A 56,187-nucleotide genomic window follows, 5' to 3' on the forward strand; every position below is an offset into this window, starting at 1 on the left:
TTATCCACGCTTTATGCCTGGAGATTCATCCCGAACTGGTGAACGATCTGGAAGATAGTTTTACGGTCCTCCCCAATCCGGTGATTGACCCCGACATGGCCACCGATCAGCTGCGCACACTGATCGAGGATCGCTATGACTGGGCGTTGGCAATTGACTTCTCAGACCCGGAAAAATCGGATGCGTTCTGGTATCGCTCGGAAGAAAAATTGGAGCCCCGGCTGGGATTTGCCGGTGCTGATCCGGGGATTGAGAAACAAATGCCGTTGCCCATCGGTCGCCGTGTTCGCGCCTGCTATGACGTGTTGTTGGAAGACCTTGAAGAGCATCCAGGCAGTGACGTCATTCATTTCCTGTTGCGCCGCCCAGCTCTGAAAAGCATCGTGCGTCGCATCCAAACCATGAGCAGGCACAAATACGCCGAAATCCGAGCCAACCTTGCGGACCGGAACGTGCGCCCCATGGATCTGTTGCGCTGCAAGCTTGCTTTCTTTGGCGTCAGCAAGTTCGACCCTCGTTCGAAGCTATGGGTCCGTAACACAATGTATCAGGGGGCACCGCTGATTGATGACATCGGCCAGACCTATGAAAGCTGGTTCCTGCCACTGAAACCGCAGATTGAGGAGGCACAGGCATGAAAGTATCCCGTAACGAAATGATCACCGCGCTGTCCCGCGCCTACGAAGGAGCCGGGCACGAGATTGGTGACTATGAGGACGCTGCCCAATTGGTCACTTGGTTGCAAATGGCGGGTCTGAGCGGGTTCGACCGTATCACCCTACCACCACTGTCCCCCAAGGGTGGAGCGACCCCGCGGTTGGTGTTCGAAAATGACGACATCGCCGTTCTTGATGCAGGTGGCGCGGATGTCTGCGAGCACGGCTCATTGGCGGCTTATCTAATGCACTCCAAGGCCAATAAGTCGGGCTTTGCGATCATTGAGCTGGCCAACTGCCGCTATCCTGGCCTAATCCTGCGAAGCCTATCGATGGTCGCGCAGTTGGGCGTGTATATCTCAGCCTATTGGAAAGATCAGGTTGGATCACACGGAGCGAGCTTTGAAAGCGGCGCGACTTTCCCGTACTACTGGCGTTTGGATAATGCAGATGACAGCAAAGAAATCTCGACCGTCACTATCATCTGCACAAATCAGCCTGCATTGCTGGCGGACGCGGTGACACGTCAGGTGGAGCAACCCGAACTTCAGCGGTTTGAGATTTCGGCGGCGCAGCTAGCAGCCAACTATAACCAAGCCTTGGAACAGGGGATTGAGGTTGACCCCGACCAATGGGACGCCCTGAACGCCGCCGCTTGGCCCATTCTCGTTCGCTCGGATACGCAATCCCGCTCAGGCGCGGGGCCCATGTGAGGCTTGGGATATGAGCCAGCGCTTGCTCCGTTTGCAAACAAAAAATGCCGCCCCGATTGGGGCGGCGTCGGACCGGAACTCGTTCAGCATGATGTTCTGTTGAATCTGCGCTGGGTCGCCAAAGAACCTTTTGACCCTGCGCCCCATGAGCCAGGGGTAGTGCATAGAGCCAAGGTCTGATGTGCGTCAATCCTGCCGGTTATGTTCGCGGTAGCTCGGACATTCTGGCAAGGATGTCCACGCCCTGCTGTTTCCAGAAATGCAAAAGGTCGATGAATATCCAGTTCTCGGCCAGCTTATCCCCGTCTCGCCGATAGATATCTATCACCCGAAATTCACCGACTTTGTCAGTCGCAGGCATTCCCATGAACCCGCCAGTTGGACGGGCTGTGAAGTTCGGCCAGCCAAAAAAACCGCCATAATGACCCTCTGCCAGGCGGCATATGTGTTTGGTTTTTGACCGGTCAGCGAAACCAGCACGGAAAGGGCCTGCATGCTGTTGGGCGTAGCGTTCGATCGTGTAGGTCGCCCCGATCCCGGATGGCCCCCACCAGATCATGTCTTCGGACCATGTGCGCCGTAGCTCGTCCTCAAGGCTGAGGCCGCTGTTCCATTGGCCCAGATCGGAGATCATAGAGTTGATGGCCGCTAGAGTCCGCTCTCCTTCCGCCGCAGGTTGCGGACCGACCATCAGGCCGTCATGGGTCATGGGCCCCGGCTGCACGAGCTGCGCGGCTGTCTGAGGCGGGAACGGCTGCAATCCGGCCTGCATCATGAAATGAGGTATGTCGAAATACATCGCCGTTTCAGTGATTTTCCCGTTTTCGACCTTGTTGAATTCGCAATAGCGCAGAAATGTCATTTTGCCGTTTGGCGAGATACCTAGCCAATCTTTGTCGAACAGCCCCATGAGATGGCCCATTGATACAACCCAGACCGAGGTGAAACCGTCCATCTCGTTTTCTCCGGCCATGAATATGTCCATGCGGCGCTGCATTCGGGTCAGGCTTTGTTTCAGCGGAAGCCAGAACTGGGCACCTACGTCACAGGGGCCATGCAGTTCGTCAAAGGGATGGAATCCGCGCCACAGATAGTCATCGGCGCAATATTTCGAGATCACGTCATGGATCGCTGATTCTTCAGCTCGGCTCAGAGCTTCATAAAGATCCAGAACAATATTTTTCTCGGCTTCGTAAGGCATATTCTTTTCTTTCAGTGCTTTACCAGGAATTGAGCACAGGTTTTCAGTATAGTGAAACGTAGATTTGCAAACGCATGCAAAAAAAGCTTGCCTGATGTTCCATCAGATGTCTATGCTCTTGCAAACGTATGCACGACAAGTGCACATGGGAGGACAGAATGGCCGAAATTCAACTTCGCAGTGTTGGGAAACGTTGGGGATCGTTTGTGGGGGTGGATAATTTCGACCTGACTATTGCCGATAAAGAGTTTCTGGTTCTTCTTGGCCCATCAGGCTGTGGCAAGACGACGACCATGCGCATGATTGCGGGTTTGGAGGACGCCAGCGAGGGCGACATTCTGATAGATGGCGAGCGTGTCAATGACATGGAGCCCAAGGACCGCGATGTCGCCATGGTGTTTCAGTCCTACGCGCTCTATCCGAACATGAATGTTTATGAGAATATCCGGTTCCCGCTGAAGGTGCGCGGCATCGACCCTTCCACACATGACGAAAAAGTGCGCCGCGCTTCGGCCATGGTCGAACTGGATGACTTTCTGCATCGCAAACCGGCAGAGCTGTCGGGCGGCCAGCGTCAGCGCGTCGCTTTGGCCCGCGCCATTGTTCGCGAGCCAAATGTCTTTCTGATGGACGAACCGCTGTCAAACCTTGACGCCAAGCTGCGTGTTTCGACGCGCGCGCAGATCAAGAACCTCAGCCACGAGCTTGCCGTGACCACGATCTACGTGACTCATGACCAGATCGAAGCGATGACCCTTGCCGATCGTGTGGTGATCATGAAGCAGGGTATCGTGCAGCAGGTTGGCTCTCCGACCGATATTTACGATGCACCCGCAAACACTTTTGTGGCCAGCTTTATTGGCAACCCTGCAATGAACCTTATCGATGGTCAGGTTCAAGATGGGGTGTTTCGGGCTCAGAACACTGAGGTGCATGGGCTGAACGCGTCGGACGGCCCGATTACGCTGGGCTTTCGCGCCGAGGACGCCAATGTCGTGGAAAGCGGCGGCGAGATTAACGGGCCCATCTACACGCAGGAGCTTTTGGGCGACAGCACGATGGTCTCGGTTCGGATCGGTGGCGCGCTGGTTTCGGTCAAAGCCGACAAAACCTATCGCGCTGAAATCGATGATCAGGTTTCAATCCATATCCACACCGATTACTGCCACTTGTTTGATGCGCAAACCGGAACGCGTTTGGAGCGCTGAACAGAAAATCCAAACCCGCATTGCCGGGTTTAATGCAGGTGCAGACTTCGAAGATGCACCCATCTACCTAGGGAGGAATACAAATGTTTCTGAAGAAAATAGCATTGGCTGGGTCCTTGGCCGCCTTTGCCGCCAGCGCAGGTTATGCCTGTGAAATTAGCGGGCGCGTGAATATCGTTGGTAACGAATTTGCGGCCATTCAGGCCGTCGCAACCGGCGCGAAAGAATGCACAGGCGCATCGGTCGATTCAAACCTGACCTCCGAGCACCAGACCATCAACGTGGCTGGTCTGTCCGGAAACCCGTCTGAATACACCAGTGCCATCATCGCCAACAGCTCGATCGTGGCGTTGATGAACGAAGATGTTATTCGGCCGCTCAACGATCTGGTGGAACAGCATGGTCAGGACCTGCAGCCAGGTCAGTTGATCAAGATTGGTGATGACATTATGGCCGTGGCGTTCATGGCGAATGCTCAGCACCTGATGTATCGCAAGGACGTGTTGGAACAGGCCGGTGTCGAAGTGCCGACAACCTATGAAGAATTGCTCGAAGCGGCCAAAGCCATTCGCGAGCAGGGCATCATGCAAAACCCGGTTGGCGGCGCCTATGCGTCGGGTTGGAATCTGGCACAGGAATTCAACAACATTTTTCTTGGCTATGGCGGCAGCCACTTCAAAGCCGGAACAGCCGAGCCCAACGTGAATTCTGAGGCTGGTGTCAATGCGCTGAACATGATGAAGGCTTTGTCGGAATACATGAACCCCGACTTCCTGACCCACGATTCCAATGCCACTAATGCCGAATACCGTGCTGGTAACGTTGCAATCATGAATATGTGGGGTTCACGCGCATCGCAGCAAACCACGACCGAAGGCGTGCTTCAGGAAGTGATCGACGGTCATGCGATCGGCGCACCACTGACAGTCGGCGGAGGGTCGACGCCGGCATCGACCCTGTGGTGGGACGGCTGGACCGTCGGCAAGAACATCTCGGATGAAGAAGCCGAGGCTACGTTCATCGCGATGAAACACGGTATCCGTCCTGACATGCTGAACGATGAAACCACGCCGCTGGCGGTATGGTTGATCGAAGGCTACGAGCCTGGTGCGGACGCCGAAGGCGTGTTTGAGGCTGCCAAAATGGGCACACCGCCTTATCCGATGTTGCCTTACATGGGCCTGATGCACAGCGCGCTAGGCAATGAACTTTCAGACTTCATGCAAGGCAAGGAAAGCGCTGAGCAGGCGCTGGCCGATGTCGAAGCCGCATATCGCGCCGCTGCCATCGAACAAGGTTTCCTCCAGTAGGGCCTGACTCGTGCGGGCGTCTGTAAGGGCCGCCCGCACAAACCAATTCACGTGGGGATTGCGACATGCGCCATAAGACCTTCCTGTGGTTCTTCCTGCCCACCGGGCTTGCGATGCTGCTGTTCATCGCGATGCCGATAGTCTCGGTGGTGACCCAATCCATTTTCGCGCCTCATCCGGCCGTTTTGTTAGAGGTCGAAAGCTGCACCCCCCTGATTGGATGCACGACAGAGACCACGATTGATCAAGAGGCAACAGCCGCCCTTCGCGCCGAGAAACCACTGGGCCGATTTGTCGGATTGGACATTTACCTGGACCGTGGCCACCTGGCGATCCAGGAAATTGGCCAGATCTGGGCTGCGAATGAAACCTGGGGCGATTTCTTCTCAAAGATCGGTAATTTGCCCTTTTACAGGGCAATGGCTTTTACGTTGACCTTCACGTTTGTTGTGACGCCGCTCACAATCCTTTTGGGGCTGGTGATTGCGCTGGCAATCAACTCCCTGCACCGAAATCTCAAAGGGCTGCTGATCTTCTTTTCGCTTCTGCCGATGATCGTCACTCCGTTAATTGGCTCGCTTATCCTGTTCTGGATGATTGACAGCCGCGGGGTCATCGGCAACGCCTTGGTATATCTGGCCGGGGATCCGGATTTCAGCCTGAAGGCCTCAACCGGGCTGATGTGGGTGGCGCTGATGGTTTATGGAGTTTGGCACGCTGCACCATTTGCATTTGTCGTGTTCTATGCGGGGCTGCAAACATTGCCCCAGGATCAAATCGAGGCCGCCCAGATAGACGGGGCAACCCGCTGGCAACAGGTTAAGTTCGTGGTCGTTCCTCATCTCATGCCACTGGTCACATTTGTTGCGTTGATTCAGTTGATGGACAACTTCAAGGTGTTTGAACCGATAATCGGGTTCAGCGCAGGTGCGCACGCACAATCCCTTAGTACATTCATCTTCAACGACTTAGGCGGTGAAACCCGGCAGCTTTCTTCCGCGGCCGCGACCTCTGTGATCACGATAATCGGAGTCGCCATTCTGCTGTCACCCGTGCTTGTCCGCACCTGGCGCGACTTCAAAGGAGCAAGATAATATGGCCAGCCGCGCACAAAGAATGCCTAGAAGTCTCCGGATCGCCTCGTCCTTATTTGTGATCCTATGGTTCGTTCTGGCCGCTTTCCCGTTCCTCTGGACGGTCTGGGGTTCGTTCAAAGTAGAGTTGGATTTCTTTTCGATCGCCGACTGGACCAATGCCATCACCGGAGCACGGACCGAAGCCGTCTATGGCTCGCCTTTCACAACCACAGGGTACGAGGGCGCCTGGATACAGGAAGAATTCTGGCGGAATGTTCTCAACACAGGGATCGTCTGTTTCTTTGTTGTCACCATCTCGCTCACAATCGGAACGCTGGGGGGCTATGCTCTGTCCCGGTCGACCTACAACTATACGTTCTGGCTATTGATCACGGCACTTATCTTCCGGGCTATGCCACCGATTACGCTGGTCTCGGGATATTTGCTGCCTTTCTTCGAATGGAATATCTGGGGGATCCTTCCAACCACGATCATCGTGCTTGTGGCGATCAACCAGCCGTTCACTCTGTGGATGCTGCATTCTTTCTTTAAGAACATCCCAAGCGAGCTGGATGAAAGTGCCAAGGTCGACGGATGCAACCAGTTCCAGGCATTTCGTCGCGTGATCATTCCGGTGATGTGGCCAGGGGTGATCACCACCGGGCTGTTCTCGTTCCTGCTGGCCTATAACGATTTTGCCGTCGGGGCGATGCTGCTGTCCGAAAGCAACCGCACGATGGTGCCTGCCATTGCCGCGTTTCTTGGTACAACGCAGACTGAAGGTAACGTGATGTTCGCGGTTGCGGCTGTGGTTTCAGCCACAGTTCCATTGTTCATTCTGGTCATGTTCTTCCAGCGACAGATTGTGGGCGGTCTGACGGCCGGGGCTGTGAAAGGCTAACTCTGATGGGACGCACTCATCCTCAGTCCGTATCTGCCCATGCGCATACAGCCAGACTGAATGTGGCTGCGTGCAGGACCCGGCGGCCGGGACGAATTCCATTTGCTTTGATGCGCGCGGGACCTTGCGGGGCGCTTCTCCGAACACGCCCCGAACAGACCCCATTGAGACAGAGAAGATGAAAAACCTCGACCGTAAACCCTTTCTGAAATTCACCGAAGCACAACGCCATCCTGGCAACTTCCGGCCGGCATTTGACGCTTTCTTCGCCCCCGGTGCACATGTCAACGTGGTGCATCCCTTCAATGAGGTCGCGGGCGGCCTCGGGCTGCACGATCACGTCATCGCCCCGCTCGCCGCTGCCTTCGACGGGCTTTTTCGGCGCGATGACATCGTCATGGCCGGCGAATTTGACGGGCAGGACTGGATCAGCGCCACCGGCTATTTCGTTGGTCGGTTCTCGCGCGACTGGCTCGGCATCCGGGCCACAGGCGAGCTTGCCTATCTGCGCTTCGGCGAGTTCCACCGGATGCAGGACGGCAAGGCGGTGGAAAGCTATATCTTCCTCGATATTCCAGAGCTGATGCTGGCCGCTGGACAATGGCCGATCCCCGACAGCCCGGGCAAGACCCGCGGCTTCACCGGCATGATTCATGGCCCTGCCAGCCATGATGGCATCTTGACCACTCCGCAGGATCCTGCGGAGGGTGCCAAGAGCTATCGTATGGTCACAGAAATGCTGGCCGGGCTTGCTACCGAGAACGAGGCTTGGCGCCCCTACTGGCATGACAACATGGTCTGGTACGGCCCCGGCGCCTTCGGTTCTTTCGTCGGGATTGAGAGTTTTGCCAGCTTCCAGGTGCCTTTCGAAGCCACCTTTGAAGGCTGGTCTGGCGGCACTGCGGGCAACGGTATGACGGCGCATTTCACCCGCTATGGCGAAGGTAACTACGTATGCTCGGGCGGTTGGCCCTCGTTAACTGGCGTCCAGGTGAAACCTTTCCTCGGCCAGTCCGCAAGTGGCAAACGCGTCTTCATGCGGGTCTGTGACTGGTGGCGCCGCGAGGACGATCTGCTGGTCGAAAACTGGGTTTTTGTCGATGTCCCGCATGTGCTGTTGCAACTGGGCTATGACCTCTTTGCTGAAATCGCCGAGCAGGCTGCATGAGCTGCTCTGCCAGACATAACGCCGTTGCGCGCCATCCGGCGCTCAACCGGATGCCAAGGGATTTTCTGACGGCGGATTAATCCTCGCCCTCCACACAGAAGACCCCTTGGTAACCATAAAAGGAAGAGAAACATGAAGGGCTCCCGCCCCGAACAGGCCGTGCTGACACGTGACACGGACATGAGCAAAACCGACGAGACCCGCGCCGTGATCGAGGGGATGGTCGATGGTTTGAACGACCACCGTATCGAAGACATCGGCGAATTCTTCGCCGAAGGGTTCCGCTGGCTTGGCAACCAGGGTTGCGGCACCAAGACGGGCCTGAAGGAATTCCAGGAAAACTGGCAACGCCCGTTCCAGGCTGCGTTTTCCGACAAGACCTGCATCGACGAGGCCCGGCTTTATATGGGCGAGTGGGCGGCAGCTTTTGGCCGCCAGGAAGCAACCCATTCTGGCGAATTTCTGGGGATTGCGCCCACCGGCAAGCGCGTCGAGATCCGTTACATGGATTTCTGGAAAGTTGTCGACGGCAAGATCGTCGACAACTGGGTGAATGTCGATTTTGCCCATGTCGCCTCGCAGCTTGGCGTCGATCTGTTCCAGGGCAAAGGGTGGGAAACATTTGACCGGGGAGAAGAAATTCCGCCCCGGCCCGAAAATTGAGGATTAGGACAATGGCTATCGAATATCTGAAAAGCGGCAAACCCGAGGCCGACCGGGCCGAAGATGACGCCAAAACCCGCGCTGTCGTTGAAGCGACGCTGAAAGACATCGAAACCCGAGGTGATGCGGCAGTGCGTGATCTGTCGGAAAAGTTTGATGACTACTCGCCGGAAAGCTTCCGCCTGAGCCAGGAACAGATTGACGAGCTGATTGCCTCATTGACCGAACGCGAGCTGGCCGACATCAAGTTCGCTCAGAAACAGGTGATAAACTTCGCGCAGGCGCAGCGCGACTCAATGCTGGATATCGAGGTTGAAACCTTGCCGGGCGTCATCCTCGGCCACAAGAACATCCCGGTGCAGTCTGTTGGCTGTTATGTTCCTGGCGGTAAATTCCCGATGGTTGCGTCGGCGCATATGTCGGTTGCGACCGCTAAAGTGGCCGGTGTGCCTCGCATCATCGCCTGCACGCCGCCGTTTCAGGGCAAGCCCAATGCGGCCGTGATCGCTGCCATGTATCTGGGTGGGGCGCATGAGATCTATGTCATGGGTGGTATCCAAGCGATTGGTGCCATGGCGATCGGTACGGAAACCATTGATCCGGTCCACATGCTGGTCGGCCCCGGGAACGCCTTTGTCGCAGAAGCCAAACGGCAGCTCTTTGGTCGCGTTGGCATCGACCTTTTTGCGGGCCCGACCGAGACCATGGTCATTGCCGACGAAACCGCTGCCGATGCCGAACTTTGTGCGACCGACTTGTTGGGGCAGGCCGAGCATGGCTACAACAGCCCCTGTGTTCTGGTCACCAACTCGCGCAGGCTGGCCGAAGAAACGCTGAGCGAGATCGACCGTATCCTCGGCATCCTGCCTACCGCCGGAACCGCAAAAGTCAGCTGGGAGGAGTATGGGGAAGTCATTGTCTGCGACACTTATGACGAAATGCTGCAAGTTGCCGATGATATCGCCTCTGAGCATGTGCAGGTGATGACCGACCGTGACGACTGGTTCCTGGAAAACATGACCAGCTATGGCGCGCTGTTTCTTGGGGCGCGGACCAATGTTGCAAACGGTGACAAGGTGATCGGCACGAACCACACGCTGCCGACCAAAAAGGCTGGACGTTATACCGGCGGTTTGTGGGTCGGCAAGTTCATGAAAACTCACAGCTACCAGAAGGTTGTTACCGACGAGGCTGCGGCAATGATCGGCGAATTCGGCTCACGCCTGTGTATGCTGGAAGGCTTTGTCGGCCATGCCGAGCAATGCAATATTCGCGTCCGGCGTTATGGGGGCATCAACGTACCTTACGGCGAAGGTGCGGCTTATCGCGAGGCTGCAGACGCGTCCTCATAAGAGTGAGGTCATTGCTGCAGAACTTGCGCTTGGGGTTTGCCCGGGCACCACGGGTTTTGAAAGAAAAGCAGATAACACAATGCGAGATTTCGCAATGGACACACATTCTACCCATAAGGCCCTGATCGCGCCATTGCGCGAAGCCATGTATAACTTTGACGAAACCGGCGTCCGAGCTGCACTGCAGGCGGTGATTGCGCCCGATGCCGTCATCCACATGCCCCATCCATTCGGCGACCTGACCGGGCCGCAGGAACTCTATGATGCCTGCTACTCACCGCTTTTGAAATCCATGCCCGATCTGGAACGCCGGGATTGGATTGTGATGGGCGGGCCGACGCAACATGGCGATGATTGGGTCTGCTGTGGCGGCCACTACGTAGGCACCTTCGTCGCCCCTTGGTTGGACATCCCGCCGACCGGGCATCTGACCCATATGCGGTTCCACGAATTCTACCGCTTCGAAGATCGCAAAGTTGTCGAAATCCAGGCACTCTGGGACATTACCGAAGTGATGATGCAAGCGAAGGCCTGGCCGATGGCCCCGTCTTTGGGGCAGGAGTTCTGTATTCCCGGCCCGGCGACGCTGGACGGTATCGTGCGGGGCCCCTGGGATGAGGCAAAATCGAAGGCCTCCTGCGACCATATCGTTTCCATGCTTGAGCATCTGGAAAAGCATCCCAGGCAGGGTAGCCCCGAAGTGATGGAGATGGAAAGGTTCTGGCATCCGCGCATGAACTGGTACGGGCCCGCCGGGATCGGCACCGGGCGCGGCATTGCAGGGTTTCGCAACTGGCACCAGATCCCTTTCCTAGGTGGCATGCCGGACCGAGGCAAATACGCCGACGAGATCACCTTTCATTTCTTTGGTGACGGTGATTATGCAGCTGTTACCGGCTGGCCGGACATGATCCAGACCATCACTCATGACGGCTGGATGGGTATCGCCCCTTCTGACCAGCGCATCACTATGAGATCGTTGGATTTCTGGCGATTGGAAGATGGCCTGATCCGGGAGAACTGGGTGTTGGTCGACCTGCTGGACGTGTACCGGCAACTGGGCGTAGATGTCTTTGCCCGCCTGCGCGAATTCAACAAAGCGCGTGTCGCGGGTGAAATTCCATACCCAGTCGGCGAGGTCTGATATGCTCAATTTTCCCAGCACCCCCAGTTTCAGTCTAGGCGGCAAACGTGCGCTAGTCGCCGGGGCATCGTCGGGCATAGGTCTGGCCTGCGCCGTAGCGCTGGCAGAGCATGGGGCCGAGGTCACATTGGCGGCGCGCCGCGCAAGTGCGTTACAAGAGATAGCCGATCAGATGACTGCCAAGGGATGGTCTGCCAAGGTGCTTGAGATGGATGTCACCGATGTCGCAGGAACTGCCGCGGCTGTCGCCGAAAACGGGCCGTTTGACATCCTTTTGAACTCGGCAGGGTTTGCACGTCATAGCAAGGCGGTCGAAACGGTGCCCGAAGATTTTGACTCGGTCATGAACGTCAATGTCCGGGGGGCCTATTTCCTAACCCAAGCCGTTGCCAAAGGGTTGCTTGAGGCCGGGCGTCCCGGATCGCTGATAAATATCTCAAGCCAGATGGGCCATGTCGGCGGGCAGGAACGCGCGGTCTATTGCGCCTCCAAGTTTGCGGTCGAGGGCTTTACCAAGGCGATGGCGCTGGAATTCGGGCCCGCAAAGATCCGTGTCAACACGATTTGCCCGACTTTCATCCTGACGGATTTGTCCCGGCCTACATTCGAGGACCCGACCAAACGGGCCTGGATTTTGGACAAGATCAAGCTAGGCCGCCCGGGAGAGATTGAGGATATTATGGGCGCGGTAGTGTACCTGGCATCAGAGGCGTCGGCTTTGGTTACAGGAACAGCAATGTTGGTGGACGGAGGCTGGACGGCAGACTGATGGTTACTCAGAAAGTTACATCGTTGGACGTTGCCCGGCTGGCCGGGGTCAGCCAATCCGCCGTTAGCCGGGTCTTTACGCCTGGTGCATCGGCCTCGCAAAAAACGGTCGCGAAAGTGCGCAAGGCAGCGGATGAACTGGGATATCGGCCAAATTTTCTGGCCCGTGCGGTGGTCTCGGGCAAAAGCCGGATCATTGGACTTGTGGTCGCCTATCTGAACAATCAGTTCTATCCTGAAGCGTTGGAAAAGCTGACAAACAAGTTGCAAGAGCGCGGCTACCACGTGCTGGTCTTCATGGCGTCGCATCAGGCCGGCAACATAGACAACGTGATCGAAGAAATACTGGATTTTCAGGTTGATGGGATTATCGCAGCTTCGGTGGCTTTGTCGTCGGATCTGTCGGATCGTTGTCTGGCTGCCGGTGTGCCGATGGTGCTGTTTAACCGGGTTCAGGACGACCCGGCCATGTCGGCGGTCACCTCGGACAATATCGCGGGTGGGCGCAAGGCTGCCGAATTCCTTTTGGCCGGGGGGCATAAAAAGATCGGGTACATAGCCGGTTGGGAAGGCGCGTCGACCCAGCGCGACCGCGAATCAGGTTTCAGGGCCGCCTTGCATGATGCGGGGGCGGAACTGCATGCGCGCGGCGTTGGGAACTTCACCAGCGAACAGTCGCGGGCGGCAACGCTGGAGATGTTTGCCTCGGACCCGCCCGACGCCGTTTTTGTGGCCAATGACCACATGGCTATTGCAGTGATGGACACCCTCAGATTCGAGTTGGGCCTAAGGATTCCCGAAGATGTTTCGGTTGTCGGATACGACGACGTGGCTGTGGCCGCCTGGCCAACCTATAGCCTGACCACCGTACGACAGCCTGCTAACCGCATGGTTGCCGAAACCGTGGACATTTTGCTGAGCAAAATCGAAGGGCCCGATGTTGGTCCGCACCGATTGGAAATAGATGGACCGCTGATTGTTCGCGGTTCTGCACGTATACCTGAAGGATGGAAGACATGAAGGGATTTGACCCGAAATTCAAAGATTTTCCTGACTATATTATTGGGATCACAAAAGAAATCTGGGAAGATCGGGGCATTGCCACGCTGCACCATTACTATGCGCCCGATATCGTAGTTCGATCCCCGGGGTCAGTTGTCGTTGGCAATCAGGGCGTCATTGCCGCTACCATGGCAACGCTTGCCGAGTTCCCCGACCGCACATTGCTGGGTGAGGATGTGATTTGGTCCGGCACACCGGAAGAGGGCATGCTGTCCTCGCACAGGCTTTTGTCGACTGCGACCCATCTGGGCGACGGTGTCTATGGGAAGGCTACCGGGAAAAAGCTGGTCTACCGTATCCTTGCCGACTGTCACGCCATCAACAACCAGATCAACGATGAATGGCTGATCCGCGACCAGGGTGCGATTGTCCAACAGATGGGTTGGGACCCAAAAGAATATGCCCGCGATCTGATTGCCCGCGAAGGCGGCCCAGAGGCTTGCGCCCAGCCTTACACGCCGGCGAATGATCAGCCTGGACCTTACAAAGGGCGTGGCAATGACAATGAATGGGGTCAGAAATACGCCGACATTCTGAACCGGGTCATGTCTGCAGACCTGAGCGTGATCAGCGCCGAGTATGACCGCGCCGTGCAATCGGAATATCCGCGCGGCACGACTGGTCACAGCTGGGCTCCGGTCGATCGCTTTTGGATGGGGCTTCGCGCCTCTTTCCCGAATGCCGAGTTCAAAATTCAACATCAGATTGGTCGCGACGACCCAATGATGCCGCCCCGCGCCGCGATCCGCTGGTCGCTGCATGGCAAGCATGATGGATGGGGTGTGTTCGGCACGCCGACGGGGGCCGAGGTCTTTGTGCTGGGTATTAGCCACGCCGAATTCGGCCCCTGGGGCCTGCGCCGTGAGTACACTCTGTTTGATGAAACGTCGGTCTGGAAACAGATCCTTTTGAAAACCGGTGATCTGTAAATGTCGCATCGTCTCTCAAATCTGGAGGCTGGGCAGGCCCTGCGACGTTTTCACGCCCACCGGGCCAGCCTGCGTGCCCGGCGACTGAACAACCGCCCGCCTGGTTTCGGAGTTTGACCGCAGCGAACTCCAACCAAAAGGAAGACAGAAATGAGTACCATCCAAAGCCGCATCGTCCGTTATGGCGAATTGAAACCCTGTAAAACCGCGTTCATCGACGCCCATACCCCGGGGTCAGATCAAAAGGAAAACTTCACCATCGTCGGCGGGGGCGTATCCGAAAGCCCCGATCAACACGTCCACATCACCGATAAGATCGGTTTCAACATCGGTGCTGCGGGCCAACCGCCGAGATGCCGGAACTCTCTGCATAGCCACACCACGGCCGAAGTGTTCTTTGTTGCCAAAGGCCGTTGGCGGTTCTTCTGGGGCAGATACGGATCGGCTGGTGAGTTCATTGCCGAAGAAGGAGACATCTTCAACATCCCGACCGGTATCTTCCGCGGGTTTGAAAATGTGGGGCAGGACTACGGGATGATCATGGCGGTCCTTGGCGGTGACGATGCCGGGGGCGGGGTCACCTGGGCGCCGCAGGTTATTCAGGATGCGCAGGCCCATGGCTTGATGCTGGGAAACAATGGGGTTCTTTACGACAGCAAAAAAGGGGAAACGCTGCCGCATAACGTACAGCCCATGCCCTTGCTGACTGAAGAGCAGTTGAAAGCCTATCCCGAGGTCCCCGTCGAAAATGTGATTGGCAATTACGTGGCCCGCTATTGGGATTTGATGGCGCTGTCATCAAACAGGCCTGCCGTTGTGATCGGTGAAAACGGCCTGATCAAAGACAAGCCGGGTTTCGAGGTTGATTTCCTTGGTCGCGGCTCGTGTGTGTCTGATCCGGTTAAAGCCGAAAAGCCTGTGGTCTTGATGCCGGCCAGTGGCCACTGGCGGATTACGATTGAGGATGTTGAAACAACCCTGACAAATGGGGATACCGCACTGGTTCTGCCCGGCGAAAGCTATGGCGTCACGCCTTCGATGACGGGTAACGCGGGGCTCTATCGCGTTACCGCAACCGAAGATCCGGCCGGTACAACTTGGACAGGTGCATGAAACAAACTGCGCTGCCTTCCGGGCGGCGCAGATTAGACTTGCAGAGGGAGAAGAAGGAATGACCCGCATTTCAACCACACATGTAGGGAGCCTTCCGCGTAGTCAGGAGGTCGTGGATTTCATCTTTGCGCGCGAGCGTGCAGAGCCATTTGACGCGGCTGCGTTTGATGCCTGTATGACCTCGGCCGTGTCCGAGACAGTGCGCAAACAGGTCGAAGCCGGGGTCGATATCGTATCAGATGGCGAGACGTCGAAGATCTCATACGCCACCTATGTCAAAGACCGCTATACCGGCTTTGACGGGGACAGCCCGCGCAACGCGCCAGCGGATCTGAAGATGTTTCCCGGCTTCCTGAAACGCTTGGCTGATGATGGCGGTACGCCACAATATGCGCGCCCAATGTGTGTGGGTGAGGTGCGGTCAAAAGGGCAAGGTGAACTGCAAAAAGACATCGACAACCTCAAGGCCGCCATGGCCGCGCATGGTGTCGAGCGTGGTTTTATGAACGCGGCCAGCCCGGGTGTCATCTCGCTGTTTCTGCAAAATGATTTCTACCCCACACGTGAAGCCTATCTGGCTGCACTCGCCGATGCGATGAAGCAAGAGTACGAAACCATTGTGGGGGCCGGTCTGGATCTACAGCTGGATTGCCCCGACCTGGCCCTGTCTCGCCATATGCTGTTCTCTGACCTTTCGGACGAAGAATTTGTCAAAGTCGCCAATTTGCATGTTGAGGCCCTGAACCACGCATTGCAGGACGTTCCCGCTGACAAGGTGCGCGTCCATATTTGCTGGGGCAATTACGAAGGACCGCATTGTTGCGACATTGGAATGGACAAAGTGTTCGGCACGCTGATGTCGACCAAATCCCGCTATGTCCTGTTCGAAACCTCGAACCCCCGTCATGCGCATGAATGGACGGTGTTCCGTGACCGCAAAGCCGAAATACCTGAGGACAAAGTGCTTGTACCTGGCGTTGTCGACACCACGACAAATTTTGTCGAACATCCGGAACTGGTCGCCCAACGTATTGAACGGTTTTCGAATATTGTCGGCCGCGAAAGAGTGATCGCGGGCTCGGATTGCGGATTTGGCACTTTTGCCGGATTTGGTGCGGTTGATCCCGATATCGCCTTTGCCAAGCTTGGATCTCTGGCCGACGGGGCTGCATTGGTCGCATGAAACCACTTGTTATGTTGCCCGGCATGATGTGCGATGCCCGGCTTTTTGCCCCGCAGATCGCGGCGCTTTCGAGCAGCAATCCTGTCCTCTACGCGCCGATTGGGGGGCATGACACGGTGCAGGCTTTGGCCGCCGAAGTGTTGTCTTATGCGCCCCCGCGCTTTGTCCTTGCGGGTCTGTCCATGGGTGGCATCGTTGCGATGGAAATAATCCGGCAGCAACCGCAGCGCGTCGTCAGCGTGGCGCTGATGGATACCAACCACTTGGCCGAACGGGATGACGTCAAAGCCAGGCGTGGTCCACAAATCGCTTCTGTGTCCAGTGGGGGCTTGGGCCGGGTCATGGCCGAGGAGATGAAACCAAACTACCTGACCGATGGCCCGAACCGCGAGGCAATTCTGAACCTGTGCATGGATATGGCCTTGGGTCTTGGACCGGATGTTTTTATCAACCAGTCCAAAGCATTGCGAGATCGCCCCGACCAAAGCGATACCTTGCGCGGTTATCCCGGACAGGCCCTGATCCTGTGCGGGAAAGATGATGCTCTGTGCCCGGTTTCGCGACACGCCTTGATGCATGAACTTCTCACGAATAGCCGTTTCGAGGTCATCGAGCAGGCGGGGCATTTGCCAACACTTGAACAACCCGAACTGACGACAGCGGCTCTGTGCCGTTGGCTGGAGGCACTATGAAAAAACCCTTGCTGGATCTTTTGAAATCCGTCGACACCCCCACCGTTTGCAATGCGATCGAAGTGGCGCAAGGCAAGCGTGGGTTCGACAATTTCACGCGGGGCACAATGCTGTGCTCGGATCCCAATGCGGGGGCAATGGTCGGTTATGCCAGAACGGCAAAGATCGCGGCGGTGAACCCTCCCGAAGACCCTCCCGAAGTGATCCGTCAGCGCCGGATGGATTATTACCGGCACATGGCAACGGGCACAGGCCCGGCTGTCACGGTTGTCGAAGATTTGGATTTCCCGGACTGCATCGGTGCTTATTGGGGTGAGATCAATACCACGGTCCACAAAGGGTTTGGCATCAGCGGTGCGTTGACCAACGGCGTGATGCGGGATCTGGGCGATTTGCCGGATGGGTTTCCGGTTGTGTCGGGCTCGGTCGGTCCAAGCCACGGGTTCGTGCATGTCAAAGAGGTGGGCACCCCGGTGACCATCTTCAGCCTCTCGATCAAGGACGGGGACCTGGTGCATGCGGACCGGCACGGCGCTTTGGTGATCCCGCCCGAAGTGGTGGACAGCCTGGAACAGGCGATCCGTAAATTGCTTGAAACCGAAAAGCTTATTCTTGGCCCAGCACGCGCGTCAGAGTTCGATTTTGAGGCCTTTGAACAAGCATGGGCTGCGTTCGAAGCCTCGCGCACGTAGTGCAGCAACAACCACGCGGCCCAGCCATAGACTAACCCGGCAGCGAGCCGATGTGATCCTGAATAGGCCGGTCACTAGCGATGGCGATTGTGTCGGAAATCGCAGCGGGGTCACACCCATCTCATGCCCAAATCCGACAGATGCCTTTGAACCCGTCCAGGATAGTCCGAGACGATGGCATCGACACCCAGATCAATCATCCTGCTGATATCCGTCGGTTCATTGACCGTCCATACGGCTACGCAAAGCCCAAGTTCTTTGGCAACCGCGACGTCCTCAGATATCACATCTGCGAAATACGGACACCAAAGCGCGCCGCCCGCTTGCTTGACCATTTGCGGGATTTTTTCGCTTTGGCCTCGAAAGTCCCGACAAACGGCCTTGGAGGAATCCTCGCCAACGTCATCGGCATTTTCGGGAAGCTGCGTCAGGTAAGATGACGGCATGTCAGGTGCCTGCCGCTGACAGACTTCCAACAGGGTCCAGTCAAAGCTGTGCAGCAACACGCGATCGGATAGGCCAGCGGCCCGAACCTGCTGTACCACGCGTTCGACAAAGCGGTCCAGATAGGCTGCGTCATGGGCCTGATCCGGATCAGATTTTAGCTCCAGCATCAGATTGGCATCGCCATATTCCGGCCGATTGATCAGATCCAGCAGGTCCTGCAACCTTGGCACGCGAATGCCGTCCAGCTGGGCCTGATCGGGGAACCGCCGGCCATAATCCGAATGCCCGTCCAATCGCCCGATATCGAACTGTTGAATCTGGTCCAAGGACAGGGACGAGACTTTGGGTTCTTTTCCGGTCAAAAACTGACCGCTGGCATCCCGAAAGGTCGGCGCATGCAGCCGATGGTTATGGGTTATGACGGGCACATCATCCGCCGTCAGCACCACGTCAAACTCAAGAAGCGGAACCCCGATGGACAGCGTAAAATCGAAGCCGATCATGCTGTTTTCGGGCAGGACGCCGCGTGCCCCCCGGTGCCCTACTACACGGATCAGGTTTTTACCGCCGCGAAACGCCTCGACCTGAGGGAATGGCATCAGCCTTCGAGCCTTATGCCAGAGGCCGGGTCAAACAGATGTATATGCTCTGGCGCAACAGAAAAACGCATATTGGGATGACGGCCTTCGATCGGATGAACACCCGGAAGGCTGATCGTGATTGCCGCGCCAGAGCCTGACACCTGACCGTGCAGCAAAGTATTCGCCCCCAGCGGTTCGGCTATCTGAACTACGACATCAAAGGGCCCGTTTTCATCAAGGAACAGATGCTCTGGCCGTATGCCCAATTTGAACGGGCCATCGGGCCCGCCTGATGGGCCAATCTCGGTATCGTTGATCCTGATCTTTCCGCCCTGGCGCTCTGCATCAAAGGTATTCATCGCCGGGCTGCCGATGAATTGCGCAGCGAACAGCGTCCGCGGCGTCTCATAGACCTCAAGCGGGGTGCCGATTTGCTCGGCAACACCACCGTTCATCACGATCATTCTGTCGGCCATGGTCATGGCCTCGACCTGATCATGGGTCACGTATAGCGAAGTGATACCCAGCTTTTCTTGCAGTTCGCGGATTTCCAGGCGCATCTGGACACGTAGCTTTGCATCCAGGTTTGAGAGCGGCTCATCAAACAGGAACACGGCAGGTTCACGGACAATAGCGCGGCCCATGGCAACCCTTTGGCGTTGACCGCCTGAAAGCTGACGGGGCTTGCGGTCAAGCAGCGGCTCAAGCTGCAACAGCTTAGCGGCCTCGGTCACCTTCTGGTCAATCTGAGCCTTGGGCAATCCGGCGATTTTCAGACCATAGCCCATGTTCTGGCGTACCGACATATGGGGGTACAGAGCATAGTTCTGGAACACCATCGCAATGTCCCGGTCCATCGGCTCCTTGTCATTGGCGCGCTCTTCGCCAATCCGGATTTCGCCGGATGTCACAGTCTCAAGCCCGGCCACCATCCGCAGCAAAGTGGATTTGCCGCAGCCCGAGGGGCCCACGATCACGATAAACTCGCCATCCGCGATATCGACGTCGATGCCATGAATGACGTCCGTTGGGCCAAAGCTCTTTTTGACGGTCTCAAGGGATACTGTTGCCATTTCTTATTTCTCGCTATCGACAAGGCCGCGGACAAAAAGCTTTTGCATCGACACCACCACAAGAACCGGTGGGATCATTGCCAGGATTGAGGTCGCCATGATCGTCGGCCAATGGGCAAAATCATCGCCCGAGGGGAACATCTGTTTGATGCCCATTACGATGGTGTTCATCTCGGGGTCGGTGGTGATCAGTAGCGGCCAGAGATATTGGTTCCAGCCATAGATGAACAGGATCACGAACAGGGCCGCGATGTTGGTTCGGCTCATCGGGATCACGATATCAACGAAGAACCGCATCGGGCGGGCGCCATCCACCCGCGCGGCCTCGGCCAGCTCATCCGGGATGGTCAGAAAGAACTGGCGGAACAGGAATGTGGCTGTGGCCGAGGCGATCAGCGGAAAGATCAGCCCGGAATAGCTGTTGAGCATACCAAACCCGGCCACCACTTCGAAGGTCGGGACAATCCGCACCTCGACCGGCAGCATCAGGGTCAGGAAGATCAGCCAGAAAAACGTGTTCCGCCCGGGGAAGCGGAAATAGACGATGGCAAAGGCCGAGAGCAGCGAGATGACGATTTTGCCCACGGCAATGCCAATCGCCATCACCAGGCTGTTGAACAGCATCGTTGCGACCGGGACGTTCACGCCTGAGAACAGGGCCGCCTTGTAATTCACCCAGAACTGATCACCTGGCACAACCGGCATCGGGGGCGAGATTATGTCGGCCTGAGTAACGGTCGAGGCCACAAAGGCCAGCCAGATCGGGAAGAAGATGACCAGAACGCCAAGGATCATAAACGCATGGGTCAGCCACAGGCCCGCACCACGTTTCTCGACCATTCCATGTTGTTGGGCCGCCATCAGTAATGCACCCTCTTCTCAACGTATTTGAACTGGATCACTGTCAGCAGGCCGACAACCACCAGCAGGATGACCGATTGGGCCGAAGACGACCCCAGATCTTGGCCCACAAACCCATCGGAAAAGACTTTGTAGACCAGGATAGTTGTGGCTTGTTGCGGACCCCCTCCGGTGATCGTGTGGATCACGCCGAAAGTTTCAAAGAAGGCATAGACAATGTTCACGACCAGCAGGAAGAACGCGGTCGGCGACAAAAGCGGCAGTACGATGGTAAAGAACCGGCGCCAGAAATGAGCCCCGTCAATCGCCGCCGCTTCGATGACCGAGCGGGGCACGGATTGCAGCGCCGCAAAGAAGAACAGAAAGTTATAGCTGATGCGTCCCCAGGCCGAGGCGACAACGACCAGCCCCATGGCCTCGGCATCGTTCAGGACGTGGTTCCAGTCATAGCCGAGCTGGCCCAGATACCATGCGACCACACCAACGCGGGTGTTGAACATGAACAGCCACAGCACACCCGCCACCGCGGGGGCAACGGCGTAGGGCCAGATCAACAAGGTCCGATACACGCCCGAGCCCTTGATCAGACGGTCTGCGATGACTGCCAGGAACAAGGCCGGGATCATCGAGCACAGGGTCACAAGCGTCGAAAACACCGCCGTCGTCACGAATGAGGCGCGGTAGTATTTATCGCTCAGCAGGAATTCGAAATTGCCCAAGCCCACGAACTGAGATGACAACCCGAACGGGTCGGGGATGAACAACGATTGCCATACGGCCTGACCAGCAGGATAGAAAAAGAAGACGGCGGAAATGATGACCTGCGGGGCGATCAGCGCAAGCGGCAGCAGCCAGCCGCGAAAAATGACGCGTTTTTCCATTCTATTGGCCCACCAGAGTAGAATGCGGGCCCAACGAGGCCCGCATCAGATTACGACTTATTGATTGGCGGATTCGAACCGGCGCAGCAGCGCGTCGCCGCGTTCCTTCGCACTGTCCATCGCCTCTTGGGCGGTCTTTTCACCAGCCCAGATGGCCTCAAGCTCTTCGTCGATGATGCCGCGGATCTGGTCGAATGATCCCAGACGCAGACCTTTCGAGTTTGCCGTCGGCTCTTTCGCGGTCATCTGGATGACGGCGATGTCGGTGCCTGGGTTTTCGTCATAGAAACCAGACGCTCGGGTCGCTTCGCCCGCCTCGGTGGTGATAGGCAGATAGCCGGTGTTCTGGTGCCAGGCTGCCTGAACGTCAGACGAGGACAGGAAGCTGAGGAATTCGCCGACGCCTTTGTATTCATCGGCCTCATGACCTTCCATGACCCACAGTGAGGCACCACCGATGATGGTGTTCTGCGGCTCGGCCGTGACAGCTTCCCAATAGGGCAGCGGGCGCACGTCGAAATCAAACTCGGCTTCGGCTTTGATCCCGGCGTATCCCGCCGAGCTTTCGGTGAACAGGGCGCATTCGCCGGACCGGAAGTTCGCGCCACCTTCGTTGCGGCGGCCCGTGTAGATGAACTTGCCGTCCTTGGCCCAGTCACCCATCGCGGTCAGGTGCGCAACCTGGGCCGGGCCGTTCAGCATCAGCTCGGTATCCAGACCGGCAAAGCCGTTATCCTGCGAGGCGAAGGGGACGTCGTGATAGGCTGACAGGTTCTCAAGATGAATCCAGCTTTGCCATGCAGTGACCAACGGGCAATCTTCACCACCGGCCTTGAGCTGCTCCAGCGTTTCCCCGACCTTTTCCCAGGTCGACAGATCGGTGTCGGGATCAACGCCCGCCGCTTCGAACGCATTGCGGTTGACCCAAAGAACCGGTGTTGATGAGTTGAAGGGCAGGGACAGCATGTCGCCATCCGTGGTCGTATAATACCCTTTGACCGAGCCGATATAGGCGTCCGGATCAAATGACGCACCGCTTTCGGCCATCACCTCATAGACCGGTTTGATCGCGCCCTGGGCCGACATCATAGTTGCGGTGCCAACCTCGAATACCATCAGGATCTGCGGTTGTTCACCGGCGCGGAAGGCGGCGATGCCTGCATTCAGGGTTTCCGAATAGTTGCCCTTGTGGCTTTCAACCACGACATATTCATCCTGGCTGGCGTTGAATTCTTCAACCTGAGCTTTCACAAGCTCACCCAGGCGGCCGGTAAAGGCATGCCAGAACTGAACTTCGGTTTGCGCCATTGCCGCGATCGGGGACAAGGCTGTTGATACGGCAAGAGCGCCAAGCAATTTCGTTTTCATGATTCCTCCCATGCATCAAAGGCGATGCTTCGTTGAATACCGAGCGCTACGCGTAATCGGCACACATGACGATTTCACGACGTTAACGTTACAGAAATATAATTCAAGCCTGATTTTCTGGCAAAAAATATAATACGATGTTATGAACTGACCGAGGTTTGCAGCAAAAACAGGACGCTCCATGAGCCAAACCCTGAGAATTAGGCAGCTTGAGGCACTTATGGCGGTGACCGTTAATGGCTCGGTCACGGCTGCCGCATCCGATCTGGGGGTCAGCCAGCCTGCGGTCAGCAGGTTGCTTTCAGACTTGGAAAAATCGCTTGGGTTTCAACTGTTCGACCGCCGCGAAGGTCGATTGGTCCCAACGCAGGAAGTTCGCTATCTGCAACCCAGCGTAGAGCGCGTGCTGGAACTGATGCGGCAGATTTCGGATGTCAGTCAGGACATCACGCAACGCAAAGCCGGGCATATTCGCGTCGCCTGCCTTCCTGGCTTCGCCACCAGTCACTTACCAGATGTTGTTGCCGGATTTCTGAGCGACCGGCCTGGCGTCACCATGACGATAGAGCCGGATAGGCCCGAGCGCATCCTGGAGTGGATGATCGGCGAGCAATATGATTTCGGAATCACAGATGGGTTTAATGGCCACCCGGCTGTCGAAAGCACCCATATTGATATCCGCACAGTTTGCGTCTTTCCCGCAGGCCATGCGCTGGAAGACCTTTCGACCGTGACACCGGCAGATATTGCCGATCAGAAGATCATCCACACCCGGCGCGACAGCGACTTTTTCGCGCGCCTGTCGCGTGCATTTCAAAACTCGAATGTCGAACTGAACTCGCATATCGAGGTTCGGCAATTCACGGCCGCTTGCGAATTGGTGGTGAAGGGCGTTGGGGTGTCTGTTGTTAGCGAACTGGACGCAGTACAATATCAGAACAGGGGGTTGAGCTATCGGCCTTTCAGGCCATTTCTGCCTCATACGCTGTCGCTGGTGCGACCGGTTTTGAAGCAACCATCGCTGGTCACGCTGGAATTCATAGAACAGTTCAGCGACAGCCTTGGACCTTTCATCGCCGATCCTTAGCTGGATACAGCCGAAAGCGTTGCCCGATTGATTGCCTGAACGCGGCTTTGGGCATTGGCAAGATTTTACAAAAATCGAATTGAGACCCCGGGATTGCTTTACGCGCCCTGAAACTTGTGGGCAAACTGACTTGGTTCATGCCCAGTTCGACGCGTGGCAGGACCTGCCAGCCAGTGTCACACCACTGTTTCGCAGGGCCTGCACAAGTCGCGTCGACAAACGAAAATGAAAGGTGTCACATGCCATTTTCCAACCCCAGCTTGATGTCCCGCCGTCAGTTCCTTGCGACCACTACCGCCAGCGCCGCGGCCATTACACTTCATCCTTTTTCTGCGGCGGCTGCCAATAATCAGGCGCATTTACGGATAATGGAGACGACGGACATTCATGTGCATGTCTTCCCTTACGATTATTACGCCGACAAGCCTCGCGACACGGTAGGCCTGTCCCGCACCGCTTCGATCATCAACGGCATCCGGTCCGAGGCGACGAATTCTCTGCTGGTCGATAACGGAGACTTTCTGCAGGGCAACCCAATGGGCGATTACATCGCCTATGAGCGGGGGATGAAAGAGGGCGACAGCCACCCGATTATCACCGCCTTCAACACAGTCGGTTATGACGCCGCCACATTGGGCAATCACGAATTCAACTACGGTTTGGACTTTTTGGAAAAGGCGCTTGCTGGCGCGGATTTCCCGGTTGTTCTGGCCAACGTCGCAAAGGAACAGGGGGCAAACCCGCGTGAGGATAAAACGCTGGTCAAACCCTATGCGATTCTCGACCGCGAGATTGAAATGGGCGATGGCAGCAAACACCCGATCAAGGTCGGCGTCATTGGGTTTACGCCGCCGCAAGTCATGAACTGGGACCGCAAGCATCTCGAAGGCAACGTGCAGGCCCGCGACATTGTCGAGACAGCGCAAGCCTATGTGCCTGAGATGAAAGAGCAGGGTTGCGACTTGATCATCGCGCTTTCGCATTCGGGGATTGGCGATGCCGACCATTCCGATGGTATGGAAAACGCCTCGGTTGTGCTGGCTGGCGTTGACGGGATTGACGCGCTGGTGACCGGTCACAACCACCTTGTTTTCCCGTCCGAGACATTTGCCGACCGTCCCGGTATTGACGTTGTAAAAGGGACGTTGATGGGCAAACCCGCCGTCATGGGCGGGTTCTGGGGATCACATCTTGGCCTTCTGGACCTGCTGCTGGAGCGCGATGGGAACGAGTGGCGTGTGGTGACCACAACATCTGAGGCGCGCCCGATTTCGGTTCGCAACGAAGATCGCTCGATCACGGCGCTGGTCGAGGACGATCAGGCCGTGCTGGCCTCGGTCGCGAAAGACCACGACGAAACACTAGCCTATGTGCGCCGAGCGGTCGGCAAGACGTCGGCCCCGCTGCACAGCTATTTCGCGCTGGTTGCGGATGATCCATCTGTACAGATCGTGTCGATAGCGCAGAAATGGTACGTCGAAGAGATGATGAAGGGCACGGAACACGAAGGCCTGCCCATTCTGTCAGCCGCGGCGCCTTTCAAAGCCGGCGGTCGTGGTGGCCCGGAGTATTACACCGATGTCCCGGTGGGTGACGTGGCAATCAAGAACGTGGCCGACCTTTACCTTTATCCCAACACCGTGCGCGCAGTACGGGTGAACGGAGCGCAGGTCCGAGGTTGGCTGGAGCGGTCTGCCGGAATGTTTAATCAGGTCGAACCGGGCGCAAGCGACGCGGTCCTGCTGAACCCAGAGTTTCCGTCCTATAATTTCGACGTGATGGACGGCGTCACCTATCAGATCGACCTGTCCCAGCCATCGCGGTTTGGACCCAAGGGTGAAGAGGTCAACCCTGGCGCGGCCCGGATCGTGGACCTTGCCTTCAATGGTTCTCCGGTCACGGATGACATGGAGTTCATTATCGCCACCAACAATTACCGAGCGTCCGGTGGCGGATCTTTCCCCGGCGCGATGGGCGACACGGTTGTGTTCGAGGCGCCGGACACCAACCGCGACGTGATTGTCCGCTATATCGTCGAACAGGGCACGATTGACCCCAAAGCAGATGCCAACTGGTCGTTTGCCCCGCTGGACGGCACCACGGTCCTGTTCGAAACAGGCCCGAAGGCGCGTGACTATATGAGTGACGTCAAAGGTGTTTTGATCGAGGATGCCGGTGAGGGCGCAGATGGCTTTGCGGCCTTCCGCATCCAGCTGTAACAGATTGAAAGCAGGCTTATCCCCCTATTTCTGACCCAATGGTATGGATCGGAATTGGGGGGTGAGCCAAAATTATTCTGTCAGGCAACTGTCCTGCGAAGCGGCCCGTCCTGGGTCTAGAGTTTGCGTATTCCGTGGAGCGTTAGGGTGCTGACCAGATCAGCGTAATCCTCACGTGCTTTGGTGCCTGCGCCTGTGTTCCACATATAATACCAGTTCAGCATGCCAAAAACTGACATCGTGGCACCGCGCAGCTTGTCCTTGTCATCGCCGAACGACTCCGGGGACAGGTCTTTCAATATGTCCCGCACGACATTCACCAGATCCAACTGATACCCGCGCAACAGCTTTTGCTGGTCGTCGCTCAGGGCGTTCATGCCGCTGATCTGCACCCGATGTTCATCATCCGCGCCCTGATAGGCGAACAGGATTTCACGCACGGTCTTTCGCAGCCTTTCTTCGGGCGTCAGGCCCGTCAGATCAACCTCGCAGATGCGGTCGCGCAGCTCACGCAGATAGGTTTCGAGGATGTCATACAGGATGGCATCCTTACTGTCGTAATAGTGGTAGATGTTCGCCTTGGAGATTCCGCACTCATTGGCCAAAAGGGTCATCGAGGCGCGATCAAACCCCTGATCGGCAAACACTTTGGCTGCCGTTTTCAGGATTTGTTCCCGCTTTTGGTCGTGGTCTTTTGCGATTGTCCGGGCCAAGGCTTAATCCTTATCGCGGTTGTCGATGACGCGCTTCGCCTTGCCCTGAGAGCGTTCGACGTCGCCCGGCTCACCTACAACAATTTCAGTTGAAACTCCAACGATGTCCTTGATGCGTTTGGTCAGCATCCGGGCGGCCGCCGTCTTGGACATTTCATCGGTAGATCCCTGAGAGGCTTCGACAAAGACCCGCATGGCATCCATCCGGCCGGATTTATACAGCTCGACCTGGTAATAAGGCGCAAGGCCTCCGGTCGCCATGACCTGTTCCTCGATTTGGCTGGGAAAGACATTGACGCCGCGCAGGATCATCATGTCGTCGCTGCGGCCGGTGATCTTGGCCATGCGACGCATGGAACGGGCCGTTCCGGGCAGCAGGCAGGTCAGATCGCGCGTGCGATAGCGGATCATCGGCAGCCCTTCTTTGGTCAGGGTGGTAAAGACCAGCTCACCAGTTTCACCGTCGGGCAGTACTTCGCCGGTGGCGGGGTCGATGATTTCTGGCAGAAAGTGATCTTCCCAGATCACAGGGCCATCCTTGGTTTCGACGCATTCGCTGGCAACGCCGGGCCCCATGATCTCCGACAGGCCATAGATGTCGACCGCATGCATATCGAATGCAGCCTCGATTTCCGAGCGCATCGCGTCGGTCCAGGGCTCCGCGCCGAAGATACCAACCTTCAGAGAGCTTTCGCGCGGATCAAGGCCCACCTTATGGAATTGTTCGAGGATGTTGAGCATGTAGGATGGGGTCACCATGATCCCATCGGGTTGAAAATCTGTGATCAAACCAACCTGTTTTTCGGTTTGCCCGCCACCCATCGGAACCACGGTCGCCTCTAGACGTTCGATGCCGTAATGCGCGCCCAGACCCCCGGTGAACAGGCCATAGCCATAAGCGTTATGCACGATATCGCCCTTGCGCAGACCTGCGGCCCGCAGCGACCGAGCACCCAGATCGGCCCAGTTGTCGATATCGCCTTTGGTATAGCCCACAACAGTTGGCTTGCCGGTTGTCCCGGATGAGGCATGCAGCCGAACCAGTTGGCTGCGCGGCACGGCGAACATGCCGAACGGGTAGTTGTCACGCAGGTCGTTCTTGTAGGTGAATGGAAACTTCGAAAGGTCAGATAACTGTTGCAGGTCATCCGGATGCACGCCGGCATCGTCGAAGCGCTGGGTGTATATCGGCACGTTTTCGTAAGCGTGACGCAGGGACCATTTCAGACGCTCCAACTGGGTGGCGCGGATTTCGTCAACCGAGGCGATCTCGATCGGGTCCAGGTCAGCTTTGTTAGGGGACAGGTCCTCCATCGCGTTACTCCTTCGGTCGCGAAGCTATTCTTGAAAATTCGTGCCACCAATCGCGCGGGACATGCCGCGGAATTCGGCGACCACGTTGCTGTCTTGATTGGTGACGCGCACGTCATAGATGCCGCTGCGGCCCGTAACCGAGACCTCGGTCGCGGTGGCCGTCAGGCGATCCCCCAGCTTGCCGGGGGCGAGATAGCTCATCATCGTGTGCTGGCCAACGGTCGCGTGATTACGGCTGTTGCAGGCAAAGGCGAAGGCGCTGTCGGCCAGGGCATGGGTCACGCCGCCATGGCACATGCCGTGCCCATTACAGTGATGCGCAACGACGGTCAGCGCCAGAACTGCGCAGCCTTCGTCCACCTCGACAAGCTCCATGCCAAACCATTTGCTGGCTTCGTCACTCGCCCACATCGCAGCGGCTGATTTGCTGGCACGTTCCTTTGGTGTCATCGTCATTTACCCTGAAAATTGGGCGCGCGCTTTTCAAGAAAGCTGGACACGCCCTCGGCATAATCCGCGCTTTCGCCGCAGATTTTCATCGCATCAGCCTCGAATTCCAGATGATCGGACAAAGAGGTCGTCGCCGCTGCTTGGATACAGTGCTTGGTCTTGCCCAACCCAAGGGTCGGGCCATTGGCCAGTTGATCAGCCAGCGTACGAGCCTCTGCCAATAGCTGATCGTCGGGTATGGCTTTCCAGATCAGGCCCCAGTCTTCGGCCTGTTTGGCGGGCAGCGGCTGTGCGGTAAAGGCCAGCCCTTTGGCGCGCGCCTCGCCCAAAAGGCGGGGCAGGTGCCAGCTGCCGCCAGTGTCTGGGATCAGGCCGACCTTGGAAAAGCTCTGGATGAATTTCGCGCTTTCCGCTGCCAGAACCATGTCGCAGGCCAGTGCCAGATTGGCCCCGGCGCCGGCAGCGACGCCATTCACGGCGCAGATGACAGGGCAGTCCAACGACCGGATCAGACGCACGAGGGGGGCATAGAAACTGCGGACGGTTTTGCCCAGATCCGGCGGCCCGTCCATATTTGACGGATTGCGGTCGCCAAGGTCCTGGCCGGCACAAAAGCCACGCCCGGCGCCCGTCAGCAGCACTGCCCGCGCGCCTGTATCGCGCGCGGAATTCAAGGCAGCCTGAAGCGCATGATGCATGTCTTCGTTGAACGAATTCAGCTTGTCTGGACGGTTCAACGTAATCTCGACCCAGTTCTCGTGATTTTCTACAAGAATCGTATCGCTCATCACTGCCTCGGCCGGTATCGTTTCAACTTTATGATTGCATTAACCGAACGGTTGGTCAATATATAAACGCAAGCCGAATCTGAGCAAATCAAAGGGATGGGTTATGGCAAAATCGCCGGTGGTGAGCGTTGAGCGGAAGGGTGACGTTGCCTGGGTAACGATCAACAATCCGCCAGTGAACGCGACATCCGCTGCGGTGCGTCAGGGGTTGGCCGACGCGGTAGGTGCCATCAAAGGCGCGCGCGTGGCTGTCCTGCGATGTGCGGGTAAAACCTTTGTTGCCGGTGGCGATATGTCAGAGTTCGACGCCCCACCGGTTGAGCCACATCTGCCTGACGTAGTACAGATGATCGAAGACAGTGAAGTTCCCTTTATCGCCTGCATGCACGGTACTGTTCTGGGCGGCGGGTTCGAGATTGCCATGGCTTGCGCTTGGCGCATTGCCGCGTCGGGCACCAGATTTGGTCTGCCAGAGGTCAATGTCGGCCTGATCCCCGGGGCAGGGGGCACCCAGCGTATTCCCCGTCTTGTGGGGATGGAGGCCGCGATTGACATGGCCTGCCGGGGCAAGATCCTGACTGCAGAAACGTTACTAGGGCTGGGTGGCCTTGATCTTGTCGCTGAACAGCCTGAGGCTGCCGTTGAGGCCTTTGCGGCCAACCTGCCGCAGCGACCAGTGCCAGTCAGTCAGCGTAGCCTCACCAGCTTTGCACCGAACCTGATAGAGGTTTCGCGCGCGGAACTTTTGAAACGGTCAAAGGGTCAGCAGTCTCCGCTGGAAAATCTGACGGCATTGGGGTGGGCGACCGAACCCTTTGCCGATGCCTTGCCAAAAGAGCGCGTCCGCCATTTGGCCCTGCGCCAAGGTGCCGAAAGCCGAGCCCTTCGCCATGCTTTCTTTGCCGAACGGAGCGTGTCCAAACCTTCTTTGATCAGAGGCGTAACCCCGCGCGACATCAGCCGTATCGCGGTGGTCGGCGGCGGTCTGATGGGTGCCGGGATTGCAACCGCCGCCCTGAATGGGGGGTTTTCTGTCACGTTGATTGAGCAGAACGCCGAAGCCGCCGCGGCGGCCTTGGGGCGTGTTAAGGGCCTGCTCGAAGGCGCTGCCAAACGGGGAAAGCTGACTGAGGCGCAGATGCAGAGCCGCCTGAGCGCCTTTCGCGCCGTTGACAGCTATGCCGACGCACGGGATGCGCAACTGGCCATTGAGGCGGTGTTCGAGGACATATCTGTCAAACAGCAGGTTTTCGCGGAACTCGCCCGGCATATGGACACAAACGCAATTCTTGCCACCAACACATCTTATCTGGATCCAAACCAGATTTTCGCCGGTATCGACAGTCCGGCCCGCTGTATAGGTCTACATTTCTTCAGCCCAGCCCATGTCATGAAACTGCTTGAAATCGTACATTCCGGGCATTCGGACCCAGAGGTCATCGCCACCGGATTTGCGTTTGGCAAAAAGCTGGGCAAAGTGGCGGTCCTATCGGGCATTTGCGATGGCTTTATCGGCAATCGCATGCTGGCCGCCTATCGGCGCGAGGCTGATTATCTTCTGGCAGATGGTGCGCTGCCTTATCAAGTGGATCAGGCCATGCGCGACTTTGGTATGCCCATGGGTCCGTACGAATTGCAGGATCTGACCGGTCTTCAGATTTCATGGGCCAATCGCAAGCGCAATGCTGCAACACGCCCACCGGATGAGCGCTATGTTTTTGTGGCCGACCAGCTTTGCGAGATGGAGCGTTTCGGGCAGCGGTCCAGAAAAGGCTGGTATCGTTATGATGACGGCGACCGTACGCCGATCCGTGATACACAGGTCGAGGCTTTGATCGAAGCCAACTCGGCTGAACATGGCATCACCCGGCGCGCGTTTACGAGCACCGAGATTTCGTCCCGTTTGATGGCGGTACTTGCGAATGAGGGCGCATTGATCATCGAAGAGGGTATCGCCGAAAACGCGATGGCCGTGGATATGGTCCAGATCCATGGCTACGGATTCCCGCGCTGGCGCGGGGGGCCGATGAACTATCGGGATGAAATTGGGGCGCAGCTGTCGCGGGGAATAATGGAGACCGTCGCCTCTGAAAGCCCCGGGTCTTGGAGGATTGCGGGGCAGACCACATCACCATGACTATTGATGGTTACAAAACGGACTATTAACGCAGATTCAATGTATGTTTCAGAGGGAGGAGACAAAACCATGAAATTCAACAGTTTGAGCACGCTATTGGCCTCAGCCGCCTTGGCCGTTTCGGGCACCGTGGCGCTGGCCGCAGATTATACGCTGACCATATCCAGCTGGGCGCCGCCGACCCACGGCATCAATGCGAAGATGTGGCCAAAATTCGTGGAAATGGTTGAAGAGGCCACAGACGGTCAGGTCACCGCCGAACTGAAGTTGGGGATCGCGCCACCACCAGCGCAGATGGACCTGATCATGGATGGCGCGGCGGATGCCTCGATCATTTTCCACGGCTATCAGCCGGGGCGCTTTGTCACCACAAAGATGATAGAACTGCCCGGATATGAAGGCTCGGCAGAGGCCGCATCGGTCGCATATTGGCGCACCTATGACGCACATCTCAAGGCCGCGGACGAGCATCGCGGCGTGAAAGTGATCGCCCTGCATACGCATGGTCCGGCGCAGCTGCATTCCAGCAGCGCGGTGACCACGCTGGATGAAGTGTCGGGCCTCAAGGTCCGTATCCCAGGTGGGGTCGGCGGTGACGTCGGCACAGCGCTTGGCGCGACCGGCATCCAGGTGCCTGCACCGAAAGTCTATGAGACCCTTGCTTCGAAAGCAGCCGATGGCGTTGTCATGCCGTTTGAATCCCGCAAGGGTTTTAAGCTGACCGAGGTTGCCCAGAACGTTTACGAGGTTCCGGGCGGTCTGTATCGCGGGTCGTTCGCCTTTATCATGAACGAAGAAACGTTTGCCGACCTGCCCCCTGAGCTGCAGCAGGCGCTGGAGGAGAATGTGTTTGGTGAACCGCTGAGCCGCGAAATCGGCAAGATCTGGGACGAGATCGACGGGATCGGCCGCGAGGCGACCGAAGCCACTGAGGGCAACGCAATCAACGCGGCCTCGGCGGAAGATCTGGAAAAGTTCAACGCGATCGCCGTTGATGTCCGCGCCAAGGTGATTGACGAGGTTAACGGCACCGGTGTTGACGCACAGGCGGCCTATGACATGATCGTAAATGAAATGGCTGCCCAATAACGCAGTCCGGCTGGCGGGGTCTCTTCGCCAGCCAAATTCACCAGCCGGGACCCAATCATGCAATCTCTCGTGACTTTTGCGCGTCGCGTCAGCATCGCTCCGACGCTGCTGGCCTGTATCGCGCTGTTCATCCTGATGGTGATGACCTTTTTTGACGTCATCCTGCGGTCTGTCTTCAACGCCCCGATTGAGGCGGCGACTGAGCTGACACGTATTCTCATGGCGATCATGGTGTTTTCGGTTCTGCCGATGATCTCAGCCGGAAAGGGTCAGATCGCCGTCGACCTTACGGACGGAGTATTTTCCCGCTTGCGGCTGAGCCGAGCGCGTGACGCTGTTGTATATATTGTGTCGGGCGTGATGCTCATCTGGCCGATCAAACGCGTCTGGATTCTTGCCGAGCGCGCACGGGACTATGGCGATGTGACTGAATACCTGTCGATCCCGGTATTCTATGTCGGCTGGTTCATCGCCGGGTTCACTGCGATCACGGCCATGGCGATGATTGTCACGGGCCTAATTACTATCTTCTCCCCCCAATCCTTGTCGGAGACCTCTCAATGACCGCCGCACTTATCGGTTTTGCCCTTGTTCTGGTGCTTGTACTGGTGCGTCTGCCTATCGTCTTCGCGATGGGTCTGGTTGGTACGCTTGGGTTCGCCTACGAACGTGGCGGCAGCATCTTTTCGGAGCGCGGCTTGAAGGCGGCGATGTCGATGGTGGGTCGGCAGATCACCGATACGGCACAGGATTACGGATTGTCGGTGGTGCCTCTGTTCATCCTGATGGGCCTGTTCGTGAACAAAGGCGGGCTCGCGCGCGAGCTCTATGCGGTATCCAACGCATTTCTTGGCCATTTCCGGGGCGGCATCGCCATGGCGACTGTCGCGGCCTGCGGCGGGTTCTCGGCAATTTGCGGGTCGTCTCTGGCGACAGCGGCCACCATGTCCAAGGTCGCGATGCCGGAAATGCGCCGGTATGGTTATGCGGATGAGCTTTCGACTGCGTCGATTGCAGCGGGTGGCACGCTTGGCATCCTGATCCCGCCCTCGGTGATCCTGGTCATATATGGCCTGCTGACGGAAACCTCGATTGGCAAACTGTTTGTTGCGGGCATTATCCCCGGTGTGCTTGGCATTCTGTTTTATCTTTTCGCGGTGCGCTGGACCGTCTGGCGCAAACCAGAGGCGGGACCGGCAGGCGAACGCCACGGTTGGGTCGAGCGCCTGAGGGCCTTGCGCTCGGTCTGGGCCGTGTTGCTGCTGTTCTTTCTGGTCATTGGCGGGCTTTATGGTGCCTTCGATTTTCAACCGCTGAACCTGACCTTCAGCCCGACCGAGGCGGCGGGGATGGGGGCCATGGGCGCCTTTTTGATTGCCTTGTCGCGCGGCGGGCTTAGCCTGGGTTCAACATTCGAGGTTTTGAAGGAAACCACCGCGACCGCTGCGGCCCTGTTCTCGGTCCTGATCGGGGCGCAGATATTTTCGAACTTCATCAACCTCGCCGGTTTGCCCGAAGCGCTGATCGCCATGGTCACAGCGTATGACGTTGCACCCTTTGTGGTGATCCTGATGATCCTTGGCATCTACATCATTTTGGGGTGTGTTTTTGAATCCCTGTCGATGCTACTGCTGACCGTGCCGATCTTTTTTCCTCTGGTCACATCGCTGGGATATGACCCGATCTGGTTCGGCATTGTTGTGGTCGTCGTCACCGAAATCAGCCTGATCACCCCGCCCGTGGGACTGAACGTGTTCATTCTGAAGGGTGTGGTCGGGGATGTGTCGACCGGGACGATCTTCAGAGGCGTCACGCCGTTTTGGATCGCAGATATCTTTCGGCTGGCCCTGATCGTTCTGGTGCCCTGGCTTGTGCTGGTTCTGCCGGAACAGATGGGGGCGATGGGCCACTGATGTTTGCGCTGACCAAGCTGCCTGACGGGTTCCACGATGATCCCTATCCTACCTATAGGGCGCTGCGTGAAGATACGCCCGTCTGCCTGCAACCCGATGGGTCGGTGATCCTGTCACGACATCAGGATCTGGACATCATCTATCGGGACACAACGCGGTTCATTTCGGACAAGAAGGCCGTGTTTGGCCCCAAATACGGGGTGGATAGCCCATTGTTTGAACATCACACCACCAGTCTTGTGTTCAATGATCCGCCCCTGCACTCGCGTGTCCGCAAGGTGATGGTGGGCGCGATGAACCCGCGCGCTTTGGCGCAGATGGAGCCGGGTCTGATTGAACTTGTCGACGGGCTGTTGGATCAAATGCAGGCCAAGGGCACAGTTGAGTTGATCGAGGATTTTGCCGGGGCGATCCCGATCGAGATCATCGGCAACCTGCTGGGCATCCCTCGGTCCGAGCGTGAGCTGTTGCGTGAGTGGTCCTTGGCCATTCTCGGGGCGTTGGAACCGCAGCTGACGCCCAAGCAGGAAGATTGGGGCAACCGCGCAGTCCGCGAGTTCAAAGCCTTTTTGCGCGATATCATCGACGACCGCAGGGCCAACCCGGGCAACCCGGAGACCGATGTTTTGACCAGGTTGATACAGGATGACACCGAGGGCGGCCTGACCGAGGTTGAACTGTACCAGAACTGCATCTTCATTCTGAATGCCGGGCATGAGACCACGACAAACCTGATAGGCAACGCTTTGGATCTGTTGGACCGCCACAGGGATAAGCGGACCGAGCTGTTGGTTAATCCAGACCTGATTTCCACCGCAGTTGACGAGTTTCTGCGTCTGGAAAGCCCGAACCAGTTCGGCAATCGCCTGACCACTGAAGAGGTGGAATTTCACGGACATGTCATTCCAGCAGGAACCGATCTGCATCTTTGCATCGGCGCGGCCAACCGCGATCCGCGACAGTTTGATTACCCCGATGACATGATGTTGGATCGCCGTCCCAACAAGCACCACGCGTTTGCGGGCGGACCGCATACTTGCGTTGGTCTGACCTTGGCCCGGATGGAAGGTCGAGTTGCCGTTAGCCGGTTTTTGAACCAGTTCCCTGATTACCAGATCACGGAAAGTGCTCAGCGTGGGGGGCGTATCCGGTTTCGGGGGTTCGCCCACCTGCCCGCGCAGGTTTGAACTAGCCGCGCTGCTCGTTCTGAAATTTATTGACCGACCGTACGGTTAATAATAAGATATCGCAAACCCCCACGCGCTAGCCCTGCCGCGAGTAAGGAGAGACCTATGACGATCCAACAGATTTCAAGTTTTGCTGCGGGCGAGTGGATTGCGCCGGGGGCAGGTGCTCGCAACATCGCAAGCGCGGTGACGGGAGAGGTGATCGCAACAGCCGGAAACAACGCCTTGGACGTTCAGGGAATGCTGCATCATGCGCGCAATGTTGGTGGTCCTGCGCTGCGCAAGATGACGTTTCACCAGCGGGCCAAGATGCTCAAGGCGCTGTCTGTTCATCTGGGCAAGCACAAGCAGGCGATGTACGATCTGTCCTTCAATACCGGCGCAACCCAGGCGGATCATCTGATCGACATTGACGGCGGTATTGGCACGATGTTCGTCTTTGCCTCAAAAGGGCGGCGCGAGATGCCGGACGGGCATGTCTATCTCGACGGCGAGGTCGAGCAGCTTTCGCGAAATGGCACCTTTCTGGGGCAACATATTTGCACCCCGTTGAAAGGTGTTGCGATCCATATCAACGCTTTCAACTTTCCGGTCTGGGGCATGCTGGAAAAGCTGGCTCCGACTCTTCTGGCGGGGGTTCCGGCCATCGTCAAACCGGCCACAAATTCCTGCTATGTGACCGAGCTGTGCGTTCGGCTGATGCTCGAGTCGGGCATATTGCCCAACGGTGCATTGCAACTGGTGTCAGGCGGGCTGGGCGACATGCTCGATCGCCTGACCATGCAGGATGTGGTCAGCTTTACCGGCTCGGCGGATACGGCGCTGAGGCTGCGCGCGAACCCCGTAATCCTGGAAAATTCGGTCCGGTTCGTGGCGGAACAGGACAGCTTGAACTGCTCGGTCCTGGGCCCTGATGCCGCGCCGGGAACGCCCGAATTCGATCTGTTCGTCAAAGAGGTTCAGCGCGAGATGACCACCAAGGCGGGTCAGAAATGCACTGCCATCCGCAGGATCATCGCGCCCGAGCCGCATGTGCAGGCCGTTATTGAGGCGCTGTCCGAGCGTTTGGCAAAGACCACCATTGGGGATCCGAAACTGGAAACCACCCGAATGGGTGCGCTGGTCTCGGCCAGTCAGAAGCGCGATGTTTTGGAGAAGGCCGCGATTATAGGGCACGAGGCCGAGTGCGTCTTTGGCAATCCGGACGACTTCGTGGTCGATGGGGCCGATGCGGATAAGGGCGCCTTTCTGCCACCGATGCTGTTCCATTGCAGCGATCCCGATGCCGCGAAACGTGTGCATGATACCGAAGCCTTTGGGCCCGTCAGTACAATCATGGGCTATCGCGATACCGACCACGCGATTGAGCTGGCGAACCGAGGGCAGGGGTCTCTGGTGGCCTCAGTCATCACACATGATGCTGATGTTGCCCGCAAATTTGTTATGGGGGCAGGGGCCTATCATGGGCGGCTCTATTTCAACAACCGAGACTCGATGAAAGAATCCACAGGCCATGGCTCTCCTTTGCCGCATATGGTCCATGGCGGTCCCGGCCGTGCTGGCGGCGGCGAGGAAATGGGCGGTGTGCGCGGTGTGATGCATTATATGCAACGTACGGCGATTCAAGGATCGCCGGACATATTGACAGCTATTGGCGAGAAATGGGTGCCGGGTGCAGCCGAGGTCAATGCGCCAGCCCATCCATTTACACGCCGCTATCACGATCTGGCCATTGGTGAGACGATCCACACCGCACCGCGGACCGTGACCATGGAAGACATTGAACACTTCGCCGAATTCACCGGCGACACCTTCTATGCTCACATGGATCAGGCCGCGGCTGAGCGTAACCCGTTCTTTCCGGGCCGGGTCGCACATGGATATCTTTTGCTGTCTTTCGCGGCGGGTCTTTTTGTGGAACCGAACGAGGGGCCGGTCCTGGCCAATACTGGGCTCGATAACTTGCGCTTTATGAAACCGGTAGAGGCAGGCGACAGCATCAAGGTGCGCCTGACGGTCAAAAAGAAAACCCGCCGCAATGATGAATATGGCGAGGTGCGCTGGCATGTCACCCTGACCCAACAAGATGATGAGCCTGTGGCCGAATATGAGCTGCTGACCATGGTGGCCTACTAAGATTCTTGGGCCGGATGGTAATTCGATCTGGCCCGATTATACTTGCCGTATGAAAGATTCAGCCCCTGATTGGTTTGAAACCTGCGTTAGCCATCTAACCTCTGAGGGTACGCAACGGGTGTGGTCCGTGCTGGTGACGATATTCGGTGATCTGGCGCAGGAAGAAACAGATCAGATAAGTGGTGCGGTGATCACCGCACTGACCAACCTTGCCGGGATCAAGGCCGAAGCCACGCGTGTTGCCCTGCATCGGCTGCGCAAGGATGGCTGGATCGAAAGCACCCGCAAAGGGCGCAGCAGCTTTCACCGCCTGACCGCGTTTGGCCGTCATCAGAGTGTGACCGCCGCACCGCGTATCTATGCCAAGGAAACGCCGGAACCCGGCCTCTGGCATGTACTTATCGCCAGCAATTCGGACTCATCGCGCAAGGAATTGGCTGACCTGATGCTGACTGGGGACTACATCTCTCTCAATCCCGCAACGTCGATGGCTCCGGGTCAGGTTCCGGCGGGTCTTGAAGAGCTGATGGGCGTGGAAAGCAACGCTATCTCTGTTCCTGGCTGGCTTCGGGATCTCTGCGGGCCAGAGGCGTTGAAAGCCGCCTATGATCGGTTCTTGAGATCGACACAGATCATCGACCAAGAGATGCCATCCGAGGGGGCGGGCGACCCGATGAAGACGGCCATTCTGCGTGTCCTGATCGTGCATAATTGGCGTCGTATTGTTCTGCGCCATCCCGCCTTTCCTGCGGCGTTTCTGCCCGCTGACTGGAAAGGCCCTACATGCCGGGCGGCTGTATCTCAGTTGTTGGAAAAACTGCCGCGCCCTGATTTGGAATCCTTGGAAGCCGAGCTGGACAACTAGGTTTTCTTTAGCGTCACCTATCTGATCCGCCCGATGCTGGTCATTCGGCGATCATTGCGGCGTTTCTCTCGCGCCAAATGTTACAAAAAAACTAGAAAAGAAAAAGAACTCGTAACATAAAGCTTGCCTCGAATCGATGGACGCCCTAAAAACCGACCATGCGGTCAATGATACAGATCAGCACCTACAGGAGAACTAAGTGATGGACGCATTCATTTGCGACGCGACGCGCACTCCGATTGGGCGATATGGGGGGGCTTTGTCGTCAGTCAGGACAGATGATCTGGCCGCGATTCCATTGGCCGCCCTGAAAGAGCGCAACCCGCAGGTTGATTGGGCCAGCGTTGATGATGTGATCTATGGCGATGCCAATCAGGCGGGTGAAAGCAACCGCAATGTGGCGCGGATGGCGGCCTTGTTGGCTGGATTGCCGGTTGATGTGCCCGGAACAACAGTGAACCGATTGTGCGCCAGTGGAATGGATGCGGTTGGAATGGCAGCGCGGGGCATCAAGGCGGGCGACTATGATCTGGCTGTGGCCGGCGGCGTCGAAAGCATGTCGCGGGCGCCCTTTGTGATGCCCAAGGCGACCTCGGCCTTTACCCGCAGCAATGCGGTCTATGATACGACGATCGGCTGGCGCTTTGTGAACCCGAAGATGAAACAGGCCTATGGCATCGACTCGATGCCGCAAACGGCCGACAATGTGGCCGAAGACTTTGGTATCAGCCGCGATGACCAAGATGCTTTTGCGGCGCGCAGTCAGGCCCGATGGGCCGCCGCGCACGAGGCAGGTCTGTTCCGGGATGAAATCACCCCGGTCACGATCCCGCAACGCAAGGGCGATCCGATCATTGTCGAAACGGATGAACATCCGCGCTCGGATGTGACCGTGGACAAACTGTCTGGTCTCAAAGGTGTCAACGGGCCGGACAAGACGGTGACCGCTGGCAACGCCTCGGGCGTCAATGACGGCGCTGCGGCCATTTTGATGGCCAATGAGGCGGCAGCGTCAAAGAACGGCCTGACCCCGATGGCCCGGGTCGTGGGCATGTCTGTCGCCGGGGTTGAGCCGCGTGTCATGGGCATTGGCCCGGTTCCGGCTAGCCGCAAAGTTTTGGCCCGCGCCGGGCTGAGCATCGAGCAAATGGACGTGATAGAGTTGAATGAGGCCTTCGCGTCACAGGGTCTGGCGACACTGCGCGAACTGGGCCTGCCAGACGACGCGCCGCAGGTGAACCCGAATGGGGGCGCGATTGCCATTGGCCACCCGTTGGGCATGTCCGGCGCAAGGTTGGTTATGACCGCGGCCTATCAGTTGCGGCGCACGGGCGGGCGATACGCGCTGTGCACCATGTGTGTTGGCGTCGGTCAGGGCGCAGCGCTTATTCTTGAACGCGTATAGGGGAGATGACGGGACATGTATGCTCAGATGGTTAAGTCCGAGGCGACACAGGAAGATCCTGCAAAGCTTGCTGCCTTTCAGGCGCGCATCGACGCTGACGAAAAGATCGAACCCAAGGATTGGATGCCCGAAGGCTATCGCAAGACGCTGATCCGCCAGATCGGCCAGCACGCCCATTCCGAAATCGTTGGGCAACTGCCCGAGGCGAACTGGATCACGCGGGCACCCACGCTGGAACGCAAGGCGATCTTGTTGGCCAAGGTTCAGGATGAGGCCGGGCATGGTCTGTACCTTTACTGCGCCGCCGAAACGCTGGGTGTCAGCCGGGATGAGATCACCGAAATGCTGCTGGACGGGCGCATGAAATACTCGTCCATCTTCAACTATCCCACCCTGAACTGGGCAGATGTTGGTGCCGTTGGCTGGCTGGTGGATGGCGCCGCGATCATGAATCAGGTGCCATTGCAGCGTACGTCTTACGGTCCCTATTCACGCGCCATGATCCGCATCTGCAAAGAAGAGAGCTTTCATCAGCGTCAGGGCTATGACGCCATCCGCAAGATGGCCGAAGGCACGCCGGACCAGAAACGAATGGCGCAGGACGCTTTGAACCGCTTTTGGTACCCATCGCTGATGATGTTTGGACCGTCTGACAAGGACTCGGTGCATTCGACGCAGTCGATGAAATGGAAGATCAAGATGAACACCAATGACGAGCTGCGTCAGAAATTCGTCGATCAGACTGTGCCACAGGCCGAGTATCTGGGCCTGACCATCCCTGACCCAAAGCTGAATTGGAACGACGATCGCGGCCATTATGATTTCTCTGAACCGGACTGGTCTGAGTTCTTCGATGTCATCAGTGGCAATGGCCCCTGCAACACCGACCGGCTGGCCGCCCGAAACCAAGCCTGGGACGACGGCAAATGGGTGCGCGACGGGCTGATGGCCCATGCCGAAAAGAAACGCTCTGGCACAGTGGCTGCCGAATAAGTCGACCCTGAGGAGGAAACCCGATGAAAAACGAATGGCCCCTGTGGGAAGTCTTTATCCGCGGTCAGCATGGTATGAGCCACCGTCACGTCGGCTCGTTGCATGCCCCGGACGCGGAGATGGCCATAAAGAACGCGCGCGATGTCTATACCCGCCGCAACGAAGGTGTGTCGATCTGGGTGGTCGAGGCGAATAATATCTCGGCCTCCTCGCCCAGCGACAAGGGCCCATTATACGAGCCCAGCGAAAGCAAGGTCTATCGTCACCCGACCTTTTTCGACATCCCCGATGAAGTGGGGGCCATGTGATGGACCGGGACACGGCATTTGTACAATTCCTTCTACGGATGGGCGACAACGACCTGGTCCTTGGCCATCGCGTCAGTGAATGGTGCGGCCATGCGCCGGTGCTGGAAGAGGATATCGCACTGGCCAACACGGCCTTGGACCTGATCGGGCAGACTCAGATGTGGTTGGGTCTGGCGGGGGAAATCCAAGGCGGCAAAACTGCTGACGATCTGGCCTTCCTGCGCGATGCCTGGGATTTCCGCAATGTGCTACTGGTCGAGGTTCCCAATGGGGATTTTGGCCGGACCCTGATGCGCCAGTTCCTGTTCGATGCATGGCATTCCATCATGCTGGGACGCTTGCTCAACTCTACGGATGACCGTGTCGCGGCCATTGCCGCGAAAGCCAGTAAAGAGGTGGCTTATCACCTGGAACGCTCGGGCGACACGGTGGTTGGTCTGGGGGACGGAACAGCGGAAAGCCACGCCCGGATGCAGTCGGCTCTGGACTACCTGTGGCCGTATGTCGGCGAGATGTTCACCAGCGACGAAGTTGACGCCGAGATGGTCGCGGCGGGCATTGCGCCGAACCCCGCGGATCTGCGCGCGGAGTTTGACACTTTGGTGGAGCGGATCCTGACCGAGGCGACCTTGACGATCCCGGAAGGCGCGTTTGCCCATAAAGGTGGGCGTGACGGGCGGATGCATACGGAACATCTGGGTCATCTGTTGACACAGATGCAGTGGCTGCAACGCGCCTATCCCGAAGCAAGCTGGTAACGCCGATGGATCGGGCATCGACCAAACAAATCTGGGAATGGCTGGATGCTGTTCCTGACCCTGAAATTCCGGTGATTTCGGTGGTCGATCTTGGCATTGTGCGCGATGTGCAGTGGCAGGACGAGACGTTGAAGGTGACGGTCACTCCAACCTATTCCGGCTGTCCGGCAACATCCATTATCAGCCTGGATATCGAAACCGCCTTGCACGATCGCGGGATCAGTGACGTGCAGATCGAAACCAGCATCGCCCCGGCCTGGACCACCGACTGGCTCAGCGAAAAGGGCCGGGCACGGCTGGAAGACTATGGCATTGCCCCACCGCAACCGGCGGGCGGCCCGGATCGCTGTCCACGCTGCGGTAGCACAGCGGTCGAGAAGGTCAGCCAGTTCGGTTCGACCCCTTGCAAGGCGCATTGGCGATGCACCGACTGCCTGGAACCATTTGACTATTTCAAGTGCATCTGAGGAGGACCACCGGATGGCACGTTTCCACGACCTGAAAGTCACAGATATCCACAAAACCATTCGCGATGCGGTGGTGGTGACACTGGAACCTGTGAACGGTGTTGCTGATCAATTCGATTTCACCGCCGGTCAATATCTGACATTTCGTCGCGAATTTGAGGGCGAAGAACTGCGCCGGTCCTACTCGATCTGCGCGGGCAAGGAAGAAGGCGTGCTGCAGGTTGGCATCAAACGTGTTGAAGGCGGCGCCTTTTCCGGATGGGCGAATACTGAACTGAATGTCGGCGACATCGTCGAGGCCATGCCGCCGATGGGCAGCTTTCATACTCCGATAGATGCGGGTGCGGAAAAGCAATATCTGGGCTTTGCAGGGGGCTCGGGGATTACTCCGGTCCTGTCGATCCTCAAAACGACCCTCGCACAGGAACCGCAATCACGCTTTACCCTTATCTATGCCAATAAGGGCATCAACACGATCATGTTCCGCGAGGATCTCGAAGACCTCAAGAACCTCTATATGGGTCGCCTCAACGTGATCCACGTTCTTGAGACGGATTCACAAGAGATCGAGCTGTTCACTGGTTTGGTGACCCAGGAAAAATGCGCAGAGTTGTTCAAACATTGGGTCGATATCGACCATGTCGACACCGCATTTATCTGCGGCCCGGAACCGATGATGCTGGGCATTGCCGCCGCGCTGCGCGAGCACGGTCTGGATGACGGCCAGATCAAGTTCGAGCTGTTCGCCAGCGCTCAGCCCGGACGGGCCAGAGCCAAGCCGGTCTCGGCCGATGCAGCCACGCAGGGCAATCAAAGCAGCGCGTCGATCACGCTGGACGGATCCACCCAGACCGTGACCATACCCAAGGACCAGTCCATTCTTGAGGCCGCCCTAGCAAACGCCATGGATGCCCCGTTTGCCTGCAAGGCGGGTGTCTGTTCGACCTGCCGCTGCAAGGTGCTTGAGGGTGAGGTCGAGATGCTCGCCAATCACGCGCTGGAAGATTACGAAGTGGAAAAAGGCTATGTGCTAAGCTGCCAGGCCTATCCGGTAACAGACCGCGTGGTCGTCGATTACGACCGGTAGAAAGGGGGCAGATATGTCCGATTCAATGACACTCGACAGCTATCTGGCCGCAGGCGGTGTTCTGACCAACCCATCGAATGTGCCGCCTCGCTATCGGGCCGAGCTGATGAAGCTGATGGCGACTTTTGTCGACAGCGAACTGGCCGGGGCCGCCGGGTTCGCCGACATCATCAATCAGGGACCGGGGATCAAGGAACGGATCGCCGCCGCAAAGATCGTGCTGGAAAAGTCAGATCACGCAAATTGTGTTCTCAGCATCATGGGCGAATTTGGCGCAGATACCGAACGCTATGCCAATCACCATCCTTGGACCATGCGCTTGTCGCGGGATGCGGATATCGGGGCCACCCGGTCCGAGCATGACATGCGTCTGGCGGTGTTCAACTATCCTCTGTCCGGCTGGACAGACGCTGTGGTCATGAACCTGCTGATGAGCCGCGCGGTGGCCGAACAACTGGCCGAGTATTCCACCATCTCGTATCAGCCTCTGGCCGAAGCCTTCCGATCCATCGCCCCGGTCGAGGCGCATCATGGCGAGCTGGCATTGGAAGGGGCGGTCAAACTGATCGAGAACGGCGCGGCGGACGACATGCAGAACTCGGTCACTTACTGGTGGCCTCGGGTTGCGGTGTCCTTCGGCGGCGATGACCCGAAACGGTTCGAGCTGTTGAAATCAATGGGCCTGCGTCGCAACACAAACAGCGCATTGCAGGACCGTTGGGGCCAGACAATGGCTGCAACTCTGGCAACGCTTGGCCTCAAATCGCCTGCTTGAACGAAAGCGCCCTAGGCGGACACCCTTCACGCTCTAGGCAAAGAGCCGTCCGAACTGAGGGTTGAGGTCCTCAATGCCGGCCAATCGAAGCATATGCCAGGCAAGCGCCTGATTGCTGGAAATGACTGGAATCCCGATCTTTTCTTCTGCCTGAACAATGACGTCAAGGCATCGCAGGTTCGTGCAAGAGACAATGACAGCATCGCAGGGCGCTTGAGCCGCGACCTTTTCAATAGCGTCAAGGATCGACCCTTCTGTGATCCGCGCAACAACGCGATCATTTCCTTCCTCGAACGACCCGAAACCTGCGATTTCGAAACCGGCCTGTTCCAGCTTTGTGCGCATCCCAGCGGAAACTTCGGGAATATAGGGGGTGACGAAGCCCAATCGTCGGGCTCCTAAATGCTGACCGGCAGCGATGATTGCCGCCAACGGATCTGTCACACGTGCATCCGGGCAGACCGTCTTTATCACCTTGGCCACATTCTCGGACCCGATCACGGTCGAGGCCGAGGTACAGCCAAATCCGATTGCATCAAAGCTGAGCGATGGTGGCAAAAGCCGTGCCGTCGCAGGCAAGTCCTGTTCCATCCGTGCCAATGTGTCGGGTCGGATTTCGGGCACCATCGGAATCCGGCTGTGATAGAGCGCGACACCAGCTAGGCGCATGATCCGAGAGAATTCGTTCTCTAACGTCTCGTCAGTCTCAAGAACAATCACACCCAGATTGGCGCGGGTGCCAATGCCTTCGTCTGTTTCGAAATCAAGCTTCATGATTGGCCTCAGATGATTGGTAGTTCGGGCGCGGCGCGTTTGGTCAAAAGCTCTGCCCCACTTGCACGTATGACGATGTTCTCTTCGTGCACCATGACCCGACCGTCTCCATAACCAAGCGATGGTTCAAGGGTCAGTACCATATTTTCGGTGATCTCAGTTGTATCCCAACTGGTGTGTGAGGGCCATTCGGTCAGCTGCATGCCAAGCCCATGACCCAGCCTGCCGACGTCACCACCCTGATCGTCGAGCTCAGCGATCACCTTCTGCATCGCTAGAAACAATTCTCGGCAAGTCGCTCCGGGGCGAGCTGCGGCGATTCCGGCCTCAGTCGCGCGCCAAAGAACATCATATGCACCGCGTGAGGCGTCATCGGCGTGGCCAATGGCCCAATTCCGATCGAAGTCGCAAAAATACCCGTCCCAGTTGGAACCGGTGTCGAGCATCAGCACATCGCCGCGCGCCAGTGGTCGGCGGGACGGGGGCGAGATGACGTCGTGATAGCCGCCCGTATCCGCACCGCCGACCAAATACGGAACATCATCGGCACCCTGCGCCAGCCCTTCGCGCCGAAAGGAGCGGAAAACATCCTCAAGCGGCTGCCCTTCGCGGGCGATTTCGGGCACCCGCTCAAATGTGCGCGACCCGATTGAGCAGATATAAGAGAGCTTTTCGATCTCGGCCTCGGATTTCACCATTCGCAAGCCTCGGACGATCTCGGTCGCGTCAGTGATCTTTAGTCCGTTCAGGCCCGCGATCAGCCGCTCATAATCGCCAAGGGGCATCCGTAAATGGGTTTCGTGCCCCTTCATCAATCCAACGGTTTCACCACGGCTGGCATGTGGCGCCAGCAGATCGGTCAACAGCCCGATACCGTCATCCTTTGGTGCAGGTGCGCCCCAGGTGCGGATATCTGTGACCCAGGTTCGCCGCATAAGGTCTGCGCCGATCTCAGGGATGATTGCGATGGGCTTGCCGGTTGCCGGGATGAACAGGAACCATGGGCGGGTCGGGCTTTGCCAAAACAGCGTGTGGAACCCGCTGAAATAGCGCACATCCGGTTCAGTTGTCAGCAATATGCCCGCCATACCGGTTTCGGCCATCTTTGTCTGCGCCGCTGCGGTACGCGTTGCGAATTCTTGTTGGTCAAAACCGCGTCGTGGGGCGTTCATGACTTTTGATCCTTTCGCAGGGGCAACCGGTCCTGAACCAATCGGGCCCAGAATTCAGCTCCGATCGGCAGCAGTTCATCATTGAAATCATAGTCAGAAGCATGGAGCGGTTGGCCATGTGGCCCGGTCTCGCCATTGCCCAGCAACAGGAAACATCCTGGCACGGCGGCCGAAAACTGGGCGAAATCCTCAGAAAAACTCATCGGTGCCCGATCTTTGATCAGGTCACAACCGGCGGCTTCGGCTGCGCGATATACCGCAAGGGCCGGGGTGGCGGCGTTGATGGTCTCGACGAACTGCGTATCAAAGCTGACCGATGCTTGAATGCCATGTGCTGCCGCAATCCCTTCGGTGATCTGGCGCATGAAACCTTCGATGGCGTTGCGGTCCTCGGGCGATCTGGCGCGGAAATCTCCTTTGAGAGTGGCGTTGCCCGGCAAGACGTTTCGCTGGCCGTCCGTCAGGAATTCGGTCACGGACACTACCGCGCCAGAGGCGGGCGCAAGCTTTCGAGCCACCACGGTCTGCAATGCCACCACAATCTCGGACCCTACGGTAATTGCATCAACGCCGGTTTGTGGCATCGAGGCATGACCGCCCTGGCCTTTAACCGTGATCTCGAACAGGGTTTCACTGTTACAGATAATACCGGCGCGGGTCGAAATCTGACCGGCTGGAGCCCCTGGCAAATTGTGGATTGCATAGATTTCTTCGACCGGAAATTGCTCTAGCACACCGTCGTCGATCATCGCGCGCGCGCCCAGGCCGTGCTCTTCGTTTGGCTGGAATAGAAAAACAACCGTACCATCAAAGGTAGGTTCTTTCGCCAGACGCTCTGCCGCCCCAAGCAGCATGGTTGTATGTCCATCGTGGCCACAAGCATGCATCACACCGGGTGAGGTCGAGACATAGTCATGGGACGAGGTTTCGGTGATTGGAAGCGCATCCATGTCAGCACGCAGGCCAATGGCTTTGTTGCCACCGCCGGATCGAAGCACACCGACAACGCCTGCGCCTTCGTGCACTTCGATCCCAAGGGCGCGCAGCCGTTCAGCGACAACCGACTTGGTCCGCGCCTCTTGAAAGCCCAGTTCCGGGTGCCTGTGCAAATCCCGCCGAAGCGCGATCATACGGTTCTCTAAATCGCTCATTTCTTCATCCGCGTGTGAGTTGCATCGGTTCTACAGGATAGGGCTGCGTGTTTCGCATCAAATTTCCGACCCTAAAGCAGAAAAAATTGCACAAAAGCGCCAAGTTCAGATCGGAAGTTCCAGACCAATCTTTGTACGGTCCATCGCGACGGATGTGCGAAATCTGCGGACATTCGAGTTATCGAAAAACAAGCGATGGGTCAGGTCCTCGAAATCCTCCATGTCCTGCGCGACGCAGATAAGAACAAAGTCGGCATCACCGGTCACATAATAGCATTGCTGAACTTGCGGCTCGTTCCTGGCGCGTTTTCGGAACAGATCGAGTTGCTGAAGCGATTCCCGGTCAAGTTCGACCAGAACGATGAAGGTCATCTTATAGTCAAAGCGCGACGGGTTGAGCACCGCGACCTCTTTCAGGATCAGCCCGGAATCTCGCAACCGCTTGAGCCGCCGCTGCACCGAGGGAACTGAAAGACTGCATTCTTGCGCCAGCTGTTCCAGCCCGATTCGACAATCCCTTTGCAGGGTTCTGAGGATTATCGTGTCTGCATCATCAAGTTGTTGGTTCATGAAAAATCCTCGCGATGGAAGAGGCAGGTTTGAAACATATTATCGAGATTAGGGTCAAATACGATAAATAGAAATAGGTCGGTCATGCACAATCTCTGCACATGGAAAAAGCGGATGAAAAATACATGATAGCGACCGACGACCTAAGCTTCGCCCCGGATTTCGTCCGTGCGCAGGAGTTTTTTCAGGGGCAAGAGACCTATGCTGTATCGCCGCTGATTGAAATCACGGGGCCGGATGGTCAGAGCATTCTGGCCAAGAACGAGACAGAGCGTATGGGGCTTGGCGCCTTCAAAGCTTTGGGGGCACCCTATGCGGTTGCACGCCTTCTCGAGGATGCATGGCACGAGAATACAGGTGAAACGCTCTCCTTCACGCGGATGAAGGATGCCGATTTTCGAGAATTCGCATCTAGCCACACATTCGTCTGCGCAAGTGCAGGCAACCACGGAATGGGCGTTGCGGCGGGGGCGCGGGCGATGGGTGCAAAGGCGCGAATTCATCTGGCGCAGACCGTACCGCAAGGGTTCGGCGACCGTCTTAGAACCTTCGGTGCCGAGGTTGTCCGTTCGGGCGATGTTTATGACGAAAGCGTCGCCGCCGCTATTGCTGACGCCAAAACCACCGGTGCCACGCTTTTGGCCGACGGAACCTGGCCTGGTTACACCGAGATTCCGAAACTGGTGATGGAGGGCTATTGCGTCATCGCCGAAGAGTTGCGCGCGCGGTTCGAGGCCTCGGGGCAGTGGCCTACGCATGTCTATCTGCAGGCCGGTGTCGGTGGGTTGGCCGCTGCAATGTCGCATATGATCCGTCTGAACTGGGCGGAACAACCTGAACTGATCGTTGTCGAACCCGGCGCTGCGTCCTGTTTGCGGGCCAGTCACTTGGCCGGACGGGCCACCCGCAGCGATGGGCCGGATTCGAATATGGGTCGGCTTGACTGCAAGGCACCGTCGATCGTGGCCTGGGATGTGCTCGAGCGCTGCGGCGTGAGCTACGAAACCCTTTCCGAAGAAGAAGGCCAGGCAGCCGCAGAAGCTGTCACAGCACTTGGAATCGCGACCACGCCGTCAGGCGCGGCCGGTTACGGCGCCCTGTGCAAGAGAACCAACCAACAGGCGAGGACGCAGGAATTACGTCCTCTTGTCATCATCTCAGAAGGGCTCGCATGAGCGGGCAAGAAAGGACTAACAGAATGACATCCATTTTTAGCAAGCTGATAACCTCGGCGGTTTTCGCGGCAGGTCTGTCGACTGCTGCCTTTGCGGACACCTGGAAATTCGCCTCGGAAGAGGACAAAGGCGACGTACAGGATATCTTTGCACAGGCCTTCGCCGAAAGTGTCAAAGAGCAGTCCGATGGCGACATCAAAGTGCGTATCTACTACTACGGTCAGTTGGGTACCGAGAACGATATTGTCGAGCTGACATCTAAGGGTACGGTCCAGTTCGTATCTGTTGGCACCGGTCATCTTGGATCTTATGTGCCCGAGGCACAGGTTCTTGATCTGCCCTATGTTCTGGGCGGTGATATCGACGTGATCCGCGAGGTTCTGACCACCAGCCCGACCATCTATGAAGACCTCAGCGAGAAATTCGAGAAGGTGAACCTCAAGCTGCTCACTATGATCTCGGAAGGCGACATGGCCTGGGGCGCCAACAAGGCGATCCGCAGCCCGGCGGATTTTGAAGGCCAGAAAATCCGTACCTTCACCTCGACCATTCCGGTGGAAACCTTCAAGGCGTTTGGCGCCAACCCGACTCCTTTGTCCTGGGGCGAGGTCTATGGCGCGCTGCAGTTGAAGACCGTCGATGGCATGGTGAACCCGATCTATTTCATCTACAACGCCAAGTGGCATGAGGTTCAGGATTACCTGATCTTCCCGGGCCAGCTTCCTTACGTCGGCACCGTTTCCACCAACAGTGAATGGTTCAACGGTCTGCCCGCGGATCAGCAAGAGATGGTCAAGAACGCCATCGCCGAGGGCGAGCAGGCTGCGCATGATTATCAGATCAAGATCAATCTGGAAAACATGGACAAGATCAAGGCCGAGCGCCCCGATCTGCAGGTCATCGTCTTGACTGAGGACGAGCGCGCTGTCTTTGAAGCCCAAAGCGCCACATTGCATGAAACATTCTTCGATGTGGTCGAAAACGCCTATGACGACGCCGAGAAACCTGCGGCCCGCGCGCAAGCCCAGAAGATCCTCGACGGCCTGCTTAACGAGGTGAGCAATGCGTCGCAATAAAAGCTGACATCACTGAAAGGCGCGGCGTCTCATTCAGGCGTCGCGTCTTTCATTTACGGAACGCTGACTGGCGGGCCGAGGGAGGGAAAATCATGAAAAGCGCATTGGTCGCCCTGAGTAGGGGCACCGAGTTCATCGAGAAATTCGTTATCATTCTGGCCATATTGTTGATGATGGTGAATTCGACCGCTAACGCCATTGGCCGCTACGCCTTTGGCAAAAGCCTGTTCTTCTCGGAAGAGCTGAACCAGTTTCTGATTGTCAGCGTGACCTTTTTTGGATTTGCCTATGCGGTTCGGAAAGGTCGGAACATTCGGATGACGGCGGTTTATGACACGCTGTCCCGCCGGTCCAAGAAAGTGATCCTGACGCTGATTTCGATCACGACCAGCATGCTGCTGGCCTTTTTGGCCTATAAGTCCGTGTTCTACGTGCTTGAGATCAAAGAGCTGAACCGTCTGAGCCCGGCGCTGCAGTTTCCGGTCTATATCATCTACTCGGTGATCCCGGTCGGCCTGTTTATGGCCAGCCTGCAATATCTGATCGCATTCATCATGAATGTCACTCATGTCGGCATCTGGCACTCGTACGAGGTCGAGGACAATGACGCAGTGGATGTAGGAGTCTGAGATGCCCGGATTCCTTGATTTCCTTGGCGATGTCATAGCTGGTGAGCTGGATATCTATGTCATCACCTTTGCTCTGGTCGTGGCGATGGTGGTTCTGCTGTTCCTCAGCTACCCGATGGTTGTTCCGCTAGCGGTTGCCACGCTGATTGGCCTTGTTCATTTCTCGCAAAGCGATACTGGCGTCATCATCCAGCAGATGGTCACTGGCATTTCGCCAAACGCGCTGATCGCTGTGCCGATGTTCATATTCGCCGCCGATATCATGGCGAGAGGTCATACGGCCAACAATCTGCTGGGGCTGATCGAAGCCTTTGTCGGTCACCGCCGGGCCGGATTGCCGATCACGGCCTGCATCAGTTGCACATTGTTCGGCTCGGTTTCGGGTTCGACTCAGGCGACCGTGGTTTCGATTGGTCAGATCATGCGGCCAAAGCTGCTGAAGGCCGGTTACAAGGACAGTTTTGTCATGGCGTTGATCATCAATGCCAGCGACATCGCCTTCCTTATCCCTCCAAGCATCGGGATGATCCTATATGGCACGCTGGCCAATACCAGCGTGGGCGAGCTGTTCATTGCAGGAATTGGTCCGGGCGTTGTTCTGGCGCTGATGTTTTCGGTCTATTGCTATTTCTACAGCGTCCTGCAGGGCGATCTGATCGCGCGGGTGCCAAAGAAATCCGGGGCCGAGCGGCGCGCAGCGTTTCGCAAGGCCATACTGCCGCTTGGTTTCCCGGTCCTGATCGTCGGCGGTATCTACACCGGCGCAGTGACCCCGACCGAAGCAGCCTCGTTTTCGGTGCTTTATGCGCTGATCGTCGAATGCGTGATTTATCGGGAACTGAAACTCAACGACGTTTTGGATTCTGCTCTCAGCACAGGATTGATTACGGCGGTTGTGTTCATCCTTGTCGGGATCGGTCAGGCGTTCTCCTGGTATATTTCCTTCGAACAGATCCCACAGGGCCTGTTAGAACCGCTGAACCTGGAAGGCGCGTCGCAGGAATACATCCTGTTCATCATCGCGCTGTGCTTCTTCGTGGGATGTATGTTCGTCGACTCGCTGGTCGTGCTTGTCATCCTTACGCCAATCTTCGTTCCGATCGTGGATGCCTCGGGGATTGATCCGGTTCTTGTCGGGGTTATGGTGACGCTGCAGATGGCCATCGGATCAGCAACACCGCCGTTTGGTTGCGATATCTTCACCGCAATCGCGATTTTCAACAGACCTTATCTTGAGGTGATCCGGGGCACTTTGCCGTTCTTCGCGATCCTGGCGCTGATGACGGCTATGCTGATCTACTTCCCGGGTATCGCGCTGTTCCTCAGGGATCTGGCGGCGTTTTGACAAAATGAATGACGGATGGCCGGTTGTTTTGAATCGGCCATCCAAACTTGATCCGAAGATCAGCGCCCAATACCGACGTAACTATCGAAGCCGGATTTCTTGACGGCGGGTTCGGAATAGATATTGCGCAGATCGACCATTCGGGGGGATTTCATCGTGCCAGCTAGTTCGCTCAGATTGAGCGCACGGAACTCGTTCCATTCGGTCAACAGCACAACGACATCCGCATCTGCAGCAGCAGCATAGGGGTCTTCGCACCATTCGACGCCGGGCAGCAGGGCCTCACCTTCGGAACGCCCCTGAGGGTCGACAACCCGCACCGTTGCCCCACCACCGATCAGTGCAGGCACGATAGTTAACGAGGGCGCATCACGCATATCGTCGGTATTGGGTTTGAAGGTCACGCCCAGAACAGCGATCGTTTTTCCATTGAAACTGTCGTCGCAGACATCTCGGATTTTCTGGATCATCCGTTTCTTGACCTCGTCATTCACCCGGATGACGGTTTCGGTGATCTGCATCGGGTGGGCATGTTCCTGACCGATCCGGGCCAGAGCGGCGGTGTCTTTTGGAAAGCACGATCCGCCATATCCCGGACCTGCATGTAGGAATTTATTGCCAATGCGCCCATCCAGACCGATGCCTCGGGCGACCTCTTTCACGTCGCCGCCAACACGTTCGCACAGGCCTGCGATCTCATTTATAAAGGTGATCTTGGTCGCAAGAAACGCGTTAGCGGCGTATTTGATCATCTCTGCGCTTTCCAGATCGGTGGTCAGGATCGGGAAGTCCCGCAGGTAAAGCGGGCGGTATATTTCCGCCATGACATCGGCGGCGCGGTCTGATTCAACGCCGACAACCACACGATCTGGGCGCATGAAATCATCAATGGCGGCCCCTTCGCGCAGGAATTCAGGGTTCGAGGCGACGTCGAATTCGGCCTTCGGGTTGGCGGCAGAAATGACCTGATGCACCTTGCGATTGGTGCCAACTGGAACGGTCGATTTGGTTACCACCACAGTGTAGCCCGTAATCGCATGCGCAATTTCTTCTGCGGCGGCCATCACATAAGTCAGATCGGCGTGACCGTCCCCGCGACGTGTGGGCGTGCCCACGGCAATAAAAACAGCATCCGCACCATCCACTGCTGCGGCCAGGTCCGTGGAAAAGCTGAGCCGACCAGCGGCTACGTTTTTGGCCATCAGGACGTCAAGCCCGGGCTCATATATCGGGACTTCGCCAGCCTGCAGCATCTCAATTTTCTGTTCGGCCTTGTCGACGCAAATGACATCATGGCCGAAATCGGAAAAACATACCCCGGACACCAAACCTACATAGCCGGTTCCGATCATCGCAATACGCATACTAAAATACCCTTCTTAACAAATACCGCCTTTGGCGCGCACACATTCGAAGAAAGTTCCGCCGGTTTCAATGCCTGTCAGCGTGCTTGGGTTGCATTCCGGGGATTCTTGCTGTTTTTGGGTCGGCAATCATACACATTTGTTTTCGTAGGGCGGAACTATGACAAAAACGGCATTAATCACCGGGATTACCGGACAAGACGGATCGTATCTGGCCGAGTTTTTGTTGGAAAAAGGTTATGAAGTTCACGGCATTAAGCGTAGGGCGTCCTCATTCAACACGCAACGCATCGATCACATCTATCAGGATCCACACGTTCCCAATCCCAAACTGCACCTGCACTATGGAGATCTGAGCGATACGTCTAACCTGACGCGAATCATTCGCGAAGTGCAGCCGGACGAGGTCTATAACCTAGGCGCACAGTCCCATGTGGCCGTCAGTTTTGAATCCCCGGAATACACTGCGGATGTGGATGCCATTGGTACTTTGCGTTTGCTGGAAGCGATACGTTTTCTCGGGCTCGAGAAAAAGACACGCTTCTATCAGGCCTCGACCTCGGAACTCTACGGTCTGGTGCAAGAGACCCCGCAACGCGAAACCACCCCGTTCCACCCACGGTCACCTTATGCGGTTGCCAAACTTTATTCGTACTGGATCACGGTCAATTACCGTGAGGCCTATGGCATGTATGCCTGTAACGGGATCCTGTTTAACCACGAAAGCCCGCGCCGGGGCGAAACTTTTGTTACCCGCAAGATCACACGCGGTTTGGCAAATATTGCGCAAGGGCTGGAAAGCTGCCTGTACATGGGCAATATCGACAGTCTGCGGGATTGGGGCCACGCGAAGGACTATGTGCGGATGCAATGGCTGATGCTGCAGCAGGACAATCCTGAGGATTTCGTGATTGCGACCGGGGTTCAGTATTCGGTACGTCAGTTCATTGAATGGTCGGCAGCCGAGCTTGGCGTTTCACTGGAATTCACCGGGTCAGGCGTTGACGAAACCGCGACTGTCGTCTCGATCGAGGGGGACAAAGCCCCGGGATTGAAACCCGGTGACGTCGTGATGCGGATAGACCCGCAATATTTTCGCCCGGCCGAGGTCGAGACCCTTCTGGGCGATCCCTCAAACGCCAAGAACAAACTGGGTTGGGTACCAGAACTGACCGTGCAGGAAATGTGCGCTGAGATGGTGACCGAAGACCTGAAGACGGCCAAACGTCACGCGCTTTTGAAAGAGCACGGGTTTGATCTGCCAATGAGCCTGGAAAACGGCTGAGGAGGCCCGCATGCGTAAGATCTATGTTGCCGGGCATCGTGGTATGGTTGGCGGCGCAATCCTGCGCCGTTTGCAAAACCGCAAGGACGAAGGCAAAGCGCTGGAGTTGATCACGCGCAGACATTCCGAACTGGATCTGACCGACCAATCCGCCGTGCGTGATTTTATGCAGACCGAGCGCCCGGATATGGTGATCCTAGCCGCGGCCAAGGTTGGTGGGATTCACGCAAATAACACGTACCCCGCAGATTTCATTTACGAAAACCTGATGATTGAATGCAACGTGATCCATCAGGCTTTTGCAGCGGGGGTAAAGCATTTGCTGCAACTGGGCAGCTCGTGCATTTATCCACGGGCTGTGCCTCAGCCCATGCGTGAAGACGCTTTGCTGACCGGCGTGCTGGAACCCACCAACGAACCCTATGCCGTTGCAAAGATCGCCGGGATCAAGCTGTGTGAAAGCTATAATCGCCAACATGGCGTCGATTACCGGTCGGTTATGCCAACCAATCTTTACGGACCCGGAGACAATTTTCACCCCGAAAACAGCCATGTCCTGCCGGCCCTGATCCGCAGATTCCACGAGGCACAGCGCGACGGGCTGGAAGAAGTGGTGATTTGGGGCACAGGAAAACCGCGGCGCGAGTTTTTGCATGTCGATGATATGGCCGAGGCGTCCTTGTTTGTGCTCGACTTACCGCGCGATATCTACGACGCGAATACCCAGCCGATGCTGAGCCATATCAATGTGGGATGCGGCGAAGATATCTCAATCGCTGAGCTGGCGGCCCTGGTGGCCAGGACAACCGGATTCACGGGTAAGATCACCCAGGATGTCAGCAAGCCTGACGGGACACTGCGCAAGTTGATGGATGTGTCCCGACTGGCCGATATGGGGTGGCGCGCACGCGTC

At 57.1% G+C, this 56,187-nt stretch carries 54 protein-coding genes (2 of these 54 running past the window's edge); 39 read left to right on the forward strand and 15 right to left on the reverse strand.

Annotated features, from left to right (window positions below; translation table 11 throughout):
* Both AC2FIP_RS09800 and AC2FIP_RS09805 read left to right on the forward strand, forming a co-directional pair.
* Positions 1–638 carry the 3' end of a hypothetical protein gene (locus AC2FIP_RS09800; RefSeq protein ID WP_496786197.1) on the forward strand. The gene continues 1,063 nt to the left of window position 1, outside the view, so 638 of the gene's 1,701 nt are visible here — the last part of the coding sequence; its start codon lies beyond the left edge, outside the window; its stop codon occupies positions 636–638.
* Complete coding sequence (locus AC2FIP_RS09805) at positions 635–1,369, forward strand: DUF3726 domain-containing protein (RefSeq protein WP_496786198.1); 735 nt, start codon at positions 635–637, stop codon at positions 1,367–1,369. Before AC2FIP_RS09800 ends, AC2FIP_RS09805 begins: the two co-directional genes overlap by 4 nt.
* A 199-nt stretch (positions 1,370–1,568) precedes the next feature.
* Here AC2FIP_RS09805 and AC2FIP_RS09810 read toward each other — a convergent pair whose 3' ends face one another.
* The gene (locus AC2FIP_RS09810) at positions 1,569–2,570 is read right to left on the reverse strand and encodes a nuclear transport factor 2 family protein (protein ID WP_496786199.1); all 1,002 of its coding nucleotides are present in this window, start codon (positions 2,568–2,570) and stop codon (positions 1,569–1,571) included.
* A 158-nt stretch (positions 2,571–2,728) separates the two neighbouring features.
* On the opposite strand from AC2FIP_RS09810, the gene AC2FIP_RS09815 reads away from it, so the two are divergent.
* The 15 genes from AC2FIP_RS09815 (at position 2,729) to AC2FIP_RS09885 (ending at position 17,831) form a co-directional block, all read left to right on the forward strand.
* A complete protein-coding gene (locus AC2FIP_RS09815; protein WP_496786200.1) occupies positions 2,729–3,778 on the forward strand; it encodes an ABC transporter ATP-binding protein in 1,050 nt (349 codons plus the stop codon).
* Positions 3,779–3,861: 83 nt separating this feature from the next.
* Entirely contained in the window at positions 3,862–5,088 is a 1,227-nt protein-coding gene (locus AC2FIP_RS09820) for an ABC transporter substrate-binding protein (RefSeq protein WP_271949112.1), read from the forward strand.
* A 65-nt stretch (positions 5,089–5,153) separates the two neighbouring features.
* On the forward strand, positions 5,154–6,182 hold the full coding sequence (locus AC2FIP_RS09825) for a carbohydrate ABC transporter permease (RefSeq protein WP_496786201.1): 1,029 nt from the start codon (positions 5,154–5,156) through the stop codon (positions 6,180–6,182).
* 1 nt (position 6,183) lies between these two features.
* On the forward strand, positions 6,184–7,065 hold the full coding sequence (locus tag AC2FIP_RS09830) for a carbohydrate ABC transporter permease (RefSeq protein WP_281972841.1): 882 nt from the start codon (positions 6,184–6,186) through the stop codon (positions 7,063–7,065).
* A gap of 178 nt (positions 7,066–7,243) precedes the next feature.
* Positions 7,244–8,233, forward strand: coding sequence for a nuclear transport factor 2 family protein (locus AC2FIP_RS09835; RefSeq protein ID WP_496786203.1), 990 nt, complete (start codon positions 7,244–7,246; stop codon positions 8,231–8,233).
* A 132-nt stretch (positions 8,234–8,365) separates the two neighbouring features.
* A complete protein-coding gene (locus AC2FIP_RS09840; protein ID WP_142639920.1) occupies positions 8,366–8,896 on the forward strand; it encodes an ester cyclase in 531 nt (176 codons plus the stop codon).
* A gap of 11 nt (positions 8,897–8,907) precedes the next feature.
* Positions 8,908–10,248: a histidinol dehydrogenase gene (hisD, locus tag AC2FIP_RS09845; protein WP_271949103.1), complete on the forward strand. Its 1,341-nt coding sequence runs from the start codon at positions 8,908–8,910 to the stop codon at positions 10,246–10,248.
* A 94-nt stretch (positions 10,249–10,342) separates the two neighbouring features.
* Positions 10,343–11,392: an ester cyclase gene (locus AC2FIP_RS09850; RefSeq protein ID WP_496786204.1), complete on the forward strand. Its 1,050-nt coding sequence runs from the start codon at positions 10,343–10,345 to the stop codon at positions 11,390–11,392.
* Between the two features lies 1 nt (position 11,393).
* The gene (locus AC2FIP_RS09855) at positions 11,394–12,161 is read left to right on the forward strand and encodes an SDR family NAD(P)-dependent oxidoreductase (RefSeq protein ID WP_281995153.1); all 768 of its coding nucleotides are present in this window, start codon (positions 11,394–11,396) and stop codon (positions 12,159–12,161) included.
* Positions 12,161–13,180, forward strand: coding sequence for a LacI family DNA-binding transcriptional regulator (locus tag AC2FIP_RS09860; RefSeq protein ID WP_496698276.1), 1,020 nt, complete (start codon positions 12,161–12,163; stop codon positions 13,178–13,180). Before AC2FIP_RS09855 ends, AC2FIP_RS09860 begins: the two co-directional genes overlap by 1 nt.
* The gene (locus AC2FIP_RS09865; RefSeq protein WP_496698277.1) at positions 13,177–14,151 is read left to right on the forward strand and encodes a nuclear transport factor 2 family protein; all 975 of its coding nucleotides are present in this window, start codon (positions 13,177–13,179) and stop codon (positions 14,149–14,151) included. The genes AC2FIP_RS09860 and AC2FIP_RS09865 overlap by 4 nt, the downstream gene beginning before the upstream one ends.
* A 150-nt stretch (positions 14,152–14,301) precedes the next feature.
* Complete coding sequence (locus tag AC2FIP_RS09870) at positions 14,302–15,264, forward strand: cupin domain-containing protein (protein WP_496786206.1); 963 nt, start codon at positions 14,302–14,304, stop codon at positions 15,262–15,264.
* Between the two features lie 58 nt (positions 15,265–15,322).
* Entirely contained in the window at positions 15,323–16,447 is a 1,125-nt protein-coding gene (locus AC2FIP_RS09875; RefSeq protein WP_496702203.1) for a cobalamin-independent methionine synthase II family protein, read from the forward strand.
* On the forward strand, positions 16,444–17,139 hold the full coding sequence (locus AC2FIP_RS09880) for an alpha/beta fold hydrolase (protein WP_496786207.1): 696 nt from the start codon (positions 16,444–16,446) through the stop codon (positions 17,137–17,139). Before AC2FIP_RS09875 ends, AC2FIP_RS09880 begins: the two co-directional genes overlap by 4 nt.
* A complete protein-coding gene (locus AC2FIP_RS09885) occupies positions 17,136–17,831 on the forward strand; it encodes an RraA family protein (RefSeq protein ID WP_496786209.1) in 696 nt (231 codons plus the stop codon). The genes AC2FIP_RS09880 and AC2FIP_RS09885 overlap by 4 nt, the downstream gene beginning before the upstream one ends.
* Positions 17,832–17,941: 110 nt before the next feature.
* On the opposite strand, the gene AC2FIP_RS09890 is transcribed toward AC2FIP_RS09885, so the two are convergent.
* Genes AC2FIP_RS09890 through ugpB form a run of 5 tightly spaced genes read right to left on the reverse strand, consistent with a single transcriptional unit; the run spans position 17,942 to position 23,042 of the window.
* Positions 17,942–18,877, reverse strand: a complete 936-nt coding sequence (locus AC2FIP_RS09890) for a glycerophosphodiester phosphodiesterase family protein (protein WP_496786210.1) — start codon at positions 18,875–18,877, stop codon at positions 17,942–17,944.
* Positions 18,877–19,932, reverse strand: a complete 1,056-nt coding sequence (gene ugpC, locus AC2FIP_RS09895; RefSeq protein ID WP_496786211.1) for a sn-glycerol-3-phosphate ABC transporter ATP-binding protein UgpC — start codon at positions 19,930–19,932, stop codon at positions 18,877–18,879. Before ugpC ends, AC2FIP_RS09890 begins: the two co-directional genes overlap by 1 nt.
* Before the next feature lie 3 nt (positions 19,933–19,935).
* Entirely contained in the window at positions 19,936–20,772 is an 837-nt protein-coding gene (gene ugpE, locus AC2FIP_RS09900) for a sn-glycerol-3-phosphate ABC transporter permease UgpE (RefSeq protein WP_271949133.1), read from the reverse strand.
* 20 nt (positions 20,773–20,792) lie between these two features.
* Positions 20,793–21,674: a sn-glycerol-3-phosphate ABC transporter permease UgpA gene (gene ugpA, locus AC2FIP_RS09905; protein ID WP_142639899.1), complete on the reverse strand. Its 882-nt coding sequence runs from the start codon at positions 21,672–21,674 to the stop codon at positions 20,793–20,795.
* A 57-nt stretch (positions 21,675–21,731) separates the two neighbouring features.
* A complete protein-coding gene (gene ugpB / locus AC2FIP_RS09910; protein ID WP_271949090.1) occupies positions 21,732–23,042 on the reverse strand; it encodes a sn-glycerol-3-phosphate ABC transporter substrate-binding protein UgpB in 1,311 nt (436 codons plus the stop codon).
* 181 nt (positions 23,043–23,223) lie between these two features.
* Here ugpB and AC2FIP_RS09915 point away from each other — a divergent pair, with 181 nt between their 5' ends.
* The gene (locus tag AC2FIP_RS09915; protein WP_496691522.1) at positions 23,224–24,129 is read left to right on the forward strand and encodes a LysR substrate-binding domain-containing protein; all 906 of its coding nucleotides are present in this window, start codon (positions 23,224–23,226) and stop codon (positions 24,127–24,129) included.
* Between the two features lie 239 nt (positions 24,130–24,368).
* Complete coding sequence (locus tag AC2FIP_RS09920; RefSeq protein ID WP_496786213.1) at positions 24,369–26,348, forward strand: bifunctional 2',3'-cyclic-nucleotide 2'-phosphodiesterase/3'-nucleotidase; 1,980 nt, start codon at positions 24,369–24,371, stop codon at positions 26,346–26,348.
* Positions 26,349–26,464: 116 nt separating this feature from the next.
* Here the strand turns inward: AC2FIP_RS09920 and AC2FIP_RS09925 are convergent, their stop codons facing one another.
* From AC2FIP_RS09925 to paaG, 4 genes are read right to left on the reverse strand one after another with little or no spacing between them, the layout of a single operon-like run.
* The gene (locus tag AC2FIP_RS09925; RefSeq protein ID WP_496709802.1) at positions 26,465–27,061 is read right to left on the reverse strand and encodes a TetR/AcrR family transcriptional regulator; all 597 of its coding nucleotides are present in this window, start codon (positions 27,059–27,061) and stop codon (positions 26,465–26,467) included.
* 3 nt (positions 27,062–27,064) lie between these two features.
* Positions 27,065–28,375, reverse strand: coding sequence for a phenylacetate--CoA ligase PaaK (gene paaK / locus AC2FIP_RS09930; RefSeq protein WP_496786215.1), 1,311 nt, complete (start codon positions 28,373–28,375; stop codon positions 27,065–27,067).
* Between the two features lie 24 nt (positions 28,376–28,399).
* Complete coding sequence (paaI, locus tag AC2FIP_RS09935) at positions 28,400–28,825, reverse strand: hydroxyphenylacetyl-CoA thioesterase PaaI (protein ID WP_142639944.1); 426 nt, start codon at positions 28,823–28,825, stop codon at positions 28,400–28,402.
* A 2-nt stretch (positions 28,826–28,827) separates the two neighbouring features.
* Complete coding sequence (gene paaG / locus AC2FIP_RS09940; protein ID WP_496786217.1) at positions 28,828–29,613, reverse strand: 2-(1,2-epoxy-1,2-dihydrophenyl)acetyl-CoA isomerase PaaG; 786 nt, start codon at positions 29,611–29,613, stop codon at positions 28,828–28,830.
* 103 nt (positions 29,614–29,716) lie between these two features.
* On the opposite strand from paaG, the gene AC2FIP_RS09945 reads away from it, so the two are divergent.
* From AC2FIP_RS09945 to AC2FIP_RS10010, 14 genes are all read left to right on the forward strand, one after another.
* Positions 29,717–31,750 carry an FAD-dependent oxidoreductase gene (locus AC2FIP_RS09945; protein ID WP_496786218.1) on the forward strand — a complete coding sequence of 678 codons (2,034 nt, stop codon included), beginning with the start codon at positions 29,717–29,719 and terminating at the stop codon, positions 31,748–31,750.
* Positions 31,751–31,819: 69 nt separating this feature from the next.
* Positions 31,820–32,839 (forward strand): TRAP transporter substrate-binding protein, encoded by a 1,020-nt coding sequence (locus AC2FIP_RS09950; RefSeq protein ID WP_271949076.1) that lies wholly within the window; start codon positions 31,820–31,822, stop codon positions 32,837–32,839.
* Between the two features lie 57 nt (positions 32,840–32,896).
* Positions 32,897–33,403, forward strand: a complete 507-nt coding sequence (locus tag AC2FIP_RS09955; protein WP_496691527.1) for a TRAP transporter small permease — start codon at positions 32,897–32,899, stop codon at positions 33,401–33,403.
* Positions 33,400–34,752, forward strand: coding sequence for a TRAP transporter large permease (locus tag AC2FIP_RS09960; RefSeq protein WP_496693796.1), 1,353 nt, complete (start codon positions 33,400–33,402; stop codon positions 34,750–34,752). Before AC2FIP_RS09955 ends, AC2FIP_RS09960 begins: the two co-directional genes overlap by 4 nt.
* On the forward strand, positions 34,752–35,939 hold the full coding sequence (locus tag AC2FIP_RS09965) for a cytochrome P450 (RefSeq protein ID WP_496786220.1): 1,188 nt from the start codon (positions 34,752–34,754) through the stop codon (positions 35,937–35,939). The genes AC2FIP_RS09960 and AC2FIP_RS09965 overlap by 1 nt, the downstream gene beginning before the upstream one ends.
* Positions 35,940–36,044: 105 nt before the next feature.
* A complete protein-coding gene (paaZ, locus tag AC2FIP_RS09970) occupies positions 36,045–38,075 on the forward strand; it encodes a phenylacetic acid degradation bifunctional protein PaaZ (RefSeq protein ID WP_496786223.1) in 2,031 nt (676 codons plus the stop codon).
* A gap of 127 nt (positions 38,076–38,202) precedes the next feature.
* Complete coding sequence (locus AC2FIP_RS09975) at positions 38,203–38,940, forward strand: PaaX family transcriptional regulator C-terminal domain-containing protein (RefSeq protein WP_496786225.1); 738 nt, start codon at positions 38,203–38,205, stop codon at positions 38,938–38,940.
* 202 nt (positions 38,941–39,142) lie between these two features.
* Positions 39,143–40,345: a 3-oxoadipyl-CoA thiolase gene (gene pcaF / locus AC2FIP_RS09980; protein WP_496786227.1), complete on the forward strand. Its 1,203-nt coding sequence runs from the start codon at positions 39,143–39,145 to the stop codon at positions 40,343–40,345.
* 15 nt (positions 40,346–40,360) lie between these two features.
* The gene (gene paaA, locus AC2FIP_RS09985) at positions 40,361–41,338 is read left to right on the forward strand and encodes a 1,2-phenylacetyl-CoA epoxidase subunit PaaA (RefSeq protein ID WP_496698310.1); all 978 of its coding nucleotides are present in this window, start codon (positions 40,361–40,363) and stop codon (positions 41,336–41,338) included.
* A 23-nt stretch (positions 41,339–41,361) separates the two neighbouring features.
* Complete coding sequence (gene paaB, locus AC2FIP_RS09990) at positions 41,362–41,646, forward strand: 1,2-phenylacetyl-CoA epoxidase subunit PaaB (RefSeq protein WP_142639870.1); 285 nt, start codon at positions 41,362–41,364, stop codon at positions 41,644–41,646.
* Positions 41,646–42,404 (forward strand): 1,2-phenylacetyl-CoA epoxidase subunit PaaC, encoded by a 759-nt coding sequence (gene paaC / locus AC2FIP_RS09995; RefSeq protein ID WP_496786229.1) that lies wholly within the window; start codon positions 41,646–41,648, stop codon positions 42,402–42,404. The genes paaB and paaC overlap by 1 nt, the downstream gene beginning before the upstream one ends.
* 5 nt (positions 42,405–42,409) lie before the next feature.
* Positions 42,410–42,871 (forward strand): 1,2-phenylacetyl-CoA epoxidase subunit PaaD, encoded by a 462-nt coding sequence (gene paaD / locus AC2FIP_RS10000; RefSeq protein WP_496786231.1) that lies wholly within the window; start codon positions 42,410–42,412, stop codon positions 42,869–42,871.
* A 13-nt stretch (positions 42,872–42,884) separates the two neighbouring features.
* On the forward strand, positions 42,885–43,958 hold the full coding sequence (locus tag AC2FIP_RS10005; RefSeq protein WP_496786232.1) for a 2Fe-2S iron-sulfur cluster-binding protein: 1,074 nt from the start codon (positions 42,885–42,887) through the stop codon (positions 43,956–43,958).
* A gap of 13 nt (positions 43,959–43,971) precedes the next feature.
* Complete coding sequence (locus tag AC2FIP_RS10010) at positions 43,972–44,733, forward strand: Phenylacetic acid catabolic protein (protein ID WP_271949049.1); 762 nt, start codon at positions 43,972–43,974, stop codon at positions 44,731–44,733.
* A 33-nt stretch (positions 44,734–44,766) separates the two neighbouring features.
* Here AC2FIP_RS10010 and AC2FIP_RS10015 read toward each other — a convergent pair whose 3' ends face one another.
* The 4 genes from AC2FIP_RS10015 to AC2FIP_RS10030 form a co-directional block, all read right to left on the reverse strand.
* On the reverse strand, positions 44,767–45,507 hold the full coding sequence (locus tag AC2FIP_RS10015; RefSeq protein ID WP_496786234.1) for a maleate cis-trans isomerase family protein: 741 nt from the start codon (positions 45,505–45,507) through the stop codon (positions 44,767–44,769).
* Positions 45,508–45,515: 8 nt separating this feature from the next.
* Positions 45,516–46,679 carry a M24 family metallopeptidase gene (locus AC2FIP_RS10020; RefSeq protein ID WP_496786235.1) on the reverse strand — a complete coding sequence of 388 codons (1,164 nt, stop codon included), beginning with the start codon at positions 46,677–46,679 and terminating at the stop codon, positions 45,516–45,518.
* A complete protein-coding gene (locus AC2FIP_RS10025) occupies positions 46,676–47,830 on the reverse strand; it encodes an amidohydrolase (protein ID WP_496786237.1) in 1,155 nt (384 codons plus the stop codon). The genes AC2FIP_RS10020 and AC2FIP_RS10025 overlap by 4 nt, the downstream gene beginning before the upstream one ends.
* Positions 47,831–47,935: 105 nt before the next feature.
* A complete protein-coding gene (locus AC2FIP_RS10030) occupies positions 47,936–48,400 on the reverse strand; it encodes an Lrp/AsnC family transcriptional regulator (RefSeq protein WP_271949042.1) in 465 nt (154 codons plus the stop codon).
* A 125-nt stretch (positions 48,401–48,525) separates the two neighbouring features.
* Between AC2FIP_RS10030 and AC2FIP_RS10035 the strand changes: the two genes are divergently transcribed.
* From AC2FIP_RS10035 to AC2FIP_RS10050, 4 genes are all read left to right on the forward strand, one after another.
* Entirely contained in the window at positions 48,526–49,575 is a 1,050-nt protein-coding gene (locus AC2FIP_RS10035) for a pyridoxal-phosphate dependent enzyme (RefSeq protein ID WP_496786238.1), read from the forward strand.
* A 23-nt stretch (positions 49,576–49,598) separates the two neighbouring features.
* Positions 49,599–50,651 carry a TRAP transporter substrate-binding protein gene (locus AC2FIP_RS10040; protein ID WP_282021791.1) on the forward strand — a complete coding sequence of 351 codons (1,053 nt, stop codon included), beginning with the start codon at positions 49,599–49,601 and terminating at the stop codon, positions 50,649–50,651.
* A 92-nt stretch (positions 50,652–50,743) separates the two neighbouring features.
* A complete protein-coding gene (locus AC2FIP_RS10045) occupies positions 50,744–51,280 on the forward strand; it encodes a TRAP transporter small permease (protein ID WP_271949035.1) in 537 nt (178 codons plus the stop codon).
* A 61-nt stretch (positions 51,281–51,341) separates the two neighbouring features.
* Positions 51,342–52,625, forward strand: a complete 1,284-nt coding sequence (locus AC2FIP_RS10050; protein WP_416383921.1) for a TRAP transporter large permease — start codon at positions 51,342–51,344, stop codon at positions 52,623–52,625.
* A 59-nt stretch (positions 52,626–52,684) separates the two neighbouring features.
* On the opposite strand, the gene AC2FIP_RS10055 is transcribed toward AC2FIP_RS10050, so the two are convergent.
* A complete protein-coding gene (locus AC2FIP_RS10055) occupies positions 52,685–53,989 on the reverse strand; it encodes a UDP-glucose dehydrogenase family protein (protein WP_142639848.1) in 1,305 nt (434 codons plus the stop codon).
* A 160-nt stretch (positions 53,990–54,149) separates the two neighbouring features.
* Here AC2FIP_RS10055 and gmd point away from each other — a divergent pair, with 160 nt between their 5' ends.
* The gene (gene gmd, locus AC2FIP_RS10060) at positions 54,150–55,274 is read left to right on the forward strand and encodes a GDP-mannose 4,6-dehydratase (protein WP_496786239.1); all 1,125 of its coding nucleotides are present in this window, start codon (positions 54,150–54,152) and stop codon (positions 55,272–55,274) included.
* Positions 55,275–55,284: 10 nt separating this feature from the next.
* Positions 55,285–56,187, forward strand: partial view of a GDP-L-fucose synthase gene (fcl, locus tag AC2FIP_RS10065; protein ID WP_496786241.1) — the 5' portion only. The gene runs 75 nt beyond the window's last position; only the first 903 of its 978 coding nucleotides appear in the window; its start codon is at positions 55,285–55,287; its stop codon lies off the right edge, out of view.

It is taken from the genome of Ruegeria sp. CDSB114, assembly GCF_059611025.1.

What these genes read in the sequence shown, in the direction of transcription:
- AC2FIP_RS09805 (WP_496786198.1), top strand. Translation starts at nt 635, where the DNA reads ATGAAAGTATCCCGTAACGAAATGATCACCGCGCTGTCCCGCGCCTAC.
- AC2FIP_RS09810 (WP_496786199.1), bottom strand. Translation starts at nt 2,570, where the DNA reads ATGCCTTACGAAGCCGAGAAAAATATTGTTCTGGATCTTTATGAAGCT.
- AC2FIP_RS09815 (WP_496786200.1), top strand. Translation starts at nt 2,729, where the DNA reads ATGGCCGAAATTCAACTTCGCAGTGTTGGGAAACGTTGGGGATCGTTT.
- AC2FIP_RS09820 (WP_271949112.1), top strand. Translation starts at nt 3,862, where the DNA reads ATGTTTCTGAAGAAAATAGCATTGGCTGGGTCCTTGGCCGCCTTTGCC.
- AC2FIP_RS09825 (WP_496786201.1), top strand. Translation starts at nt 5,154, where the DNA reads ATGCGCCATAAGACCTTCCTGTGGTTCTTCCTGCCCACCGGGCTTGCG.
- AC2FIP_RS09830 (WP_281972841.1), top strand. Translation starts at nt 6,184, where the DNA reads ATGGCCAGCCGCGCACAAAGAATGCCTAGAAGTCTCCGGATCGCCTCG.
- AC2FIP_RS09835 (WP_496786203.1), top strand. Translation starts at nt 7,244, where the DNA reads ATGAAAAACCTCGACCGTAAACCCTTTCTGAAATTCACCGAAGCACAA.
- AC2FIP_RS09840 (WP_142639920.1), top strand. Translation starts at nt 8,366, where the DNA reads ATGAAGGGCTCCCGCCCCGAACAGGCCGTGCTGACACGTGACACGGAC.
- hisD (WP_271949103.1), top strand. Translation starts at nt 8,908, where the DNA reads ATGGCTATCGAATATCTGAAAAGCGGCAAACCCGAGGCCGACCGGGCC.
- AC2FIP_RS09850 (WP_496786204.1), top strand. Translation starts at nt 10,343, where the DNA reads ATGGACACACATTCTACCCATAAGGCCCTGATCGCGCCATTGCGCGAA.
- AC2FIP_RS09855 (WP_281995153.1), top strand. Translation starts at nt 11,394, where the DNA reads ATGCTCAATTTTCCCAGCACCCCCAGTTTCAGTCTAGGCGGCAAACGT.
- AC2FIP_RS09860 (WP_496698276.1), top strand. Translation starts at nt 12,161, where the DNA reads ATGGTTACTCAGAAAGTTACATCGTTGGACGTTGCCCGGCTGGCCGGG.
- AC2FIP_RS09865 (WP_496698277.1), top strand. Translation starts at nt 13,177, where the DNA reads ATGAAGGGATTTGACCCGAAATTCAAAGATTTTCCTGACTATATTATT.
- AC2FIP_RS09870 (WP_496786206.1), top strand. Translation starts at nt 14,302, where the DNA reads ATGAGTACCATCCAAAGCCGCATCGTCCGTTATGGCGAATTGAAACCC.
- AC2FIP_RS09875 (WP_496702203.1), top strand. Translation starts at nt 15,323, where the DNA reads ATGACCCGCATTTCAACCACACATGTAGGGAGCCTTCCGCGTAGTCAG.
- AC2FIP_RS09880 (WP_496786207.1), top strand. Translation starts at nt 16,444, where the DNA reads ATGAAACCACTTGTTATGTTGCCCGGCATGATGTGCGATGCCCGGCTT.
- AC2FIP_RS09885 (WP_496786209.1), top strand. Translation starts at nt 17,136, where the DNA reads ATGAAAAAACCCTTGCTGGATCTTTTGAAATCCGTCGACACCCCCACC.
- AC2FIP_RS09890 (WP_496786210.1), bottom strand. Translation starts at nt 18,877, where the DNA reads ATGCCATTCCCTCAGGTCGAGGCGTTTCGCGGCGGTAAAAACCTGATC.
- ugpC (WP_496786211.1), bottom strand. Translation starts at nt 19,932, where the DNA reads ATGGCAACAGTATCCCTTGAGACCGTCAAAAAGAGCTTTGGCCCAACG.
- ugpE (WP_271949133.1), bottom strand. Translation starts at nt 20,772, where the DNA reads ATGGTCGAGAAACGTGGTGCGGGCCTGTGGCTGACCCATGCGTTTATG.
- ugpA (WP_142639899.1), bottom strand. Translation starts at nt 21,674, where the DNA reads ATGGAAAAACGCGTCATTTTTCGCGGCTGGCTGCTGCCGCTTGCGCTG.
- ugpB (WP_271949090.1), bottom strand. Translation starts at nt 23,042, where the DNA reads ATGAAAACGAAATTGCTTGGCGCTCTTGCCGTATCAACAGCCTTGTCC.
- AC2FIP_RS09915 (WP_496691522.1), top strand. Translation starts at nt 23,224, where the DNA reads ATGAGCCAAACCCTGAGAATTAGGCAGCTTGAGGCACTTATGGCGGTG.
- AC2FIP_RS09920 (WP_496786213.1), top strand. Translation starts at nt 24,369, where the DNA reads ATGCCATTTTCCAACCCCAGCTTGATGTCCCGCCGTCAGTTCCTTGCG.
- paaK (WP_496786215.1), bottom strand. Translation starts at nt 28,375, where the DNA reads ATGGAGGACCTGTCCCCTAACAAAGCTGACCTGGACCCGATCGAGATC.
- paaI (WP_142639944.1), bottom strand. Translation starts at nt 28,825, where the DNA reads ATGACACCAAAGGAACGTGCCAGCAAATCAGCCGCTGCGATGTGGGCG.
- paaG (WP_496786217.1), bottom strand. Translation starts at nt 29,613, where the DNA reads ATGAGCGATACGATTCTTGTAGAAAATCACGAGAACTGGGTCGAGATT.
- AC2FIP_RS09945 (WP_496786218.1), top strand. Translation starts at nt 29,717, where the DNA reads ATGGCAAAATCGCCGGTGGTGAGCGTTGAGCGGAAGGGTGACGTTGCC.
- AC2FIP_RS09950 (WP_271949076.1), top strand. Translation starts at nt 31,820, where the DNA reads ATGAAATTCAACAGTTTGAGCACGCTATTGGCCTCAGCCGCCTTGGCC.
- AC2FIP_RS09955 (WP_496691527.1), top strand. Translation starts at nt 32,897, where the DNA reads ATGCAATCTCTCGTGACTTTTGCGCGTCGCGTCAGCATCGCTCCGACG.
- AC2FIP_RS09960 (WP_496693796.1), top strand. Translation starts at nt 33,400, where the DNA reads ATGACCGCCGCACTTATCGGTTTTGCCCTTGTTCTGGTGCTTGTACTG.
- AC2FIP_RS09965 (WP_496786220.1), top strand. Translation starts at nt 34,752, where the DNA reads ATGTTTGCGCTGACCAAGCTGCCTGACGGGTTCCACGATGATCCCTAT.
- paaZ (WP_496786223.1), top strand. Translation starts at nt 36,045, where the DNA reads ATGACGATCCAACAGATTTCAAGTTTTGCTGCGGGCGAGTGGATTGCG.
- pcaF (WP_496786227.1), top strand. Translation starts at nt 39,143, where the DNA reads ATGGACGCATTCATTTGCGACGCGACGCGCACTCCGATTGGGCGATAT.
- paaA (WP_496698310.1), top strand. Translation starts at nt 40,361, where the DNA reads ATGTATGCTCAGATGGTTAAGTCCGAGGCGACACAGGAAGATCCTGCA.
- paaB (WP_142639870.1), top strand. Translation starts at nt 41,362, where the DNA reads ATGAAAAACGAATGGCCCCTGTGGGAAGTCTTTATCCGCGGTCAGCAT.
- paaC (WP_496786229.1), top strand. Translation starts at nt 41,646, where the DNA reads ATGGACCGGGACACGGCATTTGTACAATTCCTTCTACGGATGGGCGAC.
- paaD (WP_496786231.1), top strand. Translation starts at nt 42,410, where the DNA reads ATGGATCGGGCATCGACCAAACAAATCTGGGAATGGCTGGATGCTGTT.
- AC2FIP_RS10005 (WP_496786232.1), top strand. Translation starts at nt 42,885, where the DNA reads ATGGCACGTTTCCACGACCTGAAAGTCACAGATATCCACAAAACCATT.
- AC2FIP_RS10010 (WP_271949049.1), top strand. Translation starts at nt 43,972, where the DNA reads ATGTCCGATTCAATGACACTCGACAGCTATCTGGCCGCAGGCGGTGTT.
- AC2FIP_RS10015 (WP_496786234.1), bottom strand. Translation starts at nt 45,507, where the DNA reads ATGAAGCTTGATTTCGAAACAGACGAAGGCATTGGCACCCGCGCCAAT.
- AC2FIP_RS10020 (WP_496786235.1), bottom strand. Translation starts at nt 46,679, where the DNA reads ATGAACGCCCCACGACGCGGTTTTGACCAACAAGAATTCGCAACGCGT.
- AC2FIP_RS10025 (WP_496786237.1), bottom strand. Translation starts at nt 47,830, where the DNA reads ATGAGCGATTTAGAGAACCGTATGATCGCGCTTCGGCGGGATTTGCAC.
- AC2FIP_RS10030 (WP_271949042.1), bottom strand. Translation starts at nt 48,400, where the DNA reads ATGAACCAACAACTTGATGATGCAGACACGATAATCCTCAGAACCCTG.
- AC2FIP_RS10035 (WP_496786238.1), top strand. Translation starts at nt 48,526, where the DNA reads ATGATAGCGACCGACGACCTAAGCTTCGCCCCGGATTTCGTCCGTGCG.
- AC2FIP_RS10040 (WP_282021791.1), top strand. Translation starts at nt 49,599, where the DNA reads ATGACATCCATTTTTAGCAAGCTGATAACCTCGGCGGTTTTCGCGGCA.
- AC2FIP_RS10045 (WP_271949035.1), top strand. Translation starts at nt 50,744, where the DNA reads ATGAAAAGCGCATTGGTCGCCCTGAGTAGGGGCACCGAGTTCATCGAG.
- AC2FIP_RS10055 (WP_142639848.1), bottom strand. Translation starts at nt 53,989, where the DNA reads ATGCGTATTGCGATGATCGGAACCGGCTATGTAGGTTTGGTGTCCGGG.
- gmd (WP_496786239.1), top strand. Translation starts at nt 54,150, where the DNA reads ATGACAAAAACGGCATTAATCACCGGGATTACCGGACAAGACGGATCG.